The sequence below is a fragment of the Actinomadura montaniterrae genome (genome assembly GCF_008923365.1).
GTDB classification, from domain to species: Bacteria; Actinomycetota; Actinomycetes; order Streptosporangiales; family Streptosporangiaceae; genus Spirillospora; species Spirillospora montaniterrae.
This window is the reverse complement of sequence record NZ_WBMR01000066.1, coordinates 1-44,876: the sequence shown is the minus strand read 5'-3', so window position 1 is coordinate 44,876 and position 44,876 is coordinate 1. Positions and strand designations below refer to the sequence as shown.

Here is a 44,876-nt window from a genome sequence, read left to right as displayed (position 1 = left end):
TGCGCCAGTCGTACCCGTCCCGCCAGTACTCGACGAGCCCCTGCAGGTAGGTGCGCTTCACGCCGTAATAGCCGTCGTCGTTGCCCGCGTCGTCCGGCCAGCGCGTCAACTCCAGCCGCCGCCGCAGATCATCGAGCACACCGTCGGGCACACGGATCGGTACCGGCTCCAGCGGAAACCCCCTGATCACCGACATACCCTCAACGGGGCTGGTGCCGCGAGCCCGGGAAACCTCAGCGCACGAAAGAACGAGTGGCCTCTGCCCATGGAGTGCAGGTTAGCCTCGCCGCCAGCTCCGCTCCTTGTCGAAGAATGCACCAGCCTTGTCAATGCATCACCGAACCATACCGACCGGACACCCTCGAAGCACGAGACGGAGACGGAGGATCAAGGAGACAGCACCCACCGACAAGGACACGCCCAAAAGGGTGCAAGCTATCATATCCACCTTCCCTCTACCGTTCCAGCGCGGAGGTTAATAGAGGATGCCCGGCGGTGAAGGCACGAGATGCCGTTCAACCGCTTTCTCGATCCGACAGCGCGGGTTCGCGCTCATACCGGGCACTCGCATCTTTCTCTTATCTCAGTTCGTTGACCGGACAGGTTCAGGGGTTTGGTTGACGTCCTGCATTCTCTACTTCGCTCTTGTGGATCACCTAAGGTTGCAGCAGATCGGACTCATGCTGGCCGTAGCCGGCCTGGCCGCCGTTCTCGGCTCCCCACTGGCCGGTTTCCTCGCCGACATCCGCTTCCTTCCTCTGCGCTCACTGCTCGTCTGTTGCCACCTGCTCCGCCTCGTCGCCCTCTCGCTGGTACTCGCCGGACAAGACCTCGTAGTCCTGATCCCCGCCGTCGCCGTGACCTACCTGGGGGACGGGGCCGCAAAGACACTGGAAATGCTGATAATCGCCAATGCGACGGATGAGAGGGCTTCGATCTACCAGGCCTGGTCTCGTAGTGCGGTGAACGCCGGTTACGCCCTCGGTGCGGGGATCTCCGCCATCGGATCGGCCGTCGGAACCGGTCACGCATACCGAACCTTGATCGGGGTCAACGCGCTCTCTTTCCTCATCGCCGCAGGCCTGGTCCTGCACACCCCGGACCGCTTCGGCGACGGCCGCGTCGACTCACCGTCTGCCCCGGCGGCATCATCCGCGGCATCGGCCGCGCCGAGCCCTTGGCGGGATCGCGACTACCTCCTGTTCACCCTCATGGACATAGCGATGAACATGGACGACTCCGTTCTCAAGGTCGGTCTGCCACTGTGGCTTCTCGGCCACACGGCGGCGCCACATGCTCTTGTTCCGGCCTTCCTTATGATCAACACGGTATTGATCGTCATCTCACAGGTCGGTATCTCGGCGAAGATGGCAGGAGCCCACCGGTCCGCGAGGGCCGTGCCGATCTACGGAGCCACGATGTTCCTATGCTGCGCCATCATCGCGGCTTGCGACCGAACTCTGGCCTGGATGGCATCCGCGGGCCTGCTCATCGCAGCAACGCTCGTCACGGTGGCGGAACTGATCCGCTCGGCTAGTTCCTGGAACCTGGCGGTCGCGCTCGCGCCGCCGGAGGCAAGGGCGTCCTATATCGGAGTGGCCAGTATGGCCCCATCAATACAGAAGTCGATTGGTCCGTCATTTATGACGGGCGTGGTTCTGGCTTTCGGGGCGGCCGGCTGGGTCGCACTCGGTCTTGCACTCGCCTGCCTATCAGTCGCACAGCGGCAGATCTGCCTGCACAGATTGAACCGGCGTTCCTTTTGAAAACCCTACGATAGAAACGCCTCGGACCTTCCACACAATCCACCGACCGGCATCAAAGAAGGAAGACCGTTATGGCGAATGAACGGATTGAGATCGTCGTCTTCGACGGCTTCGACGAGCTCGACGTCTTCGGGCCATTCGAGGTCCTGTCCAGCGCTGGGTTCCAGGTCTGTCTGGTGACCGTCGAGGAGCCGGGTAGCGTAGTGAGCATGCGCGGCGTCGAGGTCGGCGTGCCTGCCGTCCTCGGTGCGGCGGACCGCGTCGTGGTGCCCGGCGGAGGCTGGCTCAACCGCGCCGCGGAGGGCTCGTGGGCGCAGGCTCAACGCGGCGTGCTCCCGGATCGGCTCGGCAAAGTCGCCCGGAGCGCCCGATGGATGGCATCGGTCTGCACCGGCTCGATGCTGCTCGCCAAGGCCGGCCTTCTGACCGGACGGTACGCGACCACGAACCGCAACGCCTTCGACGAACTCGCACCCCACGTCCTGCAGGTGATCGACGAACGCGTCGTCGACGACAACGATCGCATCACCGCGGGCGGCCTCACCGCTGGTCTCGACTTGGGGCTCTGGATCGCCGAACGTGAACTCGGCCCCCAGGTGGCCGACCGTGTCGCTCGCTCGATCGAGTACGCGCCCCAGGGCCGCGTCTGGCATGCCCCGCGACGAAATGGCACCGTGGAGTACTGATAACTCTCCGGGCCGATCCGCTGCTCACTCCTGCGCGGTGATCACCGCGGGCGCCATGCGCTCCGGCGAGCCGGCTGTTACCGGGACGGTCCGCTGCACGGAGAGCAACGCTACGCACGCGATCAGCGCAGACAGGGCTGGAACGGCCACTGGTCCCCCCGTCGACAGGGCGAGCCCGCCAACGGCGCCGCCGACGGCGACGCCCAGGAACTGCACGGAGAAGTGCAGCCCCAGAGCCAGGGACCGCTGCGAGGGCGCCAGGGCGGCGATCCGTGTCTGCTGGGAGACCCCGCCGCAGCACCAGGCGGCCCCCAGGCAGAACAGCACCGGAAACGCGGCGATCTCCGCGGCGATGCGGGGATGCCAGGCGGTGCCGACGGCGATGATTCCGAGCAGCAGCGCCATCAGCGAGAGAGCCACGCGCAGCACCCGCGCCACGGGCACCTTGACCAGGATCCTGCCGATTGTGCGTCCGGCCAGGAACGCGCCTGCGCCGAAGACGATCATCAGGGCCGCGACACCCCGGCTTCCCATCCCGGTCGCCCGCTCGGCGATCGGCGCGAGATACGTGTAGGTGCAGTACGCGGCGAGGAAGACCCCGAAGGTGGTCAGCAGACTCCATCGGACGGCCGGGCTGCGCAGCAATTCGGCCCGGCCGGTCCCGACGGGAGCCGCCGGCACCGCCGGCAGCAAGACCGCCAGCATCAGCGCGGTCGTCAGTGCCAGGACCGTGACGAACAGGAACGTACCCCGCCAGCCGAGCAGTCCGCCGATCAAGGTGCCGATCGGCGCACCAAGGGTGAGCGCCAGCGCGTTGCCGCTGGCGGTGACCGCGATCGCCTTGGGCATGTCCTGCGGACGGGACAGCGCGGCCGCCGCCGCGGCGGCCGGCCCGGCCAGCAGGGCCGCGCTCAACGCGGCCAGCACGCGCGCCACGGCGAGCACGGCATAGTCGGGTGCACACGCGGCGAGGGCGTTGCTGAGCGCGAAAGCCAGCATGGCCCCGATCAGCACCGACTTCGGCGGCACCCTCCGGAACGCGCCGATCAGCGGCGGCCCGGCCAGGGCGTAGACCAGCGCGAAGACCGTGACCAACTGTCCGCCCACTGACACGGACACGTTCATGGAGTGCGCGACCGCCGGCAGTACGCCGGCGATGACATAGCCCTCGGTGCCGACGGTAAAGGTGGCCAGGGCCAGCACGTAGATCCGGGCGTTCATGCCAGTCCCCGCGCGGTGGGAACCGGTGAGGCCAGCAGCCGGCGAGCGAGGTCGTCGGCGGCCTGCGCTGTCGTGATCTTCGTGCGCGCGGCCGTCTCGAACAGGCCGGTCAGGGTATCGGCGATCGACTCGATGCGCTTGACCGCTTCCTCCGGTTCGTCGCCGAGGACTTCGCGCGAGACCGCGTTGACGACACCCCCGGCGTTGGCGATGTAGTCGGGGGCCCAGAGGATCTCGCGCTCCCGCAACAACTCCGCCACGCCTGGATCGGCCAGTTGATTGTTCGCCGCGCCCGCGACCGCACCGCATCGCAGCCGCGGCACGAGATCCCGGGTCAGCAAGCCGCCGAGCGCGGCGGGGACCAGCACGTCCACCTCGGCGGTGGCCGCTGCGTCGGGTTCGGCGAACACCGCGCCCAGTTCTGCGCCGAGCGAGCGCTTCGCCGGGTCGACATCGCTCAGGACCAGGTCGGCTCCCGCCGCCGCCAACTGCCGGGCGACCTGCTCCCCGACGTGCCCCAAGCCGATCACCGCGAATCTCCTGCCCGCCAAGGCCGGCGAGCCGAAGAGCGCCAGGCAGGTCGAGCGCAGCGCGGCGACGACGCCCAGGGCCGTGAACGGCGAGGGGTCACCGCTTCCGCCGACTGCCTCCGGCCGACAGAACACGTTCTCGGTCCGTTCGCCGATGACCGCCATGTCGGCCGGCCCGGTACCAGCGTCGGGACCGGTCACGTAGGCGCCGCCGAGCTCAGCCACGATGTCGCCGACATCGTGCAGGGCCGCGCGGCGTTCGTCCGCGGTGACGCTCCGTCCGGCGGGAAGGACCACGACCGTCTTGCCGCCGCCGTTCGGCAGTCCGGCGGCAGCGCACTTACGGGTCATGCCCTCTGATAGGCGCAGCGCGTCGCGCAGGCCGTCCTCCCAACTGTCGTACGCCCACATCCGGCAGCCGCCGACCGCACGGCCGAGCGCGGTGGAGTGCACTGCAACGACGATCGGCAGCCGGCTCCGCCGTCCGCGTCGCACCACGACCGATTCATGACTGAACTCCATCGGAGTCTCCACGCGTCCTCCAGTGCACCCAGATGTTTTCGACCCATCGCAGGGGCCTGGCCCCCGCGGCGTCCGCTGTCCAGCCTGCCGACGGCCGGTTCGCGGGACCAGAACCGAATCCGAGAACTCCCCGGCGTCGTCTTTGTGGAATCCGCAAAATGGCAGCATGCGCGTTCTTGATCGCCTCTCGTCGACGTGTGGTCGTAGTGGAGCTGCCATACAATCGCGAGAGAGATCACTACGAAATCCACATGAGGGGGTGATGGTGGAGTCCGTGACCGAGGGGGGCGGGGCGCAGGCCGACACCGCCGCGGAGTGGCAGCCCGTCGTCGATCTCTGCGAATCACTCGCCGCAGAACTGCCCACGGTGATCCCGAGGATCGTTGACCGCATACGGCTTGAGATCCCGAGCTATCAGATTGTGGACCGCGAGCAGCAGGAGCGCGACGTCACCCGCCACTACCAGGGACTGCTGACCGGCGTGGCCGCACGCCGCTCGCCCACCCGCGAAGAGGTCGAGGCCGCGCATGCGCTCGGAGCCGAACGCGCCGCCACCGGCCTGCCGCTGCACGCCCTCATCGGGGCTTACCACGTCGGCTACCGCGAGATGTGGAACGTGCTGCTTGCCCGCGCTCAGTCGCACGACACCCGGGCCGACGCGCAGCTCGTCTCGATCGTCGGGATGGTCTGGACATGGGTGCAAGATTCCAGCAGCGCGGCTGCCGAGGCGTACGGCGTCGCCGTCCGCGCCGCCGATGCCACGCTCCTGAGGCTGACCCATCAATTCCTCGACGGCCTCGCCACCGCCGAACCCGCAGGTGTCGACCTCGGGCAACTGGCTGCCGCCCTCACCTTCGACCCGGCCGGGGAGTTCCAGGCACTGTGCTCACCGGCCGAGGACTGGCCCGACGAGCGCATGATGGATCTGCGGCACCACCGATGGCCGGGCACGCTGCGCTGCGCGACTCGCGGCAACCTCATGATCGCCCTGGTCCAGGGCATCTCACCGCAGGCCGTGGTCGAAGCGGGCCAGCGGCAGAACCCTGATGCGAGCTTCGGCATCGGCCTGCCGCGGACCGGGCTCCCCGGCGCCGCGATGAGCATGGCAGACGCGAGAGCGGCACTGTCCCTGGCGGATCAGGGACAGGTGAAGTTCTTTGCCGACCACTGGCTGCTCGCCACCTTGGCGCCGACCGCGCAACGCTTCGCGGTGCTGCTCGAGCCGCGCCGAGAGGCCGCGCAACAACACCCTGACCTGGCAGAGACAGCGCTCAAGTTCGCCGAGAACGGCTTCTCACTCACCGCGACCGCCCGCGTCCTGCACGTGCATCCGAACACCGTGAAGTATCGCCTGCAGCGCTGGCAGCAAATCACCGATTGGGACGTACGCACCTGGCAAGGACTGTCGTCCACCATCATCGCGCTCGGCCTGCCGACGCTCTGAGTGAACCGTTTTCATGCAGAAGACCGGGGAGGACGCCATCCACATCTGCTTCGAGGACGAGGCAGGCCAGGGCTGAGGCCGCCGAAGGGACACACCTGGGTTACCACGCGGACCGCGGCCGGCGGTGCGGGTGCGTGACCGGCAGCGGGCGCGGCGACATCCGGCTGCGCATCTTCCGGATGCCCTCTAACGCACCGGAGTTGGACCCCGCCGAGGGTATCTGGTCCCTGCTCAAGCGAGCATCAGCTCCGGCCGCTTGTCCCAGAGGAACCATCGCTGTGCTGCGGCACAGCACCGGCGGTTTTGCAGCGCGAATGGGGTTCAGGATGAGCGGCCCGATCCCCTTCTGCGAAGGTCTCATCGGTTGGATCCCCTTGCTTCTGCCGACGCGCTGCGTCAGCGAAGTCGGCCCGCAGGCCGGCTCCTGCTTGGTCGACCCGGACCTGCTCGGTCACAAGGAACCGTCCGGCGCCGGGCGGCGCTGCAAGTATCCGGCTCCTTCCACGGAAACACCCCTCCGGCCGATCACCCTCCACCGGCGCCGGGCGGACGTCGACGGCGTAGGGAAGAATGAAGCGAGCGAGGTGAGAGGTGCCCCCTCGTACCGACGATCGTGAGGTTTGATGCCCGCAGAGCGGCTGCGCCGAGACAGCGCCCGTACCAGGGACCGGCTCCTGGACGCGGCGGGTGAACTGCTCGCCGGCCGCGGCACCGAGTTCAGCCTGCCCGACCTGGCGCGAGCGAGCGGTGTCGCGACCGCCACCGTCTACCGGCACTTCACCTCGGTGCACGATGTCCACCGTGAGTTCTACCACCGCATGGTCGACGAACTGGTCGGCGAGTTGGAGCACATCTCGACCCGCCATCACGGCGTTGAGCGGCTGCGGCTCATCGACGAGCGCTGGGTGAAACTGGCCGTGCGGTGGGGCCGCGCCTCCACCCACATCCGTCGGCCGGAGGGCTTCCTGGAGCGGGTCCGAGCGGATGACCCGCTGACCTCGGCTCTTTACGACGGCCTAGCGCCGACGGTACGCGAGCTGATCGCCGAGGGCATCGTGCCCGAACAGGACGTTGACTACGCGATCCTGTTGTGGATCACCTTGTTCGACGAACGTGTCATCGCCGACCTCACGGCGACCGCGGGCTGGACGGCCCGGCGGGTGGCCCGCTCGCTGACCGCTTCTCTCCTCGGCGCATGGCGGGCACCGTCAGACGTCGCCGCCCCGGCTCCCTGACCCGGCTCCGCGTCCTTTCCAGCTCAGGCCGTCGGCTGAATGACCGGCTCGGGACGTGCCGCCGGCTCCGATCCGGAGAACAGCCTCAGCGCCATGATGGCAAGGGCCAGCGCGCCCAAGGCGAACAGCACCGCGGCTCCCCAGAAGGCGTTCTCCAGTCCGACCCGCTGGGCCATGAGCCCCATGCCGAGAGTCGTGACGGCGGCTCCCAGATATGCGCCGGCGTTGTACCAGGATGCTGCGACCCCGTGCCGTTCGGGGGACGACAGCGAGAGCGCGGCGGCGAAACCGCTCCGGAAGCCCAGTCCCTGCCCCGCACCGGTCACCAGCGTCCCCACGATCAGGACGGAGGTCGACCGGCAGGGCCCGGACATCGCGACGATCACCATGCCCGCGGACATCAGCAGTGCCGCGACCGGAATCTCGGCGCGCGGCCGCCATCGGCCCGCCGCCATCGAACCGCCGCATGCGGCCACCAGGAAGACCACCACGGGAATCGCTACCACGACGAGGTTGGACGCCCGGAGCAGCAGTACCGAATAGCTCGGGACGAGTGCCACGACCAATCCCGCGGTCACCCAGGCGGCGACCCCCGACGCGCACGCCACGCGGAACCGTGCGACGGCCCCAGCTGGCACGACCGCTCCGCCCTCAGAACGCCCGGCATCGCCCCGCCGTGGCCGTCCCAGTGCCGGGACCAGCCACAGCCACGCCCCGGCTCCCAGGCTCGATGCGGCATGCGCGAGGTATACGAGTGTCTGTGGCCAGGGGAGATATTCAGCGAGCAGAGCGGTCAGCGCCGTGCCGGCCGCAGAGCCGAGTAGTGCGCATACCGCCGGAACCGATCCCGTTCGCGCCGAGCCGTGATGTCTCAGCAGCACTGCTACCGCACCTGTAGAAGCGCCCACCGCGCACCCCGCGAGCGCACGCCCTGTGACCAGTCCCACGGTCGTCGGTGGGCACGCCAGGAGTACGTCGGAGACTGACATGACGACCAACCCGGCCGTCAGCAGCGCGCGCGGCGAGGATCGCTGCGCGAACCATCCGGCCGACAGCAGCACTGCGACCAGCGCCACCAAATACGCACCGACCAGCACCGTGAGGCCGAACGGGCTGAGGCCCAGGCTCGCCCGGTAGTGCGGGTACAGAGGGGTCGGCAGGTTCGGTCCGGCCATCACGATCGCGAACGCCGCCATCACCAGCGCGACTCGCTTGCCCATAGATCCTCCCGGAAAAGAACTTCGTCTCAAGTTGCTTCAAGACGCTAGCTCAAATCCAGTCTTCTTGAGAAGATCTTCTCATGTCGATCTGAGATGGGGTTCGGCCTTTCGAAGGAGACAGGTGCCTGGTCAGTACCGTGGCGCGACGCGCGCGGAAGGACGAAAGCCAAGGTCCCGGCACTGCCCTGGCCTCCAGAGCACGGGGCAAATGCGCACCAGCAGCGCTTGGCGGGAACCGGTCAGTTGGCGGAGCCGAGCAAGTGGAGCACGGCGTCGACCGCAGGCCTGGCACCGGACAGAGTATGAGTCAGGGCGAAGATGGATCGCGTGAGGTCGATGTCGGTGACATCGCACAGAGTGACGCCTGGCACCAGACCGTACGCCTCCGCCGCGAGAAGCGGTACCAGCGCCACTCCGAGCCCATGGGCGACCATACGGAGCACGAGTTCGTAGTTGTCGACCGCGTGCGTGATCTGCGGCGCGAAGCCGGCGACCGCACAAGCACGCCTGATCAGGGCCGTACTGCCGCCCTCCCGCGACCCGACGATCCATTCGGCGTCGGCCAGGTGGTTCAGGCTGATCCCCCGCCGGTCGGCCCGGCCACGGTCCACCCGGAGAACGCCGGAAGGCTCCGTCGGCAACGCTACGAGGATCGGTTCGGTGGCGAGGGGGTGCACCGTCAACTCTTCAGGCGGTGGAGATGGCGTGAGGTTGTAGCTGTAGCAGACGGCCACTTCGCATCGCCGTGCGCGCAGAGCGGCAATACCCTCAGGCGGTTCCAGTTCGTGCAAGCGGATGCTCAACTCGTGGTAGCGCTCACGAGCGGCGGCCAAAGCCGGCACTACATGCACCCCGGCGAAAGTGGAGAAGCAGGCGACGTCGATCGGTCCCCGCGGAACGTCGGCGGCCCGCAGATCGCGCTCGGCCGCCTCCAAGGCACCGAGCACGATGCGGGCGTGGGCCACGAGGCGCCGCCCCTCATGCGTGAGCCGGACCCGACGGCCATCCCGCTCCAGCAGCGCCACCCCCGCCTCGCGCTCCAGGACCGCAAGTTGCTGGGACACCGCGGACGAGGTGTAGCCGCAGGCAGCGGCCACTGCGGTCATGGTCCCACGGTCAGCGAGTTCACTGAGCAGCATGAGCCGCACTGGATCCAACATCAAGCAATCCTAATAGTTGCATCAAGAAACGCTTGCTGGACCTTACCAATCGCATGCGGCATTCTGGCACACGTCCCGCCGCCCTCCGCCTCAGGCCACGACGCAACCCACCGCGCGGGCCGCGAAGGCTCCATCCCGCCAAGGGCCGTAACCAGGTCGCGACCAAGGATGACCAGTGATGCAGATGATTTTCAGCGGCGACGATCTACCGCCGGAAGATCGCCTAACCGCGCTTGATGAGATCTTCGTCAACAGTCCGCATCCGATGCGTCTGGCCAGCGACCTCTCCGAAGGGTTCCAGGCAAGCATGCGGGCACTGGATCTCGCCACGGTGAGCGTCGTGGAACTGACCGCCTCGCCGTCTGAAGTGCTGCGTACTCCAAAATTCGTCCGGCAGGCCGACCCCGAACTGTGCTCGGTGGTCTTTCCCATTCGAGGGCAACTGGTGCTGTCCCAAGGACACCGCGAAGCGATTCTGAATTCCGGCGATTACGCACTGTACGATAGCTCGCGAACGTTCCGGCTGAGAATCGCCACAGGCAGTGAGACCGCGAAGCTGGTGCGTGCGCACATGCCGCGGGCACTACTGGGCCTACCCGCCGACGCCATCAGCCGGCTTTCGGCGATACCGCTGTCCGGCCGGACAGGTGTGGGCGGCCTGCTCGTCCAATACCTCACCAGTCTCACCACGGGCTCCGCCGACTACAGTCCTGCTGACCTCTCCCGGCTCGGGACGATCGCTCATGATCTCCTGGCCGCCGCCTTGGCACACCACCTCGAAGCCGACACGGCGATTCAGACTTCGAGCCGCCACGGGCTACTGCTGCGCATCGAAGCGTTCATCCAGGAGAACCTGCGCGATCCGAGCCTGTCACCCGAGACCATCGCTCACGCCCACCACATTTCATTGAGCCACCTTCACCGGCTATTCAGCACCCGTAACACGACGGTTGCAGCGTGGATCAGACGGCAGCGACTCGAGCGCGCCCGGCGAGATCTCGGCGATCCGGCCATGCACGCCATGCCGGTCCATAGAATCGCGGCACGCTGGGGTTTCCGCGATCACCCGACCTTTACACGCGCATTTCGCGCCGCCTACGGGACTTCTCCCAAAAATTACCGCGACCACGCCTGGAGAAATGCGGCCTAGGAACTCCGGCCCGTCACGTCGGACTGCGCCCCGACAGTTGATCTCCTCGGCAGATGGCGGCCACATGGGCGACCAGCCGAGCAGCTTCACCGATGGCGACCGCATGATCTGCCGCTGTCCGATCCGCGTTTGGCGCGGAATCGCTGGCCGAGAAACCCCGGCCAAGCGTGCCGAGACCCCGGGACGCATGCCGTTCAGTAAGGTCGTTCGCTTCGACGTCACAGCCGAGACGAACTACCAGGGCTGCACGGTTTCCACCTCATCGCCGTCCCGGAACGGCCTCGAACGAAACGAGCCGAGAGCTCGACCGCTGAAGTTGAATGTCTAGCAGGGGCTGTGGCAGGTCTCTACCTTGACCGGGACAGCCCTGCAGGCGCGGGGGTTTGTGAGGGGGAGCCAGAGGTTCACTTGCAGGCCACCGGTCGGCGCGTGTATCAGCTCGATTCCACCGCGCATTGCGGTCATCATCGTGTGGGCTATGTGCAGGCCGAGTCCTGCTCCGGGAAGGTTTCGAGTCTTCGCGGAGCGATAGTAGGGCGTAAGGGCTTGCTGAAGTTCGGCATCGGCCAGGCCGGGCCCCTCGTCGGCAATACTGATCACACCGTGGTCGCCCTGCGCGCGCACGCTGATCGACACTGTTCCGCGAGGGGCGTACTTGTCGGCGTTGTCGAGGACCAGCAATAGGCATTGCCGAAGCCGTACCGGGTCACCGCGCATCGCGACCTTGCAGAGCACCGAAAGCGACGACCTGCCCGCCACCGACGGGATGTTCTGCAACGCCCGGCGCAACAGTCGCGACACATCTATGGTTTCCGAGGTCGTGACGGGCCGGCCGGAGGATGGGGCGGTGTCGAGCACCACCGTGCCCAAGTCGCGAATGACATGCTGCATCATCTCCACCGCGTCGTGGATCGCCTCAACGGACTCGCGCGTCCCCTGCTCAGTGACCGCGCCGCTTAGGAGCTGGGCGTGCCCGCTGATCACGGTGAGAGGGCTATGCAGTTCGTGGTGCGCCGACACCAGCAGCAGATGACGCGTGGAATCCAGGTGCCGGGTGGCCGAGGTGTCGGTGAGCACCGCGGTGAACAACCCGCCGCCATCCGGAGCCGCCGAATGCGAGACCGAGATCTGCACCCACAGCGAACGACCGGTCCGCGTCCTCATCCGCACCGTCCCGCACCGCATCTCTTTCAGATCCGCTGCCGCGCCGTCGTCGCGGGTCAGAGTGAACAGGTCGATGACGTGCCGGCCGACGGCGTGCCCAGCCGCGGTACCGGTCAACCTCGCCATCGCGGTGTTCCACACCGCCACCCGACCCGACTGCTCCACCACAACGATGGCCACATCGCAGTCGTCGACGATCGTGCTCAGGCGAATTGCGTCCCGCCGCGGCTCGTGCGCCGCCCACGCCTTCGCCCACAACACACCCAGCGCCCGCGCCGCCGACACCGCCCCGCCGAGCACACCGGCGACCCTCCAGACGGCAGCAGCAAAGCTCCTCGACCGACTCCAGCCCACCAGCATGTATCCCGCGCCGCGCCCGCCCGTAGCCCTCAACGGCAAATACAACCCCGCCCACCGATTTTTAGGAAGCAGCCGTCCTGGAATCACGTCGGCCGCCTCACCGCGCACCGCAGCCCCCAAGTCGCTCAGACCTCCCGGACCACGACTATGAAGCGCCGCGCCCTTCGCCGAGGCCTCCACATCGACGGGACCGAACGGGAACCGCCTCTGCAGCCACAGCCGATCAGCCCTCGGCACCCAACGCAGATCCGCCAGACCGCAAGCCACAGCCCCACCGTCCACAGCCCCTGCCCCGCCAGAGAACCGAACCACCCTTTCGACCGTGCCGAGCCCCCCGTCCCTGACACGCGAGACCCGAGCATCCAAACGACGCACACCGGCGGGTATCAAAGCCAGCGCGCCCCACAACGGCTCACGAGCTCGCAACGCCGAGAGCGCCAAGCCCGCTGAGCCCGCTCCGCGCACCGCACTGAGCAGTCCGCCGAAGATCGACCTCGCACGCGGGGACGATCTCGTGATGGTCGCCATCACCATCGCTGCCACAGTCGGGGCAGCGATCCGCCCACCGGCGGGAGCCGCGGGCGAATGCGCAGTCCGACCGAGCATCAGATCGCCGGTGGTGTGAGCTGATGTGGTGCCGGCTGCACTGTGCAAGGTCCTTCTTCGACCTCGCCGGAGCATTGGCAGAGCACCGGACAAGGCGGCGACATGCGTCGATGACCGCTGAAAAGATCTCATGTCCCTCCTCCTGCGCCTGTGCCGGACCGATCGTTGGCGAGGTTGTGGCTTCCGCGGTGAGAGTGCCCGAATGGCTCACTCGGCTAGGCTCAACCGGCTCTGTGCGAACATGGACGAACGAGAAGGCCCAACGGATACGGCCGATCGCTGTACTAAGTCCACTGTGGTCTTGCCGCAGGCACAGGTCCTTGGCGCAGGATCCTCCGACCTTGCCGCTGCGTCGCTCGGTTCCGGTCAGGGCGAATCAGCACGCCGGCTGTTCACCGGGCGATCCGGTCGCCGCCCGGCAGCACGACCGTGCCCAGCGGATCACCGGCACCAGCACCTTCCGGCCCACGGAGAGCGTCCCCTATTTGATCTGTGGGGCAAGGTCGCCGGCTGCGCCGCCAGCCGACCAGCACACTCTGACTGCCGTCCCGAGCTTGCGGAGATCGCGTCGAGGGCGGAGCGGCTACTCAGTCGTTGCGGAACAGCAGCGTCGGAAACAAGGCTGAACGGATCAGTGTCACCACGCCGATCGTGAGACCGGTTCGTCCGCCTGCAGCGGCCCCGCTCCGCGAGAGTGACGGCGAGCAGCACGGCTACTCCGGCGGCCGCCAGAGCCGGGAGCAGCTTCATGGCGGCGAACGCCAAAGTGAAGAAGCGGGGATCTCGCATGGCGCGCAGTGCGCGGAAGATCACGAACGAGACCGGGCCGCGGCTCACGCCGAACGCGGCGCCGGTCTCGGCGTCGTCCAGCCCGAGGTGCGGCGGTCTGGGGGGCGGCGACGCCGCGCCGACCGCAGCCGTCCCCACTGACGTGCGCGGATACGCCTCAGGGCTCTCGGGCGGGCCTTTCTGCTTCCAGCGGCAAAGCGAAACCGGGGCGTCTTGCCCAGGGGCTTCAGGCGGGCTGCAGGGCCCGGACAGCACCCCTACAGCAGAAAAGCCCCTCGGCAGATGAACGGAGACGCGGTTTCCGGTGGCCTGCGGGCGCCCGAGACGGGCCGTCAAGGGCACCGGATCACTTGCCCCGAGTAAGCAAGCCCCCCTCCGAATCCGAAGAGGAGAATGGGAGTACCGGACGGAACCCGGTTCTGGCCGACAAGCTTGGACAACGCGATAGGAATGCTGGCCGCCGAGGTGTTGCCGGACTCCACGATATCTGTGGAGATCACCGCGTTCACCGCGCCCAGACCTTCAGCCACCTTTTCAATGATGCGCAAGTTCGCTTGATGGAAGACGACGGCTCCGAGTTCACTGGGCGCCACGCCGGCGAGTTCGCATACCGCACTGGCGAGCTTCGGCAACTCTGTTACCGCCCACCGGTAGACCGTGTGCCCGTCCTGGGCGAAGACAGGAGGGGTGCCCTCGATGCGAATGGCCTTCCCCTTTTGCGGATCTGATCCCCACAGCACCGGCCCGATTCCCGGGGTGTCCGATTGACCGATCACCGACGCGCCTGCACCATCGCCGACCAGCACTGCGGTGGACCTGTCAGTCCAGTCGACCACCCCGCTGAGTTTGTCCGCCCCGACGACCAGAGCGTTCGCGGCGGCTCCAGCGCGCACACTGTGATCAGCGATGGCGAGAGCATGGCTGAATCCGGAACAGGCGGTATTGACATCGATGACCGCCGGAGCCGACAAATTCAGCTCACCGGCCACTCGTGCCGCAACATTTGGAGAGCGCTCAATAGCCGTACAGGATGCGACCACGACGAGATCAATATCACTGCGCGGAATCCCACTTCCCTTAAGGGCTTCTTCAGCAGCCCTGGAAGCCATATACGAGACCGTTTCGTTGACCTCCGCAATGCGTCTGGACCTAATTCCCACTCGGCGAGTGATCCACTCATCGCTCGTATCCAAGCGACGTTCGATCACTGCATTCGACAGACTTCGAAGTGGTTGGTAATGACCAAGAGACAACACTTTGGAGCCGTTCACGTCCTGCCTCCCACGCCTTTGTGATGGACCTTCGATCGAGATGCTCACGCTCAGGGTGTCCCGGGTGGCACTTATCTACGATCAGGAAACGACAGTCCTGCGAGTTCGCGGGGACGCAAGCGTTGATCCGAATATCGCCGGTTACGCTGAGCGCGGGTCGGCTTGGGCGGCCGTCCGGCACTGGCCGATGATGGGAGGTGAGCATGTCGTTACGAGCCCGAGGAGGGTTCGGCCAGCAGGGTGATGGCGGCACTGATGATCTGCTCCTTGCGAGCCTCCGTTGCCGTCCGACGGTTGGTCATGACGGTACGGTGGCGCGCGGACGGTCGACCTTATCCATGTGAATAAATTCATCTAATGGATGAGCTTGGGCAAGTCAGGTGCGGTGGTCGCGCAGGACTCCCGGATGAGGGCGGCCCGTTGGAAGCCAGCCGCGCGCTTCGAGGCGCCTTGAGCGAGGAGATCGCGCCACAAACTGGCCACCACAGCAAAGCCTTGCGAGCGGTTACGCGGCTGTCGGCGGCGAACGGCGGCCCTGACAGCGACTGCCCAGAGACCCCACGATGGCAAAGGTTTCGAGCTCCTCCTCGACGACGGTGTGTTCTGCAGCCACGCTGATGGAGCCGAAATCGGCGTCGGTACCGCAGTTGGCGCCATGGGCGGGCAGGGGCCCAGAGCCGGCGTCTCGCACCATGTGGCCGAGGATGGCCACCGAGCGGGCGGTGGCCGAGCGGGTCCGCAACCAGCTGCGCGGCTCCTACTCACACCACTACCAGCGGATGCTGGCGCCGCTGCTGGCCGCGCTGGAGTTCTGCTGCAACAACATGGGCTACCGGCCGGTGCTGGACGCCATCGGCCTGCTGGCCCGCTACGCCGACGCCGACTCGGCCGACCGGCTGTACGGCGCCGAGGAGCGCGTTCCCATTGAGGGCGTGGTGCCCAAGGCATGGCACGACGGCGTGGGCGGCGCCGACACCGGCCGCATCGAGCGGATCCCGTACGAGTTGTGCGTGCTGATCGCGCTCAGGGACGCGCTGCGGCACCGCGAGGTCCATGTCGAGGGCGCCGGGCGCTGGCGCGACCCGGACGAGGATCTGCCTGGCGACTTCGAGGACAACTGGGACGTGCACTACGCCGCGCTGGCCAAGCCGCTGGATGCCGCGGCGTTCGTCGTCGGCCTGCAGGCCCGGCTCGCCGACGCGCTCGACCAGCTGAACACGTCGCTGGCCAGGGGCACTCGCCGGCGGCGTGCGGATCGTCACCCGCAACGGTGGCCCGCGGGTGAACGTACCCAAACTGGACAAGCTGCCCGAGCCGGTGAACCTGCCCGCGCTCAAGGACGAGGACCAACGCCGCTGGGGCACCATGGACCTGCTGGACATCGTGAAGAACATCGCCTTCCGCACCGGCTTCACCGAATCCTTCGGCTCGGTGGCCAGCCGGGAGGTGCTGGACAGGGCCACGCTGCGGCGCCGGCTGCTGCTGTGCCTGTTCGCGTCGGGCACCAACATTGGCATCCGGCAGATGGCCACTGGCGAGCACAGTGAGAACGAGTCGCCGCTGCGGCATGTGCGCGCTTCCTACATCGTCCGGGAGAACCTGCGCGTCGCGATGGTCACAGTGGTCAACACCACCTTGGAGGCGCGCGATCCGGCCCGGTGGGGCGAGGCGACTACGAAGCTTCACCAAGGGCGGCACCAAACACCCGGTCTACCTAGCGCTGGAGGAACTCGGCCGCGTGATCCGCACTCGGTTCCTGGGCGCACGTCATCAGCCCCTCCGGCCGCTTCCGCCTGGACATGGACTCGCACCTCGATTGCACCGAGGTCGCTGGAAAGCCTTGACCTTGCTCTTCCTGGGCTGCGGCGTGTAGGCGGGAGCTCATTGCTGGTCAACTCACTTGTCGGGGCCTGGAACGTGTCGTCCTGCACCGCGCCACCGTTCCAGCTGTGCGTACCGGCGGCGCGAGCGACGGCCCGGACCGGGAGGCGATCAGGCGCAAGGGATGTCCAGCGAGTTCAGGTGGGCGATATGCGGGGACAACGCAGGATCGCGACGGGCCTCGTCGAGAACATCCTGAAGCGTCTTCAGGTAGGTCTGCCTGGCACTTTCGACCAGCGCGCGTCCCTGCTGGGTGACTTGGGTGTACACGCCGCGCCGGTCGGTCTGGCACAGGTAGCGCTCGGTCAGCCCGGACTGTTCCAGGCGCGCGACCAACCGGCTGACCGAACTGTGGTTGAGCGGGATCGCGTCGGCCAACTCCTGTTGGCGGAGGTGGCCGTCGTCATCGCAATAAGCCAGGGCTGCCAAGGCCATGTATTCCGAGACCGATATCCCGTGCGCGCTCTGCAGGACCCGCTCTGCAGCCTCATCGACCCGGCCTTGGAGTTGGCGCAGCGCCTGCCAGCGTTGCTCCAGTTCGGTGGGCAACGCCACCCGCACCCGGGCTCGTGCTCTGCGGCTTGTCGACATGGGCCCTCCTTCCTCGGCCCTCAGCTTGACAGATGAGGCGCACACCCACAGCATATACGTGCACATGCAGATAGTGTATGTGCACGTATCCAAGGGGATCTCATGCGTATCTTCCTGACCGGCGCGACCGGCTACATCGGAAGCTCCGTCGGCGTGCGACTCACTGCTGAGGGACACACGGTGACCGGCCTGGCCCGCTCGGCCACCTCGGCGGACGCGCTCCGTAAGATCGGCATCGAGCCGGTCTTGGGAACACTCGACGATCGCGGCGTCCTTGCCCGCGCAGCGGCGCGGTCCGACGCGGTGGTCAACGCCGCCGACAGCGACCACCTCGGCGCGGTCGACTCCCTCATCGAGGCCCTCGCCGGCTCCGGCAAGCCGCTATTGCACACCAGTGGCTCCAGCATCGTCGGAGACGACGCCCGGGGCGAGGCGTCCGAGAAGGTCTGGACCGAGGAACAGGTGCTCGCGCCTGACTGGCGACCCGCACCGGACAAGGCCGCCCGGGTTGCCATCGACCGCCGGGTGCTCGCGGCCGCCGACCGCGGCATCCGGTCAGTGGTCCTGTGCAACACCCTGATCTACGGACACGGGCGCGGACTCGCGCGAGACAGCGTGCAGATCCCTCGGCTCGTGCGACAGGCGCGAAACAGCGACGTCGCCCGGCACATCGGTCGTGGAGACAATGTCTGGTCGAACGTCCACATCGACGATGTCGTCGATCTTTACCTGCGGGCGCTGACCGACGCACCCGCCGGCTCCTTCTACTTCGTCGAGAACGGCGAGGCCTCTTTCAAGGCCATGACCGACGCCATTGCCCTCGCCCTCGATCTTGGGATCGCCCGGCCTTGGGACATTGACTCCGCGATCGCCGAATGGGGCTACGAACCGGCCGTCTACGCACTCGGCTCCAACAGCCGAGTCCGCGGCACCAGCGCCCGTGCCGATCTGGACTGGCGCCCCCAGCACGCCTCCGTGACCACCTGGATCCAGCAGGAACTCTCCCACACGGCTTAGCAGCACCGTTAGCACGCACCCCCTTACCGGAGGGCGCGCCCGCGCGAACGGCGAGACGGTGTGACAGACAGACTCGCGCGGGGGCGCCCTCCGGCGCGCAGGGGACTGGGGGCCACGAGGCCCCTGCTTCGCGCACGTCCAGGTACCAGCTACGGGTTGCGCGCAGCGGATTCACAGTTCCACCGCCGAACTTCACCATCTCATCACGTCCCTCCGTACGAGGATCAACGACAACGAACGCTGAACCCGGGCCTTCGGCTTGGGAGGAATGCGAACTCGGCCGCCGCCCTCGCTGATCTGGCGTTCGACCGTCCCGCAAGTGATCGTAAGCATCCCTGCTGGTCGGGCTATGCGGGGACCGGCGAGTGGCGGATCGCAGGATCCCCGTATAGTCCACTGAGAGGGATTCTCTTCAGATTCCACAATGCTGTGATGACCTGCGAGACGAACTCTGCCCTGCAATGTAAATTCGATTTTCTTGGTTGGGTGGTCAGGCTGACGTCCAGCCCAGGCTTCGTCCTGCGAGCGCCCTGATGTGCTGCGGGCAGGCGGGCAGCCGCCGGCGACCGCTCTCGAAGCGGCTATTAATGCCCAACGGCTAGGACGCGCGAGCCACCCACATCAATACACCGCCCATTGGCAGGAAGTGGAGATTGAAAGATATCGAGGCGCCATCTCGCTAGCTACGATTATCGAGTGTCCGTTTTGTCCAGGGACGTCTCGCGGCGGCGATGCTTTGGAATCCGTGAAGTCCCGGAACCTGCACGCGGACTCTGTCATACATCCGCTCACTGCGGCGGCGGTCGGATGCATGTTGTTTGACCAGGTCGGCAAGCTCACTCGAAAGTCGTCGCCGGCCCTGGGTCACCCCTCGGCGCCACATGGCATCCCGTTCGGCGAGTCCCAGCCCGCTCGCTTGAAGAGAACTGAAGTTGGTCTCTGGTGTCAATTCAAAACGAACGACTCTGCCGAATGGCATGCGCCCGGCATCGCGAACCTGCTGGCCTGGTTTGTTCTGTCTGCGATTCTGCGCCAGTCGAGGATTGAGCAGCGGAAGACTCGGGATGCGGCCGTCATTGAACAAACTCGGCTGGTTGTCTATGTGGCCGCCGTCGGCGAGGAAGATCAACTGCAATGTTTCTGGATCCTGGAGCACCGTCGGCAAGCATGCAGGCCACTGACTCATCGAGACCCGGGCCCAGAAGGCCGGACTGTGATCATCGATCTCTTGCTTCAGCCAGGGAAGATGCTCGTCCACGGTGTCAGGAATCCATACGGGCTTGAACTTTCGCCACGGGAACTGCCTGCCAAAAAAAGCCCAACGGAATGCGCGATGAATAAAAGCAGGATCGCGCAATTGATCGAGAGTGCATCGTGCGAGGAAAGGACGATCGGTCCGCCACATCGCGACACAGATGCCCGCGCGATATGAAGTCTCTGCAGGCCTGATCTCGCCGGGCTTGTAGCGCAGGTCGCGGAAGGTTTTCACTCCGACCCAGGCCAGCCAGGCATCGAGCCATTCCTCCACCACAGTCAGGTCGAACACGCCGGCAAGGTCCAGGTTCTTTCGCTCGAACCAGCGAAGGCCCTGCGCCGGGGCGAGGATCTTGTGCGTTGGCACTCCGGCATTCACCACACGGCGCCAATTCCTGTTCATTCCGGCTGCGGCGGCGAGACCAGGGATAGTGCCCCCCGAGGCCAGGTCCCACCGTACCGGATTGCCGATCTCCTCCAACACGTGACTGATCCCCGCCTGCCAACTGGCGCGGAAGCCACTCGACCCCAGAACCGCGATGAAGGGCGTCCGATCCGCCGGATGCTGCTCGGGCACGTGGACCTGTGCCTTCATCGGCCCCTCCCACAGGCTGCCCAGTGAGTCGTCACCCGGGTAGCGGATGCTCTCTGCAGGATCCATGAGGTGAGACATCTATTCCGCTCTCTCGGCGAGGAGATCGTCACGTGTACAACCTCGGACAGTGCGGAGACAAGAGTGATCGTCAAGGTGACGGAAGGCATCCGTGACCGAAATCACGGCCCGAAACACGATGTTTGCTGTTTACCTAACGGTCGCTTGGCGATTTGGAGTGATCGTCAAGCTTTTCCATCTCGATCGTGCTGGTCACAGGGCGGTTGCCGTGGACAGCCACGTTCGGTGACGCGCCGGAGCCCCTGGTAGCTGCGAAATCAACCAAGACAATCGCACTACCAGGAGCCTGAGGTGTTGTTCCATCGCGCTGCGCTGAACCTGTCGCCCGCAACTCGTACCTTTGTGGCCGATCCCATCAACGAGCATGTCGGCGAAGCAGATCGCGCTTGCCAGTGCTCCCGCCAGCCGGTCGGGCCTTGCTACGCTGGTGTACCTATAGGGGATCAGGCCTTCCCTACCCTGCTGCCGCCTTCGGAGTGGGCGGCGACCGCGTATAGCTACCTCGCCGACATCATCGCCTGCCCGCCGAACTGGCGCCCAACCTGTGGGCGGCGAGACGAATCGCGCAGCGCAAGGCATTTATGATCCTGGGCGGACACCTTCGCCCCCATCGAACGGGTACCGGGAGGCGACCGACCGGCTGTACTAATCGGGGGAAGCGTCACCGGCACGGGGATGAACATCCAGTTCCTGACCGGGCCGCAGGATCGGTCGATCTGGGCCTCGCCCGCGCTGCCCGGATCGATGCATGAGCCGGGCGTCGCCCGCTCCCAAGGCGTCATCGATTCGCTCGCCCACTGGGCGATCGCCTAACGACCTCGTGCATGGATGTGGCGACGTGTCGGTATTCGCCGAGCGACCGAGTTATGCCCGGAGTTCGACCGTGTGCGTTGCGGCCCGTTGAGGGGGCAGCAGTGCTGCAGCGGCTCTGGCCGTGTCGTCGAGGTGTTCGCGGCGGCCGTGATGACGGGCGAGAGAGCGCCAGTTCTTCAGGTGGGCGATGCCGTGTTCGACCCGGATGCGGCGGACGGAATGGGAGTGGCACGGGCGGCGTGGAGCTCTTCGTACCAGGCTCGGCTGTCCACAGAAGAGCAGGTGACCGTCTGCGTCGGTGACCACCATGGCCTTGATCACGTGTTGCTTGTTCTTGCCGGAGACGAACATGTTGCGGTCCGGCCGTTTGGTCGCCGGTCGGCGGACCTGACCTCGGTGGCATCGATGATCGCGATTTGCCCGCTGGCGCCCGGGTACTCGATCACCTCGGCCAGCGTGCGCAACCGGATTCCCGGCGCGACCGTGCAGCCACGGTCGGCCAGCAGCGGCCGGAGCTCGGCGATGGCTCGGGTGATGGTGGATCGGCTGACGCCGAACCAGCAACCCAGCACATCGTGGCTCCCCTCGAAGATGGATCAGCGTGGCCAGCAGCCAGTCCACAACACAAGCTGGTATTTCTCCCCGGCACCCACTGCCCGCCTCCGCAGACGAGCGACCAGGGCCACGTGGTGCCGCTCCTGCCACACGGGCCCGACCTCCGCCACCAACTCGGCGATCACCGTCGGCGACAGACAGGTGATCCGACGATTCCCCACAACCACCGCACGAGCCACCGACCGGACCATCTGACCGTGATCAACGATCACGGTCTCCGCCGACACCACAGCCAGGCACGAGGTCGTAAGGGCTGTCCCGTAATGGAATGGAGAGTGGCCGGGCGTGCTGCCGGTGACCTGCTGCCCCCAGGGCGGGGTCAGCCGGCCATCGACAGGTTTGGGCCCATGTACCGTCCGGCAGCCTGCGCGCGAACCTCCGAATGGCCCTCACCTTAAAAGCGTGTCGTGCGTGGATTCGGTCTAATATTCACAGTCCAATACCGCCGCTTGCATCGATCACTCCGCCGGTCATCCATCGAGCATCGTCGGACGCGAGGAAGGCCACGATGTCGGCAACGTCCTCCGCCTGTCCGAGGCGACCCAGCGCGGCGAGTGAGGAGGCATGCGCTTCGGCTTCCGCGTTGCCGCGAAGCCAGCCCGCGTTCATGTCGGTGCCGACGATCCCGGGAGCCACCGAGTTCGCCGTGATGCCTCGCGGCCCCAACTCCTTGGCGAGATTCCTCGTGAAGGTCTCCAGCGCGCTCTTCGTCGGCCCGTAAGCGATGATCTCCGGCATGGCCATGCGCGCCGCACAACTGGAGATGTTGATTATCCGCCCTCCGTCGCGAATTCGCTTCATCCCCAGCTGCACGATGAAGAACGGTGCCCGCATGTTCACCGCGAAGATCTCATCGAACTCTTCCTCGGTAAGCGAAGCCAGATCCGTGCCGCGACCGATGCCGGCATTATTAACAATAATATCGACACCCCCCTCGGGTGAATGCTGCTCGATCTGCGCGTCGAAGGCGGCCCACAGTGCGGCCGCGTCACCCCGTCGACCCAGTTCGGCCTGGATGGCGAAAGCGCGGCCGCCACCCTTGCGGATCCGCTCGACGACTCCGCTCGCCGCTGCCAGGTCGTGGCCGAACGCGACGGCGACAACGGCGCCGTCCCGCCCGAGGCGTTCGGCGATGGCTCGGCCGATTCCCCTGCTTCCACCAGTGACGAGCGCAACCTTGCCCTCCAGGACGCGCGTGGACACAACCGTGACTCCCATCATTATTGATTGATTGTCCAGTAACTGTAGACAACTATGGGTTTCCTCCCGGGCCCGAGGGCATCATCTTCTTACCAGGGATTCGGGAGCGCCACCCCGGCGGATCCAGTTCCTCGGCCCGTCAGCCGGTGTAGAGGGTGGGCGGACAACTGTCGCCCATGGGCTGATCGACCCGGACCTTGACCGGATCAAACGAGACCGAGCGTTCCGTTTTCCCCTCGTCACCTTCCTGGCGGACGACAATGGTGTTCGCACCGGCGAACCACACCGCGTCCATCCGGTGGGCGCCACTGTCGGACAAACAGCCGATATAAGCTCTCTTACTGAAGAATCCATCTCTTGTTTGCAGGTAGAGGCCGTCAGGTCGATCAGCGGCGTGGGAATATTGGGGATGGGCATAGTTCAGAATGACGGCGAATTTCCCGTCAGGGGAAACCGTCGCAACCCGCTGTTCATTCGAATAATCGATAGAAAGCGTGATGAGGTAGCTCCAGGAGATGCACGCGACACCTGCCAGTACCGTACAGCCGGCGCAGACCACCAGCAGTCGGCTCCAGATGCCATGTTGCGCCTTCGCCAGCAGCACACTCGCCACGCCGATCAACCCGAACCCGGCGACCGCCAGCACACACCAGAGCCAGATCCGGTCCCCCAAGCCGACAAAGCGGTAGGGGTTGATCAGCGCCGTTCCCGCGGCGCCGGCCAGCAGTGCGCCGAGAACCAACAGGCAGCAGATCCATCTCGTCCCCGGCGCGATCACGCGTTTCATGGCGGCCCCTCACTCGCGACAACGACATTGCACCCCTGCCCGGAGAACACCGTCCGGGAGGGCGTCCGGACGGCCACCGCACACTGTTACAGAACTATCCGCCAAGTCTTAACTGTCGTCGCGGCCTGTGGGGCTTCATTATCTCGATTTGGAGCCTGACCAGCTGGTTTCCCGGCGGGATCAACGCCGCGGTCCGGCAGGCTGAAACACCATGGTGCGGTCGCTGTTGTACGGGCTGACGCGCAACTCGTTGGGCATGCTGCTGCTTCGGTTCTGCGGAGACGCGGCCAAGGACGTCGATATCTTGGCGTTACGTCATCAGCTTGCGGTGTTACGGCGGCAGGTGAACCGTCCTGCCCTCCAGCCGGTGTGTTGGTTGGCTCGGTTACCGGGTGTCGGCGGCCACGGTGTGGCGGATCCTGCGCCGCGCCGGTATGGAGCCGGCACCGCGACGGACCGACGCGTCCTGGACCACGTTCCTGCGCGCCCCGGCACGCGGCGGCACCGTGCGGCACGAGAATCAGGCTCGATGCGGACGGATCGACACAAGCCGACGCTGAGCAGGCCGCTCCGATACGGCAGTTTCGGACTTTAATCCGTAGGTTGTGGGTTCGAGTCCCACGCGACCCACCACCCCTGACCGGGGAGCTTCGACGGCAGGCACGTTCGTTCGACACCGCCTCGTCGGCCGTCACGCCGGCGCTCTACGCGTGCCGGGCCCTCGCCAAGGACGGTGGCGCCCCCAGGAGGCCAGTCGGCGCCGTCGTTGACGCTCCTCAGCCGGACTCACCCGTCCGTCCGGATGACCACGATGGTGCAGGCGCGCGGCTCGCTGTGGCAAAGCACGTTCGTCACGCACTCCCGCAGCACCGCCGCGAGCGCGGTGGCGACGGCCTCCGCGCGCGCCCCGGGCCTGTGCGCCGGTGATGAAGCCGAGTTCCGGGAGCGCCCGGAACAGCGATCGCACGGTTCGTAAGCGCGTTGTAATCGCGGATGAGCATCATCGTCACCATGACGCCACGGAGGCAGCAGCGCGGATGAATACGGCTCGAACGTCAGGCCCATCTCAGTTGAGGAGTGGAGGCAAAGGCTGTCAGCTAGTGGTACTTGCGCTGATCGGAGCAGTCGTGTTCCTCGCCTGGAGGTCCTGCGCTCCGGACCGGCCGGAGCATGCGCCACCACTGCTGGTCGGAGCCGCCAGGCCGGACGCCGCACGCATCGACCCGGGAACGGTCGGACGGCCGGACGGCTTCGTCGACGGGACGGGCTGGCCGGACGCGTGCGCGTTCCTCAGTGACGCGGAGATCCGAGCCGTCCTGCCGCAGGCGACCCGTGTCCGGCGCACGGGCGGCGAGGTCAAGCTGAGAACGATGAACGCGTTTGACGCCACCGGCGGCCCGCTGACGGCGCCACGCGGTAGCTGTACGTACACGTTCGATCTGCCCGGGCTGCACGGGGTCGTCATCGGGGTCTCGGAGGAGATTGACGCGCGTCCTGCGGTCGTGGAGATGAACTGGTCGAACCTGCTCTCCAACCGCAATGACGTGCCCGGTGCCCTCGATGCCGAGAGCTGCGCAGCAGGGATCACCACCCTGCCCATGACCTGCCGAAAGGGCCAACTGGTCTATGACGTGGGTTTTGACCTCCTGCAGGCCACCTCCACGACCGCACTGCGCGACCGCAAGCTGCGCGTGAAGCACGGCGGCGCGTCCACCGCCTTCGATCTCGACGACGACAGAAGCGCCCTCAGCCGCTTCCAGGGCACCGTCATCGAACCGGAACTTGCGAAGACGATCAACGCGAAGATCGCCAAAGGACACTAGGCCGTGTTTCGAAGTAGGTGGAGCCATTCGTTGATGGTGATGATCTGCAGGATGGCCTGGTAGCGGACGCAGAGTTTGTCGTAGCGGGTGGCCATGGCCCGGTGGCGCTTGAGGCGGTTGATGCCGCATTCGACGGCGTGGCGGGCGCGGTAGTCGATCGGGTCGAATGCCGGTGGACGGCCGCCGCGGCTACCCCGCCGCCGGCGGTGGCCGGCCTGGTCGGCCGGCACTGAGATCGTGGCCGCGATGCCGCATCTGCGCAGGTGAGCCCGGATCGCCCTCGACGAGTAGGCCTTATCGGCCCGAACCCGATCGGGCCGGGTCCGGGGGCGCCCCCGTCCGAGCCTGGCGATGCGGATGCCGGCCATCACCTCCTCGAACTGCGGGGCGTCACCACGCTGCCCGGCCGTCACCACCAGCGACAACGCTCGTTGCCCCTGCTCGCACGCCAGATGCACCTTGGTCGACAGCCCACCGCGCGAGCGTCCCAACCCGTGATCGTCCGGCTCGATGCTCGTCCCGCCGGGTGGCTCGCGCTGCAGATCGACTCGTCGGCGGGCACCGGCGGCGCGCTGATGCGCCCGCACGATGGTGGAGTCGACGTTCACCTCCCAGCCGATCAGCCCCAACGCATCGGCCCGGGCCTGCAGGGCGGCCACGATCCGTGCCCAGCAGCCGCTGCGCTGCCAGCGGCGGAACAATCCGTACACCGCCTGCCACGAGCCATAGCAGGCAGGCACATCCCGCCAGGGTGCACCAGTGCGCACCCGCCAGCGGATCCCGTCGATCAACTGCCGTTTCGTCCACTTCGACGGCCGACCCGGCCCCTTGGGCACCGGCAGCAACGGCTCCAGGACCGCCCACTGCCCATCGGTCAGGTCAAACCGCCTCGTCACCACTACGCTGGCCACGAGGTCTCCGGGAATCAGGGTCTTCTTGGTCGATGACCCCTGTACCGGAGACCTCACTGCTTTCGTGGCCGGACACGCCGCTCATCCCACTTTGAGACACGGCCTAGCCCGCTCACCGATGTAGAGAAGGCCGCCCTCCGGGCGCGTCGGTGCCGCGGCGACCTACAACCGCATCCGTCCAGCCCTCTCCGGACGCTCGGCGTTTGTGCATCACCCGCGTCAACTCGCCGGTCACGCTCTGTTGCCTTGGGGCCGGGGCCGACTTCGGGAGCGGGACGCCGGGCGAGCCGTAGGATCCCGGGATGAGTAACGATGAGTGGAATCACATCATCCGTTCAGCGAAGCAGGGCGAGCCCGGCCCTTGGACGTGTCCTGAGTGTGACGAGTACGCCGTCGAGTTGGGTCAGCGGTTCAAGCAGCGCCACGTGGTGGAGCACAAACTGATGTGCCTCGCCTGCCAGGCAGAGGTCGTTGCACCTGCCTGAATTCGACCGTGCAAGGCGTGCCGGTAACAAGCGCGTCATGAGGCCCAAACCAGTGATTTGGCTGGTCGATTCTGGGCGGCTGCCCTCGATGCGAGGTGGTCGGCATTCGGGCGCTGCGGCGGTTCGGTTCCAGATAGTCGGGCTAGGGAGGTTCCCGGTCCGACGGCGCGGCATTGGGCCGGGCCTGATCTCCACAACCTCGCGGCGGTGGCGGTCAGTGTCCCGCTGTGGCGCGCAGGGCGGAGGCGAAGGTGCGCAGGGCCCTGCGTGCGGCCGGCTCGGACGGCCGTGACCGCAGGACGACGCTGCGGGTGGGCAGCGGGGGGAGGCCGAATGATTCGCCCATGTCCATGGTGCCGGGTGGAGCCACGCGCGGGCTGAGCGCCGCCACGGCCAAGCCTGCTGCCACGGCCGCACCGATGGTCGCGATGCCGCCGCCCACGAACACCTCTTGCCAGGCGATGCCCGCTTCGTTCAGCGCGGTCACCGCCATCTGGTGCACATGGCATGACTCGGACTGCAGGGCGAGGCGCAGAGGCTCGCCGGAGCTGTGTTCGAAGTCGGTTGAGGCCATCCAGCCGAAGGACTCCTCCATCAGGACTTCACCGTCAGTGCGGCGGCCCTCGTGCCGCAGCACGATGGCCGCGTCCAGCGCACCGCTGTCGAACAGGTCAAGGAGTTCCCATGAGCTGGCGATGCTCACCTCCAGCGTCAGGTCCGGCTCTGCTCGCCCTATCTGGCGCAGGAGATGGGGCAGTTCGGCGCCGACGACGTGGTGGCTTAGGCCGATCGACAGGCGTTGCCGCTGGACGCCGAACGAGCCCAGCGCGCCCGCGTGGGCGGCCAGCAGTTCACGTGCGGGGCCGAGAAAGGCGGCGCCGTCTTGCGAAAGGCGGACCAGGCGGGGCGTACGGTCCAGCAAGCGGCGGCCCAAGGCGTCCTCCAGCCGCTTGATCTTCAGGCTCACGGCGGACTGCGTGGAGTCCATCGCCTCCGCCGCGCGCGTGAAGCTCTTCATCTCGGCGGTCAGCACGAAGGCCTGCACCGCGTCCAGGGCGAGCATCTTCATCGCCACCCCGATCATTGGAGAATTTAATGGCTGAAATATCGTAAGATGACTTTTTTCAATGATCAAGTGCTGGCTACGCTGCGAACCGTCCCGAGGAACGGAGTCAGAGCATGCCCTTGGTCCAGGTGTCGTTGCGGCGAGGCAAGCCCGCCGAGTACCACCAAGCCCTCTTCGAGGGCGTCTACCGCGCCATGCGTGAGACCTTCGACGTGCCGGAAGACGACCGCTTCATGACGATCACCGAGCATGACAGCAGCACCTTCAGCGTCAGCCCCACCTACTACGGCGTCGACCGGAGCGACGAGGTGGTCATCATCCGGATCACCGCCAACAACACGCGCGACCTCGTCCAGAAGCAGGCGCTCTATCTGCGCATCGTCGAACTCCTGCAGGCCAATCCCGGCGTGCGCCCCGAAGACGTGTTCATCAATCTCGTGGAAGTGCTGCCGGAGAACTGGTCGCTCGGCAATGGCCTCGCCCAGTACGCGGTGCAGCAGGGCTGAGGGGAACGGTTCGCTCCGCGCGTTCTGTATCGATCACCCCGCGAGGGGCCCTGCGTCCTCAGTCGTCCGGCAGACCGCAGTCGCCGATCTCCGCTTGCCGGACGTCGATCGTCACCTCGACGTCGCCGTCGAACGGGGGCGTCGTGACCGCGTGGACGGGATGGCTGGCCATCTCGAAGGTCACGTCCCCCGGCTCGGTCTCAACGGCATGGACAATGAGCACCGATCCCCGCACGCCGATTCGGTCGATCTCCAGGTGGTAGCCCCTCGTCGGACGAAATCCCAGCGCGACGAGGATCACCATGCCGGCTGACCAGTCGACCTCCGGCGAAGGCGGGGGCACCCACTTCGTATTGGCGTCGACCGGCCATTGTCCAGGAACCGCCGGGTCCGGCATCCTGTGGGTCGTCACACGGGGCCAGAGCTCGTCCCACGTCTTCTGGTCACGTATGACCAGGTGGCAGGGCTCTTCCAGCCCTGACGACGCTTCCTGGACGAGAGTCTCGAACGGGACTTCGCGCATCTGCAATGCGTCATCCATGGCGCCACCTCATCGCACGCTTCACTTTTGAACCAACGATTTTCGTCGGGCACCGCAGTGCGACCAGCACTTCATGCGATGCAGAGCGTCCCGCCTGTTAGGCGGCCCGCGCGGTAGGCGGCCAGTGGCTTTCCCATAAGCGAGCAAGAGCGAGTCGCACCGGGCGGCACACATCAGCTGCAACCGGTCGACGTCCGAGGCCGGCTACGGTCCGGCCCGAACAGGCCCGGGAGTCCTAATAACGCTGCGCGTACCAGGTGGGTTGCTCGCCGAACATGCCTTTGAAGTCGCGGATGAAGTGGCCCTGGTCGGCGTAGCCGAGGTCGGCCGCGAGCGCGGCCCAGTCGATCGCCCCGCCGGCGGCCATGCGTGCGGTCACCTCGTGCAGGCGGTAGCGGCGGATCACCCACTTGGGCCCGATGCCGACGTACTCCGCGAACAGCCGTTGCAGCCCCCGCACGCTCAGCCCGAGCTCGCCGGCGAGGCGTTCGACCCTGGTCACGGCCTTGTCCTTGGCGATCAGCTCGACCGCGGCCACCGCCTGGCGTACCCGGGGGTCGTCGTCCGGCAGGTGTTCCAGCAGGAACGCCTCCACGGTCGCCACGTCGAGCGTCGCGGGCAGGTCCGGGCCGAACACCTCGGCCGCCGGGACGACGCGGTCGGTGATCGTCGAGACGGAGGCGCCGAGGAACGGGCGGAAGCAGCCCGGCCGGAACGCGACGCCGAAGACGTGGTCACGGCCCTGGAGGACCTTGATCCGGTAGCCGCTGCACACGCCGTTGACGTCCGCGCGGCCGCCGCCGAACGACAGGTGCACGTTCGGGTACGGCACGATCTTCTGCCGGTAGGGCTCGGCGTAGTCCCAGCGAGCCTCCCAGTACCGCTCCACCCACGGCACGAGCGCCAGCGACGGGTCGTGGAACATGTGGCGCTGATACCGGATCCACGCACCGCGCAGCTCACGAACGTCCCGCCCCACACGGCGAAGTGTATGTCGTCTTTGTCCAATACCCCTCCGGCGCGGGTCACCTAGCGTCGCCGCCATGTCACATCTGTCCAACGCCGCCGAGGCCATGGCCGCGGTCGCGCGCGCCATCACCGACGACCAGCTCGCCAACAAGACGCCGTGCACGGAGTACGACGTGCGGGCACTGGTCAACCACCTCCTGTTCTGGGGCCCGTCGCTGGCCGGCGGCGGCCGCAAGGAGTCCGTCCCGCAGCCGGCGGCCGCCGAGTCCGATGTGGACCTGGCGGCCGGCGACTGGCGCGGCCGCCTGCTCGCCCTGCTGGACGACATCACCTCGTCGTGGGCGCCGCCGAGCGCCTGGGAGGGCGAGACGAGCATGGGCACACCGCACACCCTGCCCGCGCCCGTCCTGGGCGACATGATCACCGGCGAGCTGGTCCTGCACGGCTGGGACCTGGCCGTCGCGACCGGGCAGCGCCTGGAACCGCCCGCCGACCTGCTGGCACATCTGCACGACACCGTCCTCGCCGGCGTGGAGCAGGGGCGGCAGATGGGCATGTACGGACCGCAGGTCGCAGTGCCGCCCGACGCCCCCGCCCTGGACCGCATCCTCGGCCTGACCGGCCGTGACCCCGCCTGGACATAGTCCCCGACCGATGATGTCGGTCGCACCCAGTGCGAACCGTCGAAGCATGGTGCGGCGGCACCACGTCCGTGCCGCCGCAGGTGGTGCTCGAAGATCGCCGGCGCGTACATGCGTGCGCCGGTGAGGGTGACGGTCCGCTTGCCCTGCGGGCCACGCCGTCGCAGGCCCGGCAAGATGTACGCCGATGCGGGAGACGACTGCGGCGATGGGGGCGCCAGCGGGGCGTCACCCTGCGCATCGCATCTCCTGGCGTTCCTCGGCATCGCCGCTGCGCTCATTGGCCACGACCGACCAGGTCTCAGAGGTCGCTGGTGAGGGTTCGTGCTACGGATCGGCGGGCCGCGATGCGGGCGGGCACGGCGGTGAGCGCCGCCGTCGCCAGGACCGCGGTGAGCGCGGCGGTGAGCAACGACCACGTGGAGGCATGTTCACTTCCCCGTTGCTGAAGAACGGGTAGACGGACGTTCCCATCGGATGGTGTTCACCAGGGCCAGGACGATCACCGCGGCGGTGACGGCCAGCAGCAGGTGGCGGTCGTGCGCGACGCGGGCGTCGTCCGCCATCGGAGAGCCCGGATCGCCCTTCACCGGCTGGACGTAGCCGATCAGCAGGCCGGTGACGATGGTCAGGCTGGTCATGAGGTTGCAGGCGTGCAGGACGGTGCGGCCGGGCCGGCGGGCGATCAGGCGCAGCCCGAGCAGCAGCGGAGTCGGCAGCAGCGCCGAGATCCGGTTCAGCAGGGCCCGCCGCCTGGGCCGGTGGACGGGGTCGGCGAGGGTGGAGACGGTCCCGGTGCGCAGCGCCCGCAGCGCCGGGCCGAAGGTGGTGAGGGCCGCAGCCGCGAGGGCGGCGACGGTCGTGACGGCGATGGTGTCGCCGGACGGGCCGGCGGCGCTGGTGAGAAGGCTCGCGGTGGGGTTGACTATGACGGGTGCGAGCAGCTGGGACAGGGTGAGGCCCAGTGCGTCGGCGAGCAGCTCGAGGGTGGCGTATTCGGCGAGCAGCACGGCGGTGATGAGACCGGGTGAGGCGCCGACGGCCTTGAGCAGCCCGACCCGCCGGGTCTGCTTGGTGGCGCGTCCGGCCGCCAGGGTCGCCATGCCGCCGACGGCCAGGAAGCCGAGCAGCCGGCTGCCGACGGCCAGGATCGGCTGGCCGACCCGCAGGATGACGAAGTCCTGCTGGGCGATGTGCTGCCAGGGTTTGGTGTGCACCCAGGTGTTCGCGAACGCCGCGGCGATGGCGGGGTCATGCCTGTTCAGGGTGAGGGCGGCGGCGGGATCACGCAGTTTCAGGGCGATGAAAGAGGTCACCGGGACGTCGGCGGACTTCAGTTCGAGTACGGCGCCTCCGGGGCGGACCCACGTACCCGAGGTCACCAGCGGACGATCGACCGGACGCGGCGCCGGATCGGTGACCTGCACCACCGCGGCGCCCGAGGAGCCGTGCACCGCGAGCTTCGTGTAGTACTGGCGGTCCGGCCCGCTGTAGGCGACGACCCCGGGCGCGTGCTCCAGCGACTCCAGGGCGGTGATGGTGGTGCGGTCTGTGCCGGGTGAGTACATCACCACGTCCGGCCCGGCCGTGGCCTGCCGGGTCTGCCAGTACAGCTTCTCGGTGGCCCCGTGCATGGACAGGCCGAGGGCGAGCGTGGCGGTGGCGGCGGTCATCGCGACGAGGAGGATGACGGCCTAGGCGGGCCGGCGGCGCAGGTCGGCCAGGACCAGGCGGAGGACGAGCAGGACGCGTCCCATCGGCGTCAGTCCTCCAGCCTGATCGGCGCGTCCGGCCGTCCGGTGCGGGCCAGGCGCATCCGACGGGGAATGGACGGCGCGTGCCGGGCTTTTTCCTGGCGCGCCGTTGCGGTTGGTCATGCGGGGTCGGGGGGCGTCCAGTGGCGGCGGATGTGGGGGGCGAGTTCGGCTGCGCGTTCGTGCGGGAAGAAGAGCTTTCCGCCGGTGATCTCGACGACGTCGCGGGCGCCGGGGATGGCGTCGTGCAGCCAGCGCGCCCACTTCATGTCGAAGAACTCGTCGTCGGTCGCCCAGGCGATCAGGGTGGGGACGTGCAGTGCCCGCAGGGCCGGTTCGGCGGCGAGCAGGTCGTCCGGTCCGAGCCGGGCGATCAGTTCCTCGAAACGCGCGGCGGCCGCCGGGGTTCCCATGACCGGCTGGACGAAGGCGTCGACCAGCTCCGGGGTCAGGTACCGCTGGTCCTGGTAACCGGTGCTGAAGATCGCGCGGGCGGCGGCGGGGTCGGCGACGAGGTCGGGGGCCGCGGCGGCGAGTTGGCCGGCGCGGGCCGCCTCGACAGTGGCCGCCATGGCGGCCGGCGGGATGTTGTCCTGCGTCTCGCAGTTGGTCAGCGTCAGCGTGCGGATCAGTTCCGGGCGGCGGGCGGCGAACACCTGGGCGATCGCGCCCCCGGTGTCGTGGCCGACGAGGTCCACTTGGTCGAGGGACAGGTGTGCGCAGACGTCCGCGAGGGTGTCGGCGAACGCGCCGACGGTGAGCGGATGTTCGGGTGCCGCCGGGCTCTGGCCGTGCAGCGGAAGGTCGATGGCGATGCAGCGCCGCGTGTCGGCGAGCAGCGGGATCAGGTCGTGCCAGATGTAGGCGTTGGTGGCCACTCCGTGGACGAAGAGCGCCGCCGGCCCGGTGCCGATCTCCACATAGCTCAGCGTCCCGGACGGGGTTGGCACGGTGTGCCGGTGGTCGTCGTATCCGGCCAGGTACATGCTGCCTCCGTGATCGTAGGGTGAACAGCGACAACGCAGGAAACCGACTGTCGGTCTAGAAGTTATAAACCGACTGTCGGTTTGTCAACGGAGGTAACGCATGGACCGACGCCTTGACCGCGGGCAGGCGACCCGGCAGCGCCTGATCGAGGTGGCCACCGAGTTGTTCGCCGACCGCGGCTACGAGGGCACGTCGATCGAGGCCGTCCTCGAGCGCGCCGGGGTGAGCCGCGGATCGCTGTACCACCACTTCCGGGGCAAGGACCGCCTGTTCGAGGCGGTGGTGGAGGCGGTCCACGCGAAGGTGGGGGAAGCCACCCTCGCCGCCGCCACGGCGAGCGGGGCGACCGAGGCGCACGGCCTGCTCAAGGCGGCCGAGCTGGCCTGGATCCGGCTCGCGGGCGACGCGGTGGTGCGCCGGATCCTGCTGATCGACGCGCCCACCGTGCTGGGCTGGCGTCGCTGGCGCGCCATCGAGGAGCAGTACGGGCTGGGGATGCTCAAGGCCGTCCTGCAGGAGGCCGCCGACGCCGGACGCGTCCCGGCGCAGCTCGTCGAACCGTTCGCGCACATCCTGCTGGCCGCCGGGAACGAGATGGCGCTGGTCATCGCCTTGGCCGACGACATAGCGGCCGCTCAGAACACCGCGGAGATCGCCGTCGAGGAGTTTCTCAACCGCCTCTTGCAACCGACCGAACCGCGTGAGGCCCGATCATCTCCACCCGCGCCGGCGTGACCGTCGAGGGCATGCCATCACCCCCAACGAGCGCCGCCGGTTCCGAGCCGTTCGAAAATCCTCCGCTTTATCCTGCGAATTGGGGGGTCACTAAAAGGGGAATGAAAAGGAGAAAGGGCCGGCGCGTGAGCGCCGGCCCTTCCTGGGCGGGCCTGGGCCCGCATAGCACGTCGGTTCGGATCAGCGACCCGAGATGACCGAGCTGCCCGCGCAGGTGAAGGACTGGTTGGGGTTCTCGGAGCTGAGCCCCAGCGCGCCCACGAGGCCGCCCTGCGAGTGGTTGATGTTGCTCTGGCAGTTCGGGACGACCGCGGTGGTGCCGCCGTCGTGGCCGCCGCCGTTGCCGAGGTTGAAGTTCTGGTTGTCGTTGTCGCTGTCGCCGCCGACGAGAAGGGTGGACAGCACGGCGCGCTCCGGCAGAACCTCGCCGGCCAGCTTGTCCAGCTCGGTGTAGCTGAAGGACTTCATGTGGTTCCTTTTCTTCCTTTTCACGCCCGGATCCCCATTGTGGACACCGGATGCCCCCTCCCCACCCCGAACAAGGTGGAGTGACTCTACGTATAGCAGAGGTGACTAACGGCCGCCAGCCACGCTCGTGACGGCGATTCCAACGGAATTGTCCGGCGGCCTGGCGCATTATCGATCGCATAGGGGATTCACCGTGAAGGGTGCGGTTTTGTCCCGCGCGGTCATCGCGAACCGGACGGCCGGCGGCCACTATCCTCGGTCTGGCGGTGGTAATCCGATCCACTTGTCCGTCCCTTGTGGGTGCCCGGCGGCGTGCCGGGCACCCACGGACCGGCGTGTCAGCCGTTTCGCCGTGCTTATGGGAGGGGATGGCCGACGAGTCTCCCGAGGTGTTCCCGTCCCCTCGACGACCTTCTCGCCGCCCTTGACGGGTGATCGGCGCGGGGCCGGTCAGGGTGCGTCGCGGTAGTCGCCGCACCGGACGCGGCCCCATCCGTCCTCGTCCGCGTCCGGGGCGCTCCACAGCCGGACGCTGCTGATGCCCGGGACGGCCTCCGCGGTACACGCGATCTGGGCCAGGGCCGTCGACGACCAGTGGACCGGCCGGCGCGGGACCGTGTCCGGCAGGTCGACGACCAGCACCGCGTCGTCCTTCGGCCGCGAGGCGACGCGCACCAGCCGGGCCACGAGCGGCCGGCGGACCTCCGTGTGCAGCCCCTGGAGCTTCTCGGCGGCGGTGACCGGGACGCTGAGCTGGCTCAAGGCCAGGTAGGGGTGTCCCGGAAGCTCGGGGCGCACCACCGGCTCGAGGTGCTTGCCCCGCGCCAGGTACACCGTGATGGTGCCGCTGTTGCCGGCGGCCTCCACCGGGCCGCCCGCGCTGACGACCCCGGTGGGGCGCACGCCGCAGCCCGCCGTCGCGACGACGGCCAGTGCGGCCGCCGCGGCCAGAACCGCCGCGGCCGGCCGGACGAGCCCGACAAGCCGCCCGAGCCGGTCCCCCATCGCGTTCCTCCTCGTCGTCGCGCCGGAGCGCCTAGCGGACATCCTTCCTGATGACCGGAGGAGGTCTCAGGGCGGCGGGGGTCCGCAATCCTTACGAAGATCGAACGTGTGGGTCCGCGATCTGGTGCGGGCCGCGTCGAAGATCATTGACTGGGCCCATGAACGCATCCGTTTCCGCCTCCTCCGTCCGCCGGGCCGCCGGCGCCGTGCTGCCCCTCGCGCTGGCCGCCGTGGTGTTCGCGCCGCTGCGGGCGTCGGCGGCCGAGGTCACGGTCGAGTCCACGAGCGTGTCGCCGTCCAGGATCTCCTCCGGGGAGGAGGCCGTCCAGACGGTCACCCTGGCCGAGCCGGCCCCCGCCGGCGGTGTCACCGTCGACCTTCTGGACGGCAACGAGTACGAGGACCTCACCTACTGGCAGTCGACCAAGCACCGGGTCACGGTGCCCGCCGGGCAGCGCCGCGTCAGCTTCCCGATCCGGGTGCAGTCCGCGACCGGTTCCGGGACGGTGACCCGGCTGAAGGCCGGCGTCGGCGCCTCCGTCGCGGAGACGTCCGTCACCGTCGACCCGATCGACGCGCGCGTGCAGGACGTCACCGACTTCACCGTGGACAAGCGCATCGCGCCGGAGGGCGGCAAGATCACCGGCACGGTGCGGATCAAGTCCCCGGCGCCGGTCGGCGGGCTGGCCGTCGACCTGCGCAAGACCCCCTACGAGAGCGCGGCCGTCTCGTTCCCCTACTACGTGGTCGTGCCCGCCGGGTCGACCAGCGCGACCTTCGCCATCGAGTCGACGGCCTACGACCGGCCGCGTTTCGCGACCGTCATGGCCGCGCTGAGCACCGCCACGCAGTTCAACGGCGTCATCGGCGTGCCGAAGAAGTTCTCCATCGGCGTCCTCGGGCCGGTGCGGCACTACCCCGGGAACGTGGAGAACTTCGGGGTGGTCGGCCTCGGCGACATCTGGCACCCGTTCGGCGCGAGGATCAACCTGACCAGTGACACGCCCGGCGTGATCGCGCAGCTCAACGTGCCGGCCGACGGCAGCATCCCGGCGAGCCAGGCGGGCGCCCAGTTCCAGATCCACGTCGCCGACTCGGTCCCGGCCGGCACCAGGGTGAAGCTCACCGCGTCGTGGGTGCTCGGCCCCGCGCCGGTCACCACGGAGTTCACCGTCCAGGAGTAGCACCGCAGGACCCGGAGGGCGGTCAGCGGACGAGGCGGAAGAACGAGCGGAGCTCGTCGACGAACAGGTCGGGCTGCTCGAACGCCGCGAAATGGCCGCCCTTGCCGGGCTCGTTCCAGTGGCGGATGTCGGTGAAGCGCTTCTCGGCCCATCGCCGGGACGGGCGGGGGTTCTCCTTGGGGAACACCGAGCATCCGGCCGGGACGGTCACCACGTCGGTCGTCCCGGCGGTGAAGAGCCGCTGGACCTGCTTGAAGCTCTCCCAGTAGAGCCGGGCGGCGGACGCGCCGGTCCCGGGCAGCCAGTAGAGCATGAGGTTGTCGAGGAGCTCGTCGCGGGTGAGCGCGTTCTCGGGGTGGCCGTCGCAGTCGGTCCAGGCGCGGAACTTCTCGATGATCCAGGCGCACAGCAGCGACGGGGAGTCGACGAGCCCATACCCGATGGTCTGCGGCCGGGTGGACTGTTCCAGCGAGTACCCGTCCTCCTGCTCCTGCGCGCTTTCGAGTGCGGACAGCGCGGCGCGTTCGGCGGCGGTGAGGTCGCCGAACGTCGCCGGGTCCGGCGCCGCGAGGGGCGGGACGAGGTGGATGCCGGCCACGTGCTCCGGATCGTTCTTGCCGATCAGCGCGGTGATGGTGGTGCCCCAGTCGGAGCCCTGCGCCCCGTACCGCTCGTAGCCGAGGCGCGCCATCAGCCGGATCCATGCGCCGGCGATCCGCTCGACGCCCCAGCCGCTGCGGGCGGGCTTGTCGCTGAATCCGTAGCCGGGCAGCGACGGGCACACGACGTGGAACGCGTCGCGGGCGTCGCCGCCGTACGCCTCGGGGTCGGTGAGGGGCCCGATCACCTTGAGGAACTCGACGATCGAGCCGGGCCAGCCGTGCGTGAGGACGATCGGCAGCGCGCCGTCGTGCGGCGACCGGACGTGGAGGAAGTGGATCCCGAGCCCGTCGATCGACGTGCGGAACTGCGGCAGCGCGTTCAGGCGCCGCTCGGTGGCCCGCCAGTCGTACTCCTCGGCCCAGTACCGGCACAGCTCGCGCAGGTAGCCGAGCGGGACGCCCTGCGACCAGTCGCCGGCCGTCGCCTCCTCCGGCCAGCGGGTGCGCCTCAGGCGTTCGCGCAGGTCGGTCAGCGCGGACTCCGGGATGTCGAGCCGGAACGGGGTCACTTCGCCGGTCATGCCGCCCTCCTCGGTGGAGTGCCGCGGGGACGCGGCCGCCGGAGGGCGCGCGCCGCGCGGCGTTCCCGTCGAATAAACTCGCCCAACGAGCATAATCGAGGGGAGGGACGGCATGGCAGGCGCCCGGAACCGGCCGAAGCCCGCCCGCGACGGCGGTGCGCGCCGGCGCGGCGCGCTCGCCGTGCTCGACGAGATGCGCCGCGAGCCGGGCGTGACCCGGGCGGCCGTCGCCCGCCGCCTCGGTCTCGGCACCGGCTCGGCCACCGAGATCACCGCCCGGCTGCGCGGCCTCGCCCTCCTCGCCGAGGAGCCCGCCGCCACGGCGGGCCGGGGCCGTCCGACGACCGTGCTCGCCCCGCACCCGGACGGGCCCGTCGTGATCGCGGTGGACCTCCGGCAGGAAGACTGGCGGTGCGCGGTCGCCGCGCTCGACGGGAAGCCCGAGATCGTCGCGACCGGCGTCCATCGAAGCCGCGATCCCGAGCACGTGGTCGGCGCGGTCGCCGGCGCGGTGCGGCGCGTCCATCGGCGCCTTGGAGAACGCGTCCGCGCGGTGTCCGTCGCGGTCGCGGCGACCGTCCAGCGCGGCCGGGTCGTCCAGTCGTCCGTGCTCGGCTGGGACGCGGTGGACCTGGCGGCGCTGGCCGTGGATCCGGACGTGCCGCTGCTGCTCGGGAACGACGCGACGTTCTCCGGGCTCGCCGAGGCCCGGCAGGGCGTCGCCGCCGAGGCCGGGACGGTCCTGCACGTCACCGTGGAGGTGGGCGTCGGCGGCACCCTGGTCGCCGGCGGGCGGCCGGTGGACGGTGCGACGGGCGCCGGCGGGGAGTTCGGCCACCTTCCGTTCGGCGACCCCGGCCTCCTCTGCCCGTGCGGTGCCCGGGGCTGCTGGGACCTGATGGTCGACGGCCGCGCCATCGCCCGCCACCTCGGCGACCCGCCGCCCCGCGACCCCCGCACGTACGCGGAGCAGGCCCTCGCCCGCGCCGCGTCGGACCCGGCCGTCCGGGCGGCGGTCGGACGTGCGGCGACCGGGCTGGCCCGCGGCCTCGCCGGGCTGATCAACGCCCTGGACCCCGCCGTCGTCACGCTGGGCGGCCTCGCGGAACCGCTCCGGGCCGCCGCCGAGCCGGAGTTCGACGCCGCCCTCGCCGATGGGCTCATGCGCTTCCGCCGCGCGGATCCGCCGCCCGTCGTCGCCGCCGCACTCGGCCGCGACGGGGCGCTCCACGGGGCCGTGGTGACCGCGCTCGACCGCTTCCTCACCGAAGAGGGCCTCGCCGCCTGGGCGGCCCTCCGCTCCCCCGCGCGCTAACGGGGCCGGGACGCTCCCCGCGACTGGCCTGCGCGACGAGGCGGACCTACATTGGGTGCCCGTGCGGATCATCTCCCTCAACGCTTGGGGCGGGGCGATGTTCGACGACCTCGCCCCCTGGCTCGACGCGTGCGGCGCCAACGTCCTATGCCTGCAGGAGGTCACCCACACCCCGGCCCTCGGCGGCTGGACGCGCTTCGACGACGCCGACCGGTCGCTGCCCCAGCGGGCGAACCTCCTCTCCGACGTCCGCGGCCTGCTCCCGCGCCACCACGCGCTCTTCACCGCGAGCGACACCGGGCCGGTCCACGACGGCCGGCGGGACCACCGGCAGGACTTCGGCGTCGCCACCTTCGTCGCCGAATCCCTTCCCGTGGTCGGGATCCGGTCGGCGTTCGTACACGGCGACTACACCGAGCACCGCGATCAATGGCCGACCGACGGCCGGCCTCGCGCCGCGTTGAGCGTGCGCGTACACGACCGCCGGGCGCGCCGGTTCGTCACCGTCGTCAACCTGCACGGTCTGCGCGACCCGCGCGGCAAGGCCGACACCCCGGCGCGCCTCGCGCAGGCCGAGCGGCTCGCGGCCCTCGTCGAGGACGCGCGCCGGGACGACGACATGACCGTGGTGTGCGGCGACTTCAACCTGCTCCCGGACAGCAAGACGTTCCAGATCCTCGGCGACCTCGGGCTGACCGACCTGGTCGGCGACGCCGACACGAGGACGTCCCGCTACCCCAAGCCGCTCCGGCACGCCGGCTACCTGCTGGTCTCGGACCCCTCCGGGGTGGAGCGGTTCGAGGTCGTGGCCGCACCCGAAGTCTCCGACCACCGCGCTCTGCTGCTCGACCTCTGACGCACTCCTCGGGACGCGCGCACCTCGCGCCATCGGCTCGCGGACGAGGCGGGCGGCGGGGTCAGGAGCCGGCTTCGTCGGTGCGGGCGCCGGCGAGGACGGCGTCCAGGAGGCCGGGGTAGCGGGCGTCCAGGTCGTCGCGGCGCAGGGTCAGCAGGTTCTCCCGGCCGGACGGCTCCTGGAAGATGACGCCGCTCTCGCGGAGGACGCGCCAGTGGTGGGTCATCGTCGACTTGGCGGCGATGCCCAGCTCGACCAGCACGCTGCTGCAGTTGTGCTCCCCGCCGGCGTCCAGGACGCGGACGGCGGCCAGCCGCACCGGGTGGCCGAGCGCCGACAGCACCCCGTCGACGCGGATCTGGTCGCGGTCCGGGTGACGGTACCTCATGGTCCGACTGTACCGCGATAGTCGAACAATCGTCGCGCATCCCCTTGCCGGATCGTTCGATCGTACGTAAGTATTCGTACAGTCGTATCCCGGGCGGCCCAGCGGGCCTGCCCGTACCCGTCCGCAACCCCGAAGGGTGTCCTCTGGTATGTCCGCTCTCGCACCAAGGCCCGCCGGACGGCGGCTGGGCTGGACCCTCGCCCTGCTGGCGCTCGCGCAGCTGATCTACGCGCTGGACCTCAACATCGTGTTCGTCGCGCTCCCCGAGATCGGCGCGGACCTCGGCTTCCCCGGCCAGACCCAGCAGCTCGTGGTGAGCGCCTACGTCGTGTTCGCCGGCGGTTTCCTGCTGTTCGGCGGGCGCGCCGCCGACCTGCTGGGCCGCCGCCGCGTCTTCGTGTTCGCGCTGGCCCTGTACGCGGTGTCGTCGCTGGCCGGCGGCCTCGCGCCGGCACCTGCCGCGATCATCGTGGCCCGGGCGGTGCAGGGGATCGGCGGCGCGCTGCTGCTGCCGTCCACGCTGTCGCTGATCAACACGCTGTTCACCGAGGGGCCGCAGCGCAACCGGGCCCTCGCGGTCTGGGGCGGCGCGGGCGCCAGCGGCCTGACGATCGGGGCGCTGCTCGGCGGCGTGCTCACGGAGAACTTCGGCTGGCCGGCCGTCTTCTACGTCAACGTCCCGCTGGCCGCCCTCGTGGCCGTGGCCGCGCTCGCGGTGATCCCGCCCGACCCGTCCCGCGGGCCGCGGCGGCGCTTCGACCTGCCGGGCTCCCTGACCGTCACCGCGGGCGCGACGCTGCTGGTGTTCGCCCTGGTGGAGGGACCGGAGGAGGGCTGGGGCAGCCCGCTGGTGATCGGCGCGTTCGTGCTAGCCGCGGTCCTGCTGGCGGCGTTCACGGCCATCGAGCGGCGCAGCGCCGACCCGCTCATGCCGTTCCGGCTGTTCCGCAACCGCAGCCTGACCATCGGCATGAGCGTCACGTTCATCTACATGGCGACCTTCGGCGTGCTGCCCTACTTCCTGACCGTGCTCATGCAGAGCGTGCACGGCTACAGCGCCCTGCAGACGGGGATGGCGTTCCTCGTCCCGTCACTGGCGATCGCCACCGGCACGCAGCTCGGCGAACGGCTGACGACCCGGATCGGCCTGCGCACGACCCTGCTGATCGGGTTCGCGGTCGGCGCCGCCGGCACGGCGGTCATGGTGCTCGGCTTCGACGCCGACGCCGGTTACGGCCTGCTGGTGCCCGGCCTGGTCGTCTCCGGCGTCGGCCAGGGCATCGTCTGGACGGCGATGTGGATCGCCGCCGCCACCGGCACCGCCGCCCACGAGCAGGGCGTCGCGAACGGCATCGCGTCCACGGCCCTCAACATCGGCAACGCCATCGGCCTCGCGGTGTTCACCGCGCTCGCCGACATCGGCACCGAGGGCAGGACCGGCGAGGCCCTGCGCTCCGCCACCGCGCACGGCGAACTCGTCGTGGTGCTGCTGACCGCGGCCGGGATGGTCGTCGGGCTGCTGGTCAGCCTCGTCCTGCCGCGCGCCGCGACACCGCCGCAGGCCGCCGCGGAAACCCCGGACACCCCCGACCCCGCCCACGCCACCGCACGCTGACCGCGCCCGGCCCCCGTCCGGCGAACCGGACGGGGGCGCGGCTCGTTCAGGTGACGGGGTTCCCGCCGTGGCGCGCGGTGAAGGCGAGGATGCGATGCCATGCGTCGGTGCACGCGTCCTGCCACTGGTCGTAGGAGTCGTCGAAGAACGAGTGCGGGGCGCCCTCGTAGGTGTGGGCCTCGTACTGCTTGCCCGCGCGGTCGAACGTGGCGGTCAGCTCGGCGAACTCCTGCGGCGCCGTGGCCACGTCGTCGCCGGCCAGGAGCATGAGCAGCGGCGCGGACGGCTGGTCCGCGCGGTCGCCGACGAAGCGCGGCGGCCCGTAGAACCCGGCGGCGCCGGACAGGCCGAGCCCGGCGGCGCCCAGCCGCCAGGAGTAGCCGCCGCCCAGGCAGAAGCCGACGCTGAATAGCGGTCCGGGATGCCAGGCGCGGAGCGCGTCGGCGGCAGCGGCGGCGTCGGTCTCGACATGGTGCGGTTCCAGCAGGCCCAAGTGGGCGTAGCCGTCGAACGAGTCGTCCCGGGGCGCGGTGCCGGCGCTGCGCCCGTAGTAGTCCATGACCAGGGTGTGGAAACCGGCCTCGGCGAACCGCTCCGCCAAGCTGGCATAGAACGGATGGGCCCCGCGCACGTCCGGCAGCAACAGCACGTTGAGGCCGTTGGGCACGTCCGGGGCCGCCCGGTAGGCGCGGAAGCGGTTGCCGTCGGCGGCGCCGATCTCCAGCGGCCCGTGCTCGGCCACCCGTCCGGTGACGACGGGCGCCGCGGGAGGCCGGCTGTCGACGTCGTGGCACATGCTGATCGTCTCCTTGAACTCGGCGAGAGATGCGGTGAGAGGTCCGGTGAGAGATCCGGTATGCCGCGAGCCTGCCGAGCGCGGAGCCGGGGTCCCAGCCCCGGCCGTTACCGGTACCGGGAGGGCCACCCTCCGCCGTCGACCGTCCCGGACGAGGCCGACATACTGGGAACCGTGCAAGATCGGAGCGAGCTCGCCGGGTTCCTGCGGTCCCGCCGGGCCCGGATCAGCCCGGAGAGCGCGGGGATCCCCGGCGGGACGCGGCGCCGGGTGGCGGGGCTCCGCCGGGACGAGGTCGCCCGGCTGGCCGGGATCAGCGTCGAGTACTACCAGCGGCTGGAGCAGGGACGCGCCGGGCGTCCCTCCCCCGAGGTGCTCGACGCCCTCGCCGGCGCGCTCCGCCTCGACGAGGTGGAACGCGACCACCTGCGCACCCTCGGCCGGCCGGGGCGGGAACGCTCCCGCACCCCGGCCCCGCGCACCGAGACCGTACGGCCGGAACTGGTGGCGATGCTGAACCTCGTCACCACACCGGCGATGGTGCTGAACGACCGGTTCGACGTCCTGGTGGCCAACGCGGTGGCCGTCCGCCTGTTCACGCTGGACATCACGCCCGGCGCCGTCGCGTCGCCCGCGCGGGCGAACCTCGCCAGGCACCTGTTCCTGAACCCGGGCAGCCGTGACTTCTACGTCGACTACGACGAGGCCGCCGCCGTGACCGCCGGGCAGTTGCGGGTGACGCGCGCGCGGTACCCCACCGACGCCGCCCTGACCGAACTGATCCGCGAACTCGGCGACGGCAGCGAGACGTTCCGCGCGCTGTGGAGCGCCGGGGACGTCGACGTCCGCGCCCACGGGGCGAAGAACCTGCGGCACCCGGCCCTCGGCACCGTCACGTTCGCGTTCGAGCACTTCGTCCCCGTCGACGACGCGCGGCAGCGGCTGGTCGTGCTCGTGCCGGTGGCGGGCAGCGCCACCGAGGCCGCCGTGCAGCTGCTGTCGACCTGGGCGAACGCGCAGCCGGCCGCCCCCGCCCCGCGGGCGCCGCGAGCACCGTCGAGCGTCGGATAGCGTGACGCCTGTGATCTTGATGCCGCGCCGGTTCCCGCCGCGCGGGCGGCTCCGGGCGTGGTGCGGATCGCCGTTCCGGGCCGCTCCCTGGCTGGCCACGGCGCAGCTCGCGGCGGGCGGCGCGGTGGCGCTGGCGGGCCTCGCCGCCGTCGCCTTCCCGATCGCGGTCGGCATCGAGCTCGCGCGGTCGGTCGTCGCCCCAGTGCTGGTGCTCGTCGTCATCCTGGCGGTCGTGCGCGTCTGCACCGTGCTGCAACGCTCCCGCATCACCGTCTTCACCGGCGTCGATCCGGCCGGGGACCGGCCGGGCCCGTCCTGGCGGCGGTGGCCCATCACCGCCGCGGCCTGGCGCCAGGTCGCCTACCACTTCGTGGCCGGGCCGGTCGCGGTCGCCATGGCGGCGCTGGCCGGCGCGGCCTGGAGCGGCGGGCTGCTGCTCGCGACCGCGCCCCTGCACGCCTGGACGCTGCCGACGGACGGCCCGCTCGGCTGGGATCCGGGCGCGCCCCTCGCCGTCGCCGCGATGACCGTCGCCGGGCTGCTGCTCCTCCTGCTCGGCCCCGCGCTGGCCACCGCCCTCGCGCGCGCCGACCTGGCGGTGGCGCGCGCGTTCCTCGGGCCG

At 68.8% G+C, this 44,876-nt stretch carries 42 protein-coding genes and 1 pseudogene; 21 read left to right on the top strand and 22 right to left on the bottom strand.

The features are described 5' to 3' along the window. On the bottom strand, nucleotides 1-196 hold a 196-nt coding region (locus F9B16_RS22710), incomplete at its 3' end, for an epoxide hydrolase N-terminal domain-containing protein (protein ID WP_192808942.1). A 289-nt stretch (nucleotides 197-485) separates the two neighbouring features. Here F9B16_RS22710 and F9B16_RS22705 point away from each other — a divergent pair. Beyond that, nucleotides 486-1,766, top strand: coding sequence for an MFS transporter (locus F9B16_RS22705; RefSeq protein WP_151542119.1), 1,281 nt, complete (start codon nucleotides 486-488; stop codon nucleotides 1,764-1,766). Between the two features lie 71 nt (nucleotides 1,767-1,837). Next, complete coding sequence (locus tag F9B16_RS22700; protein ID WP_151542118.1) at nucleotides 1,838-2,452, top strand: DJ-1/PfpI family protein; 615 nt, start codon at nucleotides 1,838-1,840, stop codon at nucleotides 2,450-2,452. A gap of 24 nt (nucleotides 2,453-2,476) precedes the next feature. On the opposite strand, the gene F9B16_RS22695 is transcribed toward F9B16_RS22700, so the two are convergent. Continuing rightward, nucleotides 2,477-3,673: an MFS transporter gene (locus F9B16_RS22695; RefSeq protein WP_151542117.1), complete on the bottom strand. Its 1,197-nt coding sequence runs from the start codon at nucleotides 3,671-3,673 to the stop codon at nucleotides 2,477-2,479. Continuing rightward, nucleotides 3,670-4,725, bottom strand: a complete 1,056-nt coding sequence (locus F9B16_RS22690; protein ID WP_151542116.1) for a Glu/Leu/Phe/Val dehydrogenase family protein — start codon at nucleotides 4,723-4,725, stop codon at nucleotides 3,670-3,672. The genes F9B16_RS22695 and F9B16_RS22690 overlap by 4 nt, the downstream gene beginning before the upstream one ends. 262 nt (nucleotides 4,726-4,987) lie before the next feature. Here F9B16_RS22690 and F9B16_RS22685 point away from each other — a divergent pair, with 262 nt between their 5' ends. Both F9B16_RS22685 and F9B16_RS22675 read left to right on the top strand, forming a co-directional pair. After that, on the top strand, nucleotides 4,988-6,169 hold the full coding sequence (locus F9B16_RS22685) for a PucR family transcriptional regulator (RefSeq protein WP_151542115.1): 1,182 nt from the start codon (nucleotides 4,988-4,990) through the stop codon (nucleotides 6,167-6,169). A 623-nt stretch (nucleotides 6,170-6,792) separates the two neighbouring features. Further along, entirely contained in the window at nucleotides 6,793-7,404 is a 612-nt protein-coding gene (locus F9B16_RS22675) for a TetR/AcrR family transcriptional regulator (protein WP_151542114.1), read from the top strand. A 23-nt stretch (nucleotides 7,405-7,427) separates the two neighbouring features. Here the strand turns inward: F9B16_RS22675 and F9B16_RS22670 are convergent, their stop codons facing one another. Together F9B16_RS22670 and F9B16_RS22665 are read right to left on the bottom strand one after the other, a co-directional pair. Next, nucleotides 7,428-8,624 (bottom strand): MFS transporter, encoded by a 1,197-nt coding sequence (locus F9B16_RS22670; protein WP_151542113.1) that lies wholly within the window; start codon nucleotides 8,622-8,624, stop codon nucleotides 7,428-7,430. Between the two features lie 239 nt (nucleotides 8,625-8,863). Beyond that, entirely contained in the window at nucleotides 8,864-9,763 is a 900-nt protein-coding gene (locus F9B16_RS22665; RefSeq protein WP_404800513.1) for a LysR family transcriptional regulator, read from the bottom strand. A gap of 199 nt (nucleotides 9,764-9,962) precedes the next feature. Here F9B16_RS22665 and F9B16_RS22660 point away from each other — a divergent pair, with 199 nt between their 5' ends. After that, nucleotides 9,963-10,934, top strand: coding sequence for a helix-turn-helix domain-containing protein (locus F9B16_RS22660; protein ID WP_192808940.1), 972 nt, complete (start codon nucleotides 9,963-9,965; stop codon nucleotides 10,932-10,934). A 324-nt stretch (nucleotides 10,935-11,258) separates the two neighbouring features. Here F9B16_RS22660 and F9B16_RS51075 read toward each other — a convergent pair whose 3' ends face one another. Further along, a complete protein-coding gene (locus tag F9B16_RS51075) occupies nucleotides 11,259-12,458 on the bottom strand; it encodes a PAS domain-containing sensor histidine kinase (protein ID WP_192808939.1) in 1,200 nt (399 codons plus the stop codon). Nucleotides 12,459-14,185: 1,727 nt separating this feature from the next. After that, entirely contained in the window at nucleotides 14,186-15,172 is a 987-nt protein-coding gene (locus F9B16_RS22650; protein WP_225991860.1) for a beta-ketoacyl-ACP synthase III, read from the bottom strand. 1,317 nt (nucleotides 15,173-16,489) lie between these two features. Here F9B16_RS22650 and F9B16_RS22645 point away from each other — a divergent pair. Continuing rightward, a pseudogene (locus F9B16_RS22645) lies at nucleotides 16,490-16,741 on the top strand (Tn3 family transposase); the annotation flags it as partial. A 375-nt stretch (nucleotides 16,742-17,116) separates the two neighbouring features. On the opposite strand, the gene F9B16_RS22640 reads toward F9B16_RS22645, so the two are convergent. Continuing rightward, complete coding sequence (locus tag F9B16_RS22640) at nucleotides 17,117-17,596, bottom strand: MarR family winged helix-turn-helix transcriptional regulator (protein ID WP_225991858.1); 480 nt, start codon at nucleotides 17,594-17,596, stop codon at nucleotides 17,117-17,119. A gap of 102 nt (nucleotides 17,597-17,698) precedes the next feature. On the opposite strand from F9B16_RS22640, the gene F9B16_RS22635 reads away from it, so the two are divergent. Continuing rightward, entirely contained in the window at nucleotides 17,699-18,613 is a 915-nt protein-coding gene (locus tag F9B16_RS22635; protein WP_151542109.1) for an NAD-dependent epimerase/dehydratase family protein, read from the top strand. Nucleotides 18,614-19,292: 679 nt separating this feature from the next. Here F9B16_RS22635 and F9B16_RS22630 read toward each other — a convergent pair. Beyond that, on the bottom strand, nucleotides 19,293-20,462 hold the full coding sequence (locus F9B16_RS22630) for a patatin-like phospholipase domain-containing protein (protein ID WP_151542108.1): 1,170 nt from the start codon (nucleotides 20,460-20,462) through the stop codon (nucleotides 19,293-19,295). A gap of 753 nt (nucleotides 20,463-21,215) precedes the next feature. Here F9B16_RS22630 and F9B16_RS51070 point away from each other — a divergent pair. Next, nucleotides 21,216-21,353, top strand: coding sequence for a hypothetical protein (locus tag F9B16_RS51070; protein ID WP_192808938.1), 138 nt, complete (start codon nucleotides 21,216-21,218; stop codon nucleotides 21,351-21,353). Between the two features lie 180 nt (nucleotides 21,354-21,533). Further along, complete coding sequence (locus F9B16_RS54360) at nucleotides 21,534-22,163, top strand: hypothetical protein (RefSeq protein ID WP_264159762.1); 630 nt, start codon at nucleotides 21,534-21,536, stop codon at nucleotides 22,161-22,163. A 234-nt stretch (nucleotides 22,164-22,397) separates the two neighbouring features. Here the strand turns inward: F9B16_RS54360 and F9B16_RS22620 are convergent, their stop codons facing one another. Both F9B16_RS22620 and F9B16_RS22615 read right to left on the bottom strand, forming a co-directional pair. Then, nucleotides 22,398-23,171, bottom strand: a complete 774-nt coding sequence (locus F9B16_RS22620) for an SDR family oxidoreductase (RefSeq protein WP_225991856.1) — start codon at nucleotides 23,169-23,171, stop codon at nucleotides 22,398-22,400. Between the two features lie 136 nt (nucleotides 23,172-23,307). Further along, complete coding sequence (locus F9B16_RS22615; protein WP_151542107.1) at nucleotides 23,308-23,955, bottom strand: hypothetical protein; 648 nt, start codon at nucleotides 23,953-23,955, stop codon at nucleotides 23,308-23,310. 802 nt (nucleotides 23,956-24,757) lie between these two features. Here F9B16_RS22615 and F9B16_RS51065 point away from each other — a divergent pair. Continuing rightward, nucleotides 24,758-24,931 (top strand): hypothetical protein, encoded by a 174-nt coding sequence (locus F9B16_RS51065; protein WP_192808936.1) that lies wholly within the window; start codon nucleotides 24,758-24,760, stop codon nucleotides 24,929-24,931. Between the two features lie 151 nt (nucleotides 24,932-25,082). Beyond that, nucleotides 25,083-25,778 carry a hypothetical protein gene (locus F9B16_RS22605; protein WP_151542106.1) on the top strand — a complete coding sequence of 232 codons (696 nt, stop codon included), beginning with the start codon at nucleotides 25,083-25,085 and terminating at the stop codon, nucleotides 25,776-25,778. Here the strand turns inward: F9B16_RS22605 and F9B16_RS22600 are convergent. After that, nucleotides 25,775-26,689 (bottom strand): IS5 family transposase, encoded by a 915-nt coding sequence (locus tag F9B16_RS22600; RefSeq protein ID WP_151542105.1) that lies wholly within the window; start codon nucleotides 26,687-26,689, stop codon nucleotides 25,775-25,777. The genes F9B16_RS22605 and F9B16_RS22600 overlap by 4 nt on opposite strands. Before the next feature lie 302 nt (nucleotides 26,690-26,991). Between F9B16_RS22600 and F9B16_RS22595 the strand changes: the two genes are divergently transcribed. Next, complete coding sequence (locus F9B16_RS22595) at nucleotides 26,992-27,174, top strand: hypothetical protein (protein WP_151542104.1); 183 nt, start codon at nucleotides 26,992-26,994, stop codon at nucleotides 27,172-27,174. A 214-nt stretch (nucleotides 27,175-27,388) separates the two neighbouring features. Here F9B16_RS22595 and F9B16_RS22590 read toward each other — a convergent pair whose 3' ends face one another. Next, a complete protein-coding gene (locus F9B16_RS22590; protein WP_225991855.1) occupies nucleotides 27,389-28,258 on the bottom strand; it encodes a LysR family transcriptional regulator in 870 nt (289 codons plus the stop codon). Nucleotides 28,259-28,353: 95 nt separating this feature from the next. Between F9B16_RS22590 and F9B16_RS22585 the strand changes: the two genes are divergently transcribed. After that, nucleotides 28,354-28,746 (top strand): tautomerase family protein, encoded by a 393-nt coding sequence (locus F9B16_RS22585; protein WP_151542103.1) that lies wholly within the window; start codon nucleotides 28,354-28,356, stop codon nucleotides 28,744-28,746. 58 nt (nucleotides 28,747-28,804) lie between these two features. Here F9B16_RS22585 and F9B16_RS22580 read toward each other — a convergent pair whose 3' ends face one another. Together F9B16_RS22580 and F9B16_RS53645 are read right to left on the bottom strand one after the other, a co-directional pair. After that, nucleotides 28,805-29,287: a protease complex subunit PrcB family protein gene (locus F9B16_RS22580; RefSeq protein WP_151542102.1), complete on the bottom strand. Its 483-nt coding sequence runs from the start codon at nucleotides 29,285-29,287 to the stop codon at nucleotides 28,805-28,807. Nucleotides 29,288-29,522: 235 nt separating this feature from the next. After that, nucleotides 29,523-30,266 carry a helix-turn-helix domain-containing protein gene (locus F9B16_RS53645; RefSeq protein WP_264159761.1) on the bottom strand — a complete coding sequence of 248 codons (744 nt, stop codon included), beginning with the start codon at nucleotides 30,264-30,266 and terminating at the stop codon, nucleotides 29,523-29,525. Between the two features lie 64 nt (nucleotides 30,267-30,330). Here F9B16_RS53645 and F9B16_RS22570 point away from each other — a divergent pair, with 64 nt between their 5' ends. Continuing rightward, the gene (locus F9B16_RS22570) at nucleotides 30,331-30,900 is read left to right on the top strand and encodes a TIGR03086 family metal-binding protein (RefSeq protein WP_151542101.1); all 570 of its coding nucleotides are present in this window, start codon (nucleotides 30,331-30,333) and stop codon (nucleotides 30,898-30,900) included. Between the two features lie 428 nt (nucleotides 30,901-31,328). Here F9B16_RS22570 and F9B16_RS22565 read toward each other — a convergent pair whose 3' ends face one another. Next, nucleotides 31,329-32,570, bottom strand: coding sequence for an FtsX-like permease family protein (locus F9B16_RS22565; RefSeq protein WP_225991854.1), 1,242 nt, complete (start codon nucleotides 32,568-32,570; stop codon nucleotides 31,329-31,331). Nucleotides 32,571-32,770: 200 nt separating this feature from the next. Next, complete coding sequence (locus F9B16_RS22560) at nucleotides 32,771-33,637, bottom strand: alpha/beta fold hydrolase (protein WP_151542100.1); 867 nt, start codon at nucleotides 33,635-33,637, stop codon at nucleotides 32,771-32,773. 100 nt (nucleotides 33,638-33,737) lie between these two features. On the opposite strand from F9B16_RS22560, the gene F9B16_RS22555 reads away from it, so the two are divergent. Continuing rightward, on the top strand, nucleotides 33,738-34,373 hold the full coding sequence (locus tag F9B16_RS22555) for a TetR/AcrR family transcriptional regulator (RefSeq protein WP_151542099.1): 636 nt from the start codon (nucleotides 33,738-33,740) through the stop codon (nucleotides 34,371-34,373). 180 nt (nucleotides 34,374-34,553) lie between these two features. On the opposite strand, the gene F9B16_RS22550 is transcribed toward F9B16_RS22555, so the two are convergent. Continuing rightward, nucleotides 34,554-34,841 carry a hypothetical protein gene (locus tag F9B16_RS22550; RefSeq protein WP_151542098.1) on the bottom strand — a complete coding sequence of 96 codons (288 nt, stop codon included), beginning with the start codon at nucleotides 34,839-34,841 and terminating at the stop codon, nucleotides 34,554-34,556. Between the two features lie 450 nt (nucleotides 34,842-35,291). Continuing rightward, on the bottom strand, nucleotides 35,292-35,846 hold the full coding sequence (locus tag F9B16_RS22545) for a hypothetical protein (RefSeq protein WP_151542097.1): 555 nt from the start codon (nucleotides 35,844-35,846) through the stop codon (nucleotides 35,292-35,294). A gap of 158 nt (nucleotides 35,847-36,004) precedes the next feature. On the opposite strand from F9B16_RS22545, the gene F9B16_RS22540 reads away from it, so the two are divergent. Then, the gene (locus F9B16_RS22540) at nucleotides 36,005-37,030 is read left to right on the top strand and encodes a hypothetical protein (protein WP_151542096.1); all 1,026 of its coding nucleotides are present in this window, start codon (nucleotides 36,005-36,007) and stop codon (nucleotides 37,028-37,030) included. Nucleotides 37,031-37,052: 22 nt separating this feature from the next. Here the strand turns inward: F9B16_RS22540 and F9B16_RS22535 are convergent, their stop codons facing one another. Next, a complete protein-coding gene (locus F9B16_RS22535) occupies nucleotides 37,053-38,213 on the bottom strand; it encodes an epoxide hydrolase family protein (RefSeq protein ID WP_151542095.1) in 1,161 nt (386 codons plus the stop codon). A gap of 112 nt (nucleotides 38,214-38,325) precedes the next feature. Here F9B16_RS22535 and F9B16_RS22530 point away from each other — a divergent pair, with 112 nt between their 5' ends. Then, nucleotides 38,326-39,528, top strand: coding sequence for an ROK family transcriptional regulator (locus F9B16_RS22530; protein WP_151542094.1), 1,203 nt, complete (start codon nucleotides 38,326-38,328; stop codon nucleotides 39,526-39,528). Nucleotides 39,529-39,589: 61 nt separating this feature from the next. Continuing rightward, nucleotides 39,590-40,384, top strand: a complete 795-nt coding sequence (locus F9B16_RS22525) for an endonuclease/exonuclease/phosphatase family protein (RefSeq protein WP_192808935.1) — start codon at nucleotides 39,590-39,592, stop codon at nucleotides 40,382-40,384. Between the two features lie 61 nt (nucleotides 40,385-40,445). Here the strand turns inward: F9B16_RS22525 and F9B16_RS22520 are convergent, their stop codons facing one another. Then, nucleotides 40,446-40,772 (bottom strand): ArsR/SmtB family transcription factor, encoded by a 327-nt coding sequence (locus F9B16_RS22520; protein ID WP_151542093.1) that lies wholly within the window; start codon nucleotides 40,770-40,772, stop codon nucleotides 40,446-40,448. Between the two features lie 148 nt (nucleotides 40,773-40,920). Here F9B16_RS22520 and F9B16_RS22515 point away from each other — a divergent pair, with 148 nt between their 5' ends. Further along, nucleotides 40,921-42,387, top strand: coding sequence for an MFS transporter (locus F9B16_RS22515; protein ID WP_151542092.1), 1,467 nt, complete (start codon nucleotides 40,921-40,923; stop codon nucleotides 42,385-42,387). A 46-nt stretch (nucleotides 42,388-42,433) separates the two neighbouring features. Here the strand turns inward: F9B16_RS22515 and F9B16_RS22510 are convergent, their stop codons facing one another. Next, nucleotides 42,434-43,183, bottom strand: coding sequence for a dienelactone hydrolase family protein (locus tag F9B16_RS22510; RefSeq protein ID WP_151542091.1), 750 nt, complete (start codon nucleotides 43,181-43,183; stop codon nucleotides 42,434-42,436). Between the two features lie 174 nt (nucleotides 43,184-43,357). On the opposite strand from F9B16_RS22510, the gene F9B16_RS22505 reads away from it, so the two are divergent. Together F9B16_RS22505 and F9B16_RS22500 are read left to right on the top strand one after the other, a co-directional pair. After that, the gene (locus F9B16_RS22505) at nucleotides 43,358-44,254 is read left to right on the top strand and encodes a helix-turn-helix transcriptional regulator (RefSeq protein ID WP_192808934.1); all 897 of its coding nucleotides are present in this window, start codon (nucleotides 43,358-43,360) and stop codon (nucleotides 44,252-44,254) included. A gap of 19 nt (nucleotides 44,255-44,273) precedes the next feature. Beyond that, a partial coding sequence (locus F9B16_RS22500; RefSeq protein ID WP_225991861.1) for a sensor domain-containing protein occupies nucleotides 44,274-44,876 on the top strand: 603 nt, incomplete at its 3' end.

What these genes read in the sequence shown, in the direction of transcription:
- F9B16_RS51075 (WP_192808939.1), bottom strand. Translation starts at nt 12,458, where the DNA reads ATGCTGGTGGGCTGGAGTCGGTCGAGGAGCTTTGCTGCTGCCGTCTGG.
- F9B16_RS22615 (WP_151542107.1), bottom strand. Translation starts at nt 23,955, where the DNA reads ATGAAACGCGTGATCGCGCCGGGGACGAGATGGATCTGCTGCCTGTTG.
- F9B16_RS22595 (WP_151542104.1), top strand. Translation starts at nt 26,992, where the DNA reads ATGAGTAACGATGAGTGGAATCACATCATCCGTTCAGCGAAGCAGGGC.
- F9B16_RS22635 (WP_151542109.1), top strand. Translation starts at nt 17,699, where the DNA reads ATGCGTATCTTCCTGACCGGCGCGACCGGCTACATCGGAAGCTCCGTC.
- F9B16_RS22560 (WP_151542100.1), bottom strand. Translation starts at nt 33,637, where the DNA reads ATGTACCTGGCCGGATACGACGACCACCGGCACACCGTGCCAACCCCG.
- F9B16_RS22565 (WP_225991854.1), bottom strand. Translation starts at nt 32,570, where the DNA reads ATGACCGCCGCCACCGCCACGCTCGCCCTCGGCCTGTCCATGCACGGG.
- F9B16_RS22590 (WP_225991855.1), bottom strand. Translation starts at nt 28,258, where the DNA reads ATGATCGGGGTGGCGATGAAGATGCTCGCCCTGGACGCGGTGCAGGCC.
- F9B16_RS22690 (WP_151542116.1), bottom strand. Translation starts at nt 4,725, where the DNA reads ATGGAGTTCAGTCATGAATCGGTCGTGGTGCGACGCGGACGGCGGAGC.
- F9B16_RS51070 (WP_192808938.1), top strand. Translation starts at nt 21,216, where the DNA reads ATGAACATCCAGTTCCTGACCGGGCCGCAGGATCGGTCGATCTGGGCC.
- F9B16_RS22555 (WP_151542099.1), top strand. Translation starts at nt 33,738, where the DNA reads ATGGACCGACGCCTTGACCGCGGGCAGGCGACCCGGCAGCGCCTGATC.
- F9B16_RS22675 (WP_151542114.1), top strand. Translation starts at nt 6,793, where the DNA reads ATGCCCGCAGAGCGGCTGCGCCGAGACAGCGCCCGTACCAGGGACCGG.
- F9B16_RS22640 (WP_225991858.1), bottom strand. Translation starts at nt 17,596, where the DNA reads ATGTCGACAAGCCGCAGAGCACGAGCCCGGGTGCGGGTGGCGTTGCCC.
- F9B16_RS22570 (WP_151542101.1), top strand. Translation starts at nt 30,331, where the DNA reads ATGTCACATCTGTCCAACGCCGCCGAGGCCATGGCCGCGGTCGCGCGC.
- F9B16_RS22530 (WP_151542094.1), top strand. Translation starts at nt 38,326, where the DNA reads ATGGCAGGCGCCCGGAACCGGCCGAAGCCCGCCCGCGACGGCGGTGCG.
- F9B16_RS22550 (WP_151542098.1), bottom strand. Translation starts at nt 34,841, where the DNA reads ATGAAGTCCTTCAGCTACACCGAGCTGGACAAGCTGGCCGGCGAGGTT.
- F9B16_RS22540 (WP_151542096.1), top strand. Translation starts at nt 36,005, where the DNA reads ATGAACGCATCCGTTTCCGCCTCCTCCGTCCGCCGGGCCGCCGGCGCC.
- F9B16_RS22660 (WP_192808940.1), top strand. Translation starts at nt 9,963, where the DNA reads ATGCAGATGATTTTCAGCGGCGACGATCTACCGCCGGAAGATCGCCTA.
- F9B16_RS22580 (WP_151542102.1), bottom strand. Translation starts at nt 29,287, where the DNA reads ATGGATGACGCATTGCAGATGCGCGAAGTCCCGTTCGAGACTCTCGTC.
- F9B16_RS22515 (WP_151542092.1), top strand. Translation starts at nt 40,921, where the DNA reads ATGTCCGCTCTCGCACCAAGGCCCGCCGGACGGCGGCTGGGCTGGACC.
- F9B16_RS22520 (WP_151542093.1), bottom strand. Translation starts at nt 40,772, where the DNA reads ATGAGGTACCGTCACCCGGACCGCGACCAGATCCGCGTCGACGGGGTG.
- F9B16_RS22705 (WP_151542119.1), top strand. Translation starts at nt 486, where the DNA reads ATGCCCGGCGGTGAAGGCACGAGATGCCGTTCAACCGCTTTCTCGATC.
- F9B16_RS22665 (WP_404800513.1), bottom strand. Translation starts at nt 9,763, where the DNA reads ATGCTGCTCAGTGAACTCGCTGACCGTGGGACCATGACCGCAGTGGCC.
- F9B16_RS51065 (WP_192808936.1), top strand. Translation starts at nt 24,758, where the DNA reads ATGACCACGATGGTGCAGGCGCGCGGCTCGCTGTGGCAAAGCACGTTC.
- F9B16_RS22630 (WP_151542108.1), bottom strand. Translation starts at nt 20,462, where the DNA reads ATGAAGGCACAGGTCCACGTGCCCGAGCAGCATCCGGCGGATCGGACG.
- F9B16_RS22535 (WP_151542095.1), bottom strand. Translation starts at nt 38,213, where the DNA reads ATGACCGGCGAAGTGACCCCGTTCCGGCTCGACATCCCGGAGTCCGCG.
- F9B16_RS22700 (WP_151542118.1), top strand. Translation starts at nt 1,838, where the DNA reads ATGGCGAATGAACGGATTGAGATCGTCGTCTTCGACGGCTTCGACGAG.
- F9B16_RS22545 (WP_151542097.1), bottom strand. Translation starts at nt 35,846, where the DNA reads ATGGGGGACCGGCTCGGGCGGCTTGTCGGGCTCGTCCGGCCGGCCGCG.
- F9B16_RS22585 (WP_151542103.1), top strand. Translation starts at nt 28,354, where the DNA reads ATGCCCTTGGTCCAGGTGTCGTTGCGGCGAGGCAAGCCCGCCGAGTAC.
- F9B16_RS22510 (WP_151542091.1), bottom strand. Translation starts at nt 43,183, where the DNA reads ATGTGCCACGACGTCGACAGCCGGCCTCCCGCGGCGCCCGTCGTCACC.
- F9B16_RS22670 (WP_151542113.1), bottom strand. Translation starts at nt 8,624, where the DNA reads ATGGGCAAGCGAGTCGCGCTGGTGATGGCGGCGTTCGCGATCGTGATG.
- F9B16_RS22695 (WP_151542117.1), bottom strand. Translation starts at nt 3,673, where the DNA reads ATGAACGCCCGGATCTACGTGCTGGCCCTGGCCACCTTTACCGTCGGC.
- F9B16_RS22685 (WP_151542115.1), top strand. Translation starts at nt 4,988, where the DNA reads ATGGTGGAGTCCGTGACCGAGGGGGGCGGGGCGCAGGCCGACACCGCC.